This window comes from Aquibium microcysteis, from assembly GCF_014495845.1.
GTDB classification, from domain to species: domain Bacteria; phylum Pseudomonadota; class Alphaproteobacteria; order Rhizobiales; family Rhizobiaceae; genus Aquibium; species Aquibium microcysteis.
This window is the reverse complement of the sequence record NZ_CP061080.1, coordinates 3,622,725-3,678,242: the sequence shown is the minus strand read 5'-3', so window position 1 is coordinate 3,678,242 and position 55,518 is coordinate 3,622,725. Positions and strand designations below refer to the sequence as shown.

General features: G+C 68.4%; 56 protein-coding genes (2 of these 56 running past the window's edge). 30 read left to right on the top strand and 26 right to left on the bottom strand.

The window, feature by feature from the left end:
- The 3 genes from IAI54_RS17105 to IAI54_RS17095 all read left to right on the top strand — a co-directional run.
- Window positions 1-200: the 3' portion of a carbohydrate ABC transporter permease gene (locus IAI54_RS17105; RefSeq protein ID WP_187968347.1), read on the top strand. Its footprint begins 853 nt before the window's first position; only the last 200 of its 1,053 coding nucleotides appear in the window; its start codon lies off the left edge, out of view; it ends in the stop codon at window positions 198-200.
- The gene (locus tag IAI54_RS17100) at window positions 200-1,303 is read left to right on the top strand and encodes an ABC transporter ATP-binding protein (RefSeq protein WP_187968346.1); all 1,104 of its coding nucleotides are present in this window, start codon (window positions 200-202) and stop codon (window positions 1,301-1,303) included. Before IAI54_RS17105 ends, IAI54_RS17100 begins: the two co-directional genes overlap by 1 nt.
- 227 nt (window positions 1,304-1,530) lie before the next feature.
- Window positions 1,531-3,876: a glycoside hydrolase family 31 protein gene (locus IAI54_RS17095; RefSeq protein ID WP_187968345.1), complete on the top strand. Its 2,346-nt coding sequence runs from the start codon at window positions 1,531-1,533 to the stop codon at window positions 3,874-3,876.
- A 170-nt stretch (window positions 3,877-4,046) separates the two neighbouring features.
- Here the strand turns inward: IAI54_RS17095 and IAI54_RS17090 are convergent, their stop codons facing one another.
- Window positions 4,047-4,883 carry an IclR family transcriptional regulator domain-containing protein gene (locus IAI54_RS17090; RefSeq protein ID WP_187968344.1) on the bottom strand — a complete coding sequence of 279 codons (837 nt, stop codon included), beginning with the start codon at window positions 4,881-4,883 and terminating at the stop codon, window positions 4,047-4,049.
- Window positions 4,884-4,969: 86 nt separating this feature from the next.
- Here IAI54_RS17090 and IAI54_RS17085 point away from each other — a divergent pair, with 86 nt between their 5' ends.
- The 3 genes from IAI54_RS17085 to pcaF are packed head-to-tail and all read left to right on the top strand — an operon-like array spanning window position 4,970 to window position 7,568.
- The gene (locus IAI54_RS17085; protein WP_187968343.1) at window positions 4,970-5,686 is read left to right on the top strand and encodes a 3-oxoacid CoA-transferase subunit A; all 717 of its coding nucleotides are present in this window, start codon (window positions 4,970-4,972) and stop codon (window positions 5,684-5,686) included.
- Entirely contained in the window at window positions 5,686-6,357 is a 672-nt protein-coding gene (locus tag IAI54_RS17080) for a 3-oxoacid CoA-transferase subunit B (protein ID WP_210321141.1), read from the top strand. The genes IAI54_RS17085 and IAI54_RS17080 overlap by 1 nt, the downstream gene beginning before the upstream one ends.
- Before the next feature lie 2 nt (window positions 6,358-6,359).
- Window positions 6,360-7,568 carry a 3-oxoadipyl-CoA thiolase gene (gene pcaF / locus IAI54_RS17075; protein ID WP_187968341.1) on the top strand — a complete coding sequence of 403 codons (1,209 nt, stop codon included), beginning with the start codon at window positions 6,360-6,362 and terminating at the stop codon, window positions 7,566-7,568.
- Between the two features lie 4 nt (window positions 7,569-7,572).
- Here the strand turns inward: pcaF and IAI54_RS17070 are convergent, their stop codons facing one another.
- Both IAI54_RS17070 and IAI54_RS17065 read right to left on the bottom strand, forming a co-directional pair.
- Window positions 7,573-7,983, bottom strand: a complete 411-nt coding sequence (locus IAI54_RS17070) for a type II toxin-antitoxin system VapC family toxin (RefSeq protein WP_235679079.1) — start codon at window positions 7,981-7,983, stop codon at window positions 7,573-7,575.
- Window positions 7,970-8,230, bottom strand: a complete 261-nt coding sequence (locus IAI54_RS17065; RefSeq protein ID WP_187968340.1) for an antitoxin — start codon at window positions 8,228-8,230, stop codon at window positions 7,970-7,972. The genes IAI54_RS17070 and IAI54_RS17065 overlap by 14 nt, the downstream gene beginning before the upstream one ends.
- 169 nt (window positions 8,231-8,399) lie before the next feature.
- On the opposite strand from IAI54_RS17065, the gene IAI54_RS17060 reads away from it, so the two are divergent.
- Both IAI54_RS17060 and IAI54_RS17055 read left to right on the top strand, forming a co-directional pair.
- On the top strand, window positions 8,400-8,690 hold the full coding sequence (locus IAI54_RS17060) for an ArsR/SmtB family transcription factor (protein WP_187973203.1): 291 nt from the start codon (window positions 8,400-8,402) through the stop codon (window positions 8,688-8,690).
- Window positions 8,691-8,734: 44 nt separating this feature from the next.
- Window positions 8,735-9,862 (top strand): alkene reductase, encoded by a 1,128-nt coding sequence (locus tag IAI54_RS17055; RefSeq protein ID WP_187968339.1) that lies wholly within the window; start codon window positions 8,735-8,737, stop codon window positions 9,860-9,862.
- A gap of 27 nt (window positions 9,863-9,889) precedes the next feature.
- Here IAI54_RS17055 and IAI54_RS17050 read toward each other — a convergent pair whose 3' ends face one another.
- The 3 genes from IAI54_RS17050 to IAI54_RS17040 all read right to left on the bottom strand — a co-directional run bounded on the left by IAI54_RS17050 (window position 9,890) and on the right by IAI54_RS17040 (window position 11,600).
- Window positions 9,890-10,294 carry a type II toxin-antitoxin system VapC family toxin gene (locus IAI54_RS17050; protein ID WP_187968338.1) on the bottom strand — a complete coding sequence of 135 codons (405 nt, stop codon included), beginning with the start codon at window positions 10,292-10,294 and terminating at the stop codon, window positions 9,890-9,892.
- Window positions 10,291-10,554: an antitoxin gene (locus tag IAI54_RS17045; protein WP_187968337.1), complete on the bottom strand. Its 264-nt coding sequence runs from the start codon at window positions 10,552-10,554 to the stop codon at window positions 10,291-10,293. Before IAI54_RS17045 ends, IAI54_RS17050 begins: the two co-directional genes overlap by 4 nt.
- Before the next feature lie 65 nt (window positions 10,555-10,619).
- Window positions 10,620-11,600, bottom strand: a complete 981-nt coding sequence (locus IAI54_RS17040; protein WP_187968336.1) for a GlxA family transcriptional regulator — start codon at window positions 11,598-11,600, stop codon at window positions 10,620-10,622.
- 243 nt (window positions 11,601-11,843) lie between these two features.
- On the opposite strand from IAI54_RS17040, the gene bcoG reads away from it, so the two are divergent.
- The 8 genes from bcoG (at window position 11,844) to IAI54_RS17000 (ending at window position 21,041) form a co-directional block, all read left to right on the top strand.
- A complete protein-coding gene (bcoG, locus tag IAI54_RS17035; protein ID WP_187968335.1) occupies window positions 11,844-12,761 on the top strand; it encodes a 3-dehydrocarnitine:acetyl-CoA trimethylamine transferase BcoG in 918 nt (305 codons plus the stop codon).
- 9 nt (window positions 12,762-12,770) lie between these two features.
- Complete coding sequence (locus IAI54_RS17030) at window positions 12,771-13,847, top strand: 3-hydroxyacyl-CoA dehydrogenase NAD-binding domain-containing protein (RefSeq protein ID WP_187968334.1); 1,077 nt, start codon at window positions 12,771-12,773, stop codon at window positions 13,845-13,847.
- A 181-nt stretch (window positions 13,848-14,028) separates the two neighbouring features.
- Window positions 14,029-15,204, top strand: coding sequence for an acyl-CoA dehydrogenase family protein (locus IAI54_RS17025; RefSeq protein WP_187968333.1), 1,176 nt, complete (start codon window positions 14,029-14,031; stop codon window positions 15,202-15,204).
- Window positions 15,205-15,508: 304 nt separating this feature from the next.
- Window positions 15,509-16,243, top strand: a complete 735-nt coding sequence (locus IAI54_RS17020) for a DUF2161 domain-containing phosphodiesterase (RefSeq protein ID WP_187968332.1) — start codon at window positions 15,509-15,511, stop codon at window positions 16,241-16,243.
- Window positions 16,240-18,498 (top strand): acetate--CoA ligase family protein, encoded by a 2,259-nt coding sequence (locus IAI54_RS17015; protein ID WP_187968331.1) that lies wholly within the window; start codon window positions 16,240-16,242, stop codon window positions 18,496-18,498. The genes IAI54_RS17020 and IAI54_RS17015 overlap by 4 nt, the downstream gene beginning before the upstream one ends.
- A 223-nt stretch (window positions 18,499-18,721) precedes the next feature.
- Complete coding sequence (locus tag IAI54_RS17010; RefSeq protein WP_187968330.1) at window positions 18,722-19,504, top strand: carnitinyl-CoA dehydratase; 783 nt, start codon at window positions 18,722-18,724, stop codon at window positions 19,502-19,504.
- Between the two features lie 3 nt (window positions 19,505-19,507).
- Window positions 19,508-20,449: an alpha/beta hydrolase gene (locus tag IAI54_RS17005; protein ID WP_187968329.1), complete on the top strand. Its 942-nt coding sequence runs from the start codon at window positions 19,508-19,510 to the stop codon at window positions 20,447-20,449.
- 181 nt (window positions 20,450-20,630) lie between these two features.
- Window positions 20,631-21,041 carry a CAP domain-containing protein gene (locus IAI54_RS17000; protein WP_187973202.1) on the top strand — a complete coding sequence of 137 codons (411 nt, stop codon included), beginning with the start codon at window positions 20,631-20,633 and terminating at the stop codon, window positions 21,039-21,041.
- 7 nt (window positions 21,042-21,048) lie between these two features.
- Here IAI54_RS17000 and IAI54_RS16995 read toward each other — a convergent pair whose 3' ends face one another.
- The 12 genes from IAI54_RS16995 to puuE all read right to left on the bottom strand — a co-directional run bounded on the left by IAI54_RS16995 (window position 21,049) and on the right by puuE (window position 33,422).
- The gene (locus IAI54_RS16995) at window positions 21,049-21,888 is read right to left on the bottom strand and encodes an alkaline phosphatase family protein (RefSeq protein ID WP_187968328.1); all 840 of its coding nucleotides are present in this window, start codon (window positions 21,886-21,888) and stop codon (window positions 21,049-21,051) included.
- 119 nt (window positions 21,889-22,007) lie between these two features.
- Window positions 22,008-22,154: a type II toxin-antitoxin system RelE/ParE family toxin gene (locus tag IAI54_RS29215; RefSeq protein WP_338021468.1), complete on the bottom strand. Its 147-nt coding sequence runs from the start codon at window positions 22,152-22,154 to the stop codon at window positions 22,008-22,010.
- The gene (locus IAI54_RS16985) at window positions 22,151-22,411 is read right to left on the bottom strand and encodes a type II toxin-antitoxin system ParD family antitoxin (protein WP_187968327.1); all 261 of its coding nucleotides are present in this window, start codon (window positions 22,409-22,411) and stop codon (window positions 22,151-22,153) included. The genes IAI54_RS29215 and IAI54_RS16985 overlap by 4 nt, the downstream gene beginning before the upstream one ends.
- A 48-nt stretch (window positions 22,412-22,459) precedes the next feature.
- Window positions 22,460-24,124, bottom strand: a complete 1,665-nt coding sequence (locus IAI54_RS16980) for an ABC transporter ATP-binding protein (RefSeq protein ID WP_187968326.1) — start codon at window positions 24,122-24,124, stop codon at window positions 22,460-22,462.
- The gene (locus IAI54_RS16975; RefSeq protein ID WP_187968325.1) at window positions 24,117-24,947 is read right to left on the bottom strand and encodes an ABC transporter permease; all 831 of its coding nucleotides are present in this window, start codon (window positions 24,945-24,947) and stop codon (window positions 24,117-24,119) included. The genes IAI54_RS16980 and IAI54_RS16975 overlap by 8 nt, the downstream gene beginning before the upstream one ends.
- 9 nt (window positions 24,948-24,956) lie before the next feature.
- Window positions 24,957-25,913, bottom strand: coding sequence for an ABC transporter permease (locus IAI54_RS16970; RefSeq protein ID WP_187968324.1), 957 nt, complete (start codon window positions 25,911-25,913; stop codon window positions 24,957-24,959).
- A 16-nt stretch (window positions 25,914-25,929) separates the two neighbouring features.
- A complete protein-coding gene (locus IAI54_RS16965) occupies window positions 25,930-27,516 on the bottom strand; it encodes an ABC transporter substrate-binding protein (protein WP_187968323.1) in 1,587 nt (528 codons plus the stop codon).
- A 156-nt stretch (window positions 27,517-27,672) separates the two neighbouring features.
- A complete protein-coding gene (locus IAI54_RS16960) occupies window positions 27,673-29,685 on the bottom strand; it encodes a CocE/NonD family hydrolase (RefSeq protein WP_187968322.1) in 2,013 nt (670 codons plus the stop codon).
- Between the two features lie 120 nt (window positions 29,686-29,805).
- Complete coding sequence (locus IAI54_RS16955; protein WP_187968321.1) at window positions 29,806-30,399, bottom strand: nucleoside deaminase; 594 nt, start codon at window positions 30,397-30,399, stop codon at window positions 29,806-29,808.
- Complete coding sequence (locus IAI54_RS16950; protein ID WP_187968320.1) at window positions 30,396-30,908, bottom strand: ureidoglycolate lyase; 513 nt, start codon at window positions 30,906-30,908, stop codon at window positions 30,396-30,398. Before IAI54_RS16950 ends, IAI54_RS16955 begins: the two co-directional genes overlap by 4 nt.
- Window positions 30,909-31,146: 238 nt before the next feature.
- A complete protein-coding gene (locus IAI54_RS16945) occupies window positions 31,147-31,983 on the bottom strand; it encodes a bifunctional allantoicase/(S)-ureidoglycine aminohydrolase (RefSeq protein ID WP_187968319.1) in 837 nt (278 codons plus the stop codon).
- Window positions 31,980-33,422: an allantoinase PuuE gene (puuE, locus tag IAI54_RS16940; RefSeq protein WP_235679078.1), complete on the bottom strand. Its 1,443-nt coding sequence runs from the start codon at window positions 33,420-33,422 to the stop codon at window positions 31,980-31,982. Before puuE ends, IAI54_RS16945 begins: the two co-directional genes overlap by 4 nt.
- Window positions 33,423-33,605: 183 nt before the next feature.
- On the opposite strand from puuE, the gene uraH reads away from it, so the two are divergent.
- The 4 genes from uraH to xdhC are packed head-to-tail and all read left to right on the top strand — an operon-like array spanning window position 33,606 to window position 38,791.
- Entirely contained in the window at window positions 33,606-33,962 is a 357-nt protein-coding gene (gene uraH / locus IAI54_RS16935; RefSeq protein ID WP_187968318.1) for a hydroxyisourate hydrolase, read from the top strand.
- 5 nt (window positions 33,963-33,967) lie between these two features.
- Window positions 33,968-35,440, top strand: a complete 1,473-nt coding sequence (xdhA, locus tag IAI54_RS16930) for a xanthine dehydrogenase small subunit (protein ID WP_420838229.1) — start codon at window positions 33,968-33,970, stop codon at window positions 35,438-35,440.
- A gap of 2 nt (window positions 35,441-35,442) precedes the next feature.
- A complete protein-coding gene (gene xdhB, locus IAI54_RS16925) occupies window positions 35,443-37,794 on the top strand; it encodes a xanthine dehydrogenase molybdopterin binding subunit (protein WP_187968317.1) in 2,352 nt (783 codons plus the stop codon).
- Window positions 37,795-37,798: 4 nt separating this feature from the next.
- Entirely contained in the window at window positions 37,799-38,791 is a 993-nt protein-coding gene (gene xdhC / locus IAI54_RS16920; protein ID WP_187968316.1) for a xanthine dehydrogenase accessory protein XdhC, read from the top strand.
- Here the strand turns inward: xdhC and IAI54_RS16915 are convergent, their stop codons facing one another.
- From IAI54_RS16915 to IAI54_RS16905, 3 genes are all read right to left on the bottom strand, one after another.
- A complete protein-coding gene (locus IAI54_RS16915) occupies window positions 38,792-39,880 on the bottom strand; it encodes an Acg family FMN-binding oxidoreductase (RefSeq protein ID WP_187968315.1) in 1,089 nt (362 codons plus the stop codon).
- Window positions 39,881-40,050: 170 nt separating this feature from the next.
- A complete protein-coding gene (locus tag IAI54_RS16910; RefSeq protein ID WP_187968314.1) occupies window positions 40,051-40,356 on the bottom strand; it encodes a hypothetical protein in 306 nt (101 codons plus the stop codon).
- An 8-nt stretch (window positions 40,357-40,364) separates the two neighbouring features.
- A complete protein-coding gene (locus IAI54_RS16905) occupies window positions 40,365-41,279 on the bottom strand; it encodes a LysR family transcriptional regulator (RefSeq protein ID WP_187968313.1) in 915 nt (304 codons plus the stop codon).
- Between the two features lie 157 nt (window positions 41,280-41,436).
- Here IAI54_RS16905 and IAI54_RS16900 point away from each other — a divergent pair, with 157 nt between their 5' ends.
- The 8 genes from IAI54_RS16900 (at window position 41,437) to IAI54_RS16865 (ending at window position 48,114) form a co-directional block, all read left to right on the top strand.
- A complete protein-coding gene (locus tag IAI54_RS16900) occupies window positions 41,437-42,651 on the top strand; it encodes a urate hydroxylase PuuD (RefSeq protein ID WP_187968312.1) in 1,215 nt (404 codons plus the stop codon).
- 1 nt (window position 42,652) lies between these two features.
- Window positions 42,653-43,954 (top strand): guanine deaminase, encoded by a 1,302-nt coding sequence (gene guaD, locus IAI54_RS16895; protein ID WP_187968311.1) that lies wholly within the window; start codon window positions 42,653-42,655, stop codon window positions 43,952-43,954.
- Between the two features lie 111 nt (window positions 43,955-44,065).
- Window positions 44,066-44,746, top strand: a complete 681-nt coding sequence (locus IAI54_RS16890; RefSeq protein WP_187968310.1) for an MOSC domain-containing protein — start codon at window positions 44,066-44,068, stop codon at window positions 44,744-44,746.
- A gap of 114 nt (window positions 44,747-44,860) precedes the next feature.
- Entirely contained in the window at window positions 44,861-45,358 is a 498-nt protein-coding gene (locus IAI54_RS16885; protein ID WP_187968309.1) for a heme-degrading domain-containing protein, read from the top strand.
- A gap of 56 nt (window positions 45,359-45,414) precedes the next feature.
- On the top strand, window positions 45,415-46,206 hold the full coding sequence (gene otnI / locus IAI54_RS16880) for a 2-oxo-tetronate isomerase (protein ID WP_187968308.1): 792 nt from the start codon (window positions 45,415-45,417) through the stop codon (window positions 46,204-46,206).
- Window positions 46,203-47,468, top strand: coding sequence for a glycerate kinase type-2 family protein (locus IAI54_RS16875; protein ID WP_187968307.1), 1,266 nt, complete (start codon window positions 46,203-46,205; stop codon window positions 47,466-47,468). Before otnI ends, IAI54_RS16875 begins: the two co-directional genes overlap by 4 nt.
- A 37-nt stretch (window positions 47,469-47,505) precedes the next feature.
- Window positions 47,506-47,802 carry a nucleotidyltransferase family protein gene (locus IAI54_RS16870; protein WP_187968306.1) on the top strand — a complete coding sequence of 99 codons (297 nt, stop codon included), beginning with the start codon at window positions 47,506-47,508 and terminating at the stop codon, window positions 47,800-47,802.
- Window positions 47,803-47,865: 63 nt separating this feature from the next.
- Window positions 47,866-48,114 carry a HepT-like ribonuclease domain-containing protein gene (locus tag IAI54_RS16865; RefSeq protein ID WP_187968305.1) on the top strand — a complete coding sequence of 83 codons (249 nt, stop codon included), beginning with the start codon at window positions 47,866-47,868 and terminating at the stop codon, window positions 48,112-48,114.
- A gap of 10 nt (window positions 48,115-48,124) precedes the next feature.
- Here IAI54_RS16865 and IAI54_RS16860 read toward each other — a convergent pair whose 3' ends face one another.
- The 4 genes from IAI54_RS16860 to IAI54_RS16845 form a co-directional block, all read right to left on the bottom strand.
- Window positions 48,125-49,624 (bottom strand): UdgX family uracil-DNA binding protein, encoded by a 1,500-nt coding sequence (locus IAI54_RS16860; protein ID WP_187968304.1) that lies wholly within the window; start codon window positions 49,622-49,624, stop codon window positions 48,125-48,127.
- A 2-nt stretch (window positions 49,625-49,626) separates the two neighbouring features.
- Complete coding sequence (locus IAI54_RS16855) at window positions 49,627-50,862, bottom strand: putative DNA modification/repair radical SAM protein (protein WP_187968303.1); 1,236 nt, start codon at window positions 50,860-50,862, stop codon at window positions 49,627-49,629.
- Window positions 50,863-51,004: 142 nt separating this feature from the next.
- Entirely contained in the window at window positions 51,005-52,393 is a 1,389-nt protein-coding gene (locus tag IAI54_RS16850; protein WP_187968302.1) for a glutamine synthetase family protein, read from the bottom strand.
- 225 nt (window positions 52,394-52,618) lie between these two features.
- Entirely contained in the window at window positions 52,619-53,992 is a 1,374-nt protein-coding gene (locus tag IAI54_RS16845; protein WP_187968301.1) for an aspartate aminotransferase family protein, read from the bottom strand.
- Between the two features lie 159 nt (window positions 53,993-54,151).
- Between IAI54_RS16845 and IAI54_RS16840 the strand changes: the two genes are divergently transcribed.
- Window positions 54,152-54,625, top strand: a complete 474-nt coding sequence (locus IAI54_RS16840; protein ID WP_187968300.1) for a GNAT family N-acetyltransferase — start codon at window positions 54,152-54,154, stop codon at window positions 54,623-54,625.
- Between the two features lie 116 nt (window positions 54,626-54,741).
- The gene (locus tag IAI54_RS16835; protein WP_187968299.1) at window positions 54,742-55,203 is read left to right on the top strand and encodes a hypothetical protein; all 462 of its coding nucleotides are present in this window, start codon (window positions 54,742-54,744) and stop codon (window positions 55,201-55,203) included.
- Between the two features lie 3 nt (window positions 55,204-55,206).
- Here IAI54_RS16835 and IAI54_RS16830 read toward each other — a convergent pair whose 3' ends face one another.
- Window positions 55,207-55,518 carry the 3' end of a WD40 repeat domain-containing protein gene (locus IAI54_RS16830; protein WP_187968298.1) on the bottom strand. The gene runs 663 nt beyond the window's last position, so only the last 312 of its 975 coding nucleotides appear in the window; its start codon lies off the right edge, out of view; its stop codon occupies window positions 55,207-55,209.

Here is a 55,518-nt window from a genome sequence, read left to right as displayed (position 1 = left end):
TCCTGTGGCCGCTGATCGTGCTCAACCGGTCGGAGGAGTTCACGCTGCAGCTGGCGCTCAACTCCTTCCAGGGCGACCTGCAGACCGCCTGGGCGCCGCTGCTGGCCATGACCGTGCTGACGCTCCTGCCGATCACGCTGGTCTTCGCCGTGCTGCAGAAATACATCACCGCGGGTATCGCGCAGTCGGGGGTGAAGTGATGGCCGTTCTCGACCTCGAAAAGCTCGTCAAGGATTATGGTCAGGTGCGCGCCATCCACGGCGTCGACCTGACGATCGACAATGGCGAATTCTGCGTCTTCGTCGGCCCGTCGGGCTGCGGCAAGTCCACGCTTCTGCGGATGATCGCCGGGCTGGAGGACATCACCGGCGGGGAACTCCGCATCGACGGCCAACGCGTCAACGAGCAGCGCGCGTCGGAGCGCGGGCTCGCCATGGTGTTCCAGACCTATGCGCTCTATCCGCACATGACGGTGCGCCAGAACCTCGCCTTCGGGCTGGAGAACATCCGCACGCCGAAGCCGGAGATCGAGCGCCGCGTGGCCGAGGCCGCGCGCATGCTGCAGATCGAGGCCTATCTCGACCGGCGGCCGAAGCAGCTGTCGGGCGGCCAGCGTCAGCGCGTCGCCATCGGCCGCGCCGTGGTGCGCGAACCGCGCGTCTTCCTGTTCGACGAGCCGCTGTCCAACCTCGACGCGGAGCTGCGCGTCACCATGCGCGGCGAGATTTCGGCGCTGCACCGCCGCCTCGGCAACACCATGATCTACGTCACCCACGACCAGGTGGAGGCGATGACCATGGCCGACAAGATCGTCGTGCTGCGTGACGGCCGCATCGAGCAGGCGGGCTCGCCGCTCGACCTCTACAACACGCCGAGGAACAGCTTCGTCGCCGGCTTCATCGGCTCGCCGCGGATGAACTTCATCGACGTCACCGTGACGGCCATCGACGCCGAGGGCGTCGCGCTGAAGGACGCCGCAGGCAACGCCTACCGCGCCGCCGTCTCGGGCGAGGGGCTGACGCCCGGCCAGGCGGCGGAGCTCGGCATCCGGCCGGACCATCTGGAGATCGGCGACGTCGACGGCACCGCGGTCACCGTGCAGTCGGTCGAACAGCTCGGCGGCGAATCCTACCTCTATTGCGAGGCCGCCGACGGCACGAAGCTCACCGCGCACCTGCCCGGCCAGACCGCCATCCGCCGCGGCGAAACCGCCTGCCTGGTTCTGCGGCCGCAGTTCACGCATTTGTTCGCCAAGGAGGGCGGGCTGGCGCAGCGGCGGCTGGTGATCGGGGAGGCGGTGTAGCACCAACGCCAGAACTCGAAGACAAGGTGCCCTACGGCGCCCCCCTCTGTCCTGCCGGACATCTCCCCCACGAGGGGGGAGATCGGCAGTTTCGGCCACGCCGCCCGACTCCCGCCGCCGGCGATTGGCGAAACCGCCCATGACGGTCGATCTCCCCCCTTGAGGGGGAGATGCCCGGCAGGGCAGAGGGGGGTATCGCAGAGCGATAACATCTCGGAACCCATCCCATGACCTTCCTCGCCCTCGCATCCCCCCTCTCCACCGCCCCCGCCTCGCTCTCCGCCCCCCTCACCGGCGGCTTCACGCTGCGCGTCGAGGCGCTGTCAGACTGGCTGCTGCGCATCGCCGTCACTCCCGAGGCGGGCCTCGCCGTCGACCGCACCTGGATGATCGCGCCCGAGGGCGACGTGCCCTGGGTTGGCCGCGACCGGCTCTCGACCGACGGCTTCGCGCCGCGCGCCGCCACGCCCGCCGCCGACGGCAAAGGCGTGCGCTTCGGCGACGACTGGATGGTCGACGTCCAGCCCGCCCCGCTCGCACTCACCCTGCGAAGGCGCGACGGCGAGACCTGGAGGACGGTCGTGGCCGATCGCCCGACGGGCGCATACCAGTGGTTCGCGCAGCGCGGCATCTTCCGGCATTTCCAGGCGCGCGCGCTCGGCGACCGGCACTATGGCCTCGGCGACAAGGCCGGTCCGCTCGACCACACCGGCAAGCGGCTGCGCTGCCTGCAGACCGACGCGCTCGGCTACGACGCGCAGACGCAGGATCCGCTCTACAAGCACGCGCCCTTCGTCATCGCCGACGCCGATGCGGGCGGCGCGGTCGGGCTGTTCTACGACACGCTGTGCGAGATCACCTTCGACCTCGGCGCCGAGCATTCCAACTACCACCCGCACTACCGCCATGTCGACGCGCAGGAAAAGGGCGTCATGCTCTACGTCATCGCCGGGCCGAAGGTCTCCGACGTGGTGCCCCGGCTGATGGCGCTGACGGGCCGCCCGGCCTTCGCGCCGCGCTGGTCGATGGGCTTCTCCTTCACCACCATGCACCATGCCGACGCGCCGAACGCGCAGGCGGTGATCACCGGCTTCGCCGAGCGCTGCCGCGCCGAGGCGATCCCGATCAGCGCCATCCATTCCGGCTCCGGCTACACCACGAAGGCCGACGGCCGCCGCTACGTCTTCACCTGGAACGAGAGCAAGTTCCCCGACCGCGGGGGCTTCTTCGCCCGGCTGTCCGACCTCGGCTTCAACACCTGCGCCAACGTCAAGCCGGTCCTGCTCACCGAGCACCCCGCCTATGCCCAGGCCGCCGCCGAGGGCTGGTTCGTGCGCCGCGCCGACGGGCAGCCGGCGGTGGAGATGTTCTGGGGCGGCAACGGGTCGAGCCTCGACTTCACCAACGAGGCGACCGTCGCCTGGTGGAAGGACGGGATCACCTCCCAGGTGCTCGATGCCGGCTTCACCGCCGCCTGGAACGACAACAACGAATGCGAGCTTTGGGACGAGACGGCCACCGTCGCCGGCTTCGGCGCGGCCCTTCCGGCCATCGACGTCCGCCCGGTGCACGCCCTGCTGATGAGCCGTGCCACCTTCGAGGCGACGCTGGCGCGCGCGCCGGAGAAGCGCCCCTATACCATCTCCCGCGCCGGGCCGATCGGCATCGCCCGCTACGGCGAGACCTGGTCGGGCGACAACCGCACCTCCTGGCACACGCTGAAATGGAACCTGCGCCAGGGCCTGTCGATGAGCCTGTCCGGCATGCCCTTCACCGGCCACGACATCGGCGGCTTCGACGGGCCGAAGGCTTCGCCGGAACTCTTCGTGCGCTGGGCCGAGATGATGTCGCTGCATCCGCGCGCCGTCATGAATTCGTGGAAGCCGCAACTTGCCGACCCGACGAACACGCCGTGGATGCATCCCGACGTCACCGGCGAGGTCCGTGCCGCGCTCGCGCTGCGCTACCGGCTGATGCCGCATCTCTATGCGCTGGCCTGGCGGGCGCATCGCGACGGCACGCCGGTCATCGCGCCGACCTTCTACCATTTCGACGATCCGGCTTGCCGCGCCGACGCCGACACGTTCATGCTGGGGGCCGACGTGCTCGTCGCGCCGGTGGTGGAGGAGGGCGCCTTCCACGTCGCGCCCTACCTTCCCGACGTTCCCGGCGGCTGGCACGACTTCCATACGGGCGCGGTGCATGCGGGTGGCGGCACGGTCGAGATCGCCGCCCCGCTCGGCCGCCTGCCGGTGCTGGTGCGCACCGGCGCCATCCTGCCGCTCGCGAAGGCCTGGCCCGACACCGCCCCGCACGACGCGTCGGCCGTCGAGCTGACCCTGTTCGCGGGAGAAGGCGAGGGCACGAGCGCGACGGAGATCTTCTTCGACGACGGAATCGGCTGGGCCTACCGCGACCGCGACGCCTCGCTCGTCGCCTGCTCCGCCGCCTGGACCTCCAGTTCGGTCCGTCTCACCGCCGAGGAACGCTGGACCGGCCGCGGCCGGCCGGAGATCACGCTTGCGGCGCGGGGCGTAGGGGAGAGGACGTTCGAGGGCGATCTGCGGGTCTGAGGTCGGTCTCCGCACCACCTGAAAGCTGGAGCGGCACCGTTGAAACTGCGGATCTCCCCCCTCGTGGGGGAGATGGCCGGCAGGCCAGAGGGGGGCGCCGTAGAGTGCCGAAGCTTTCGGCCCCTGAGGAGATCTTCGCCGTGCGCCGGCGGCGGCGCGGTGCACCCGGCTCACTGCACCACGAAAAAATCCTCGATCCGTCGCGCCGCGTCGCGAAGGGCAGGCAGGACGTCGGCCGTCATGGTCTGCGCCGACAGCCGGGCCGACTGGGTCGAGACGTTGATGGCGGCCACTGTGCGGCCGGTGCGGTCGCGGATCGGCACGGCGATCGAGCGCAGCCCCGGCTCCAGTTCCTCGTCGACCAGCGACACGCCGTCGGCGCCGGCGGCGAGGATCGCCTCTCGAAGCGCGGCGCGGTCGGTGATCGTCTGCTCCGTCAGGGCACGGATGTCGGCGCGGGCGAGGAAGGCGTCGAGCTCGGCCGGCGGCAGGTCGGACAAGAGCACCCGGCCCATCGAGGTGCAGAAGGCGGGGAGGCGGGTACCGACGTGAAGCGCCACCGACAGGATGTGCCGCCCGGGCACGCGGGCGACGTAAACCACGTCTTCGCCCGACAGCACGGCGGCCGAGCAGGCCTCGCCGAAGCGCTGCGAGACCTCGCGCATGAAGGGCTCGGCGAAGCTCCACAGCGAGGCTCCACCGAGCCAGGCGCGGGCGACCGCGATCAGCCGCGACGACAGTCGGAAGACGCGCCCCTCCTGCATGGCATAGCCCGACGCCACCAGCGTCAGCAGGAAGCGGCGCGCGCCGGCCCGCGTCAGCCTGGCCTTCTCGGCGGTCTCGGTCAGCGTCAGCCCCTGCGGATGCGCGGCGAGGATCTCCATGACGGAGAGGCCGCGCGTCAGCGACCCGACGAGGTCGCGCTCCGGGGACGCGGCCGGGTCGCGTTCGGCGGCGGGCTCACCGCCCAAAGCGGTCTCGCGCGTTGACTTGGGATCGTCGCTCATGTAGAAAGTATCGCATAGGAAACATATGTTCGCAATGCGAACTTTTCGGGGCGGCGGAACGGCCGTTCCCCAATGTGGGATCCGGGATGAACAAGATCTGTCCAACCATCGAGGATGCCCTGGCCGGCATCGAGGACGGCATGTCCGTGATGATCGGCGGCTTCGGCGGGGCGGGCGCGCCGATCGAGCTGATTCACGCGCTGGTCGATCGCTACAAGGCGACCGGCTCGCCGGGGCGGCTGACCGTCATCAACAACAATGCCGGCAACGGCGCGGTCGGCATCGCGGCGATGATCTATGCCGGCATGGTGGCGAAGATGGTCTGCTCCTTTCCGCGCTCGTCCGATCCCAAGGCTTTCACCGACGCCTATCTGGCCGGTAAGATCGCGCTGGAACTCGTGCCGCAGGGCACGCTGGCCGAGCGCATCCGCGCCGGGGGCGCCGGCATCCCCGCCTTCTACACGCCCAGCAGCTTCGGCACGCAGGTCGCCGAGGGCAAGCCGGTGGCCGAGTTCGACGGGCGTTCCTACGTGCAGGAGCGGTGGCTGAAGGCCGACGTCGCGCTGATCAAGGCCGAACGCGCCGACGCCAAGGGCAACCTGACCTTCCGCAAGGCGGCGCGCAACTTCTCGCCGCTGATGGCCATGGCCGCCGCCACGACGATCGTCCAGGCGAGCCGGGTGGTCGAGCCGGGCGAGATCGATCCGGAGCATGTGGTGACGCCCGGCATCTTCGTCGACCGGGTGGTCGAGGTGCCGAACCCGGCCCAGGAAGAGGCGCTGCTGCGCGAAGGAGCGAAGTGATGGTTGCCAAGCTGACGAATGCGCAGATCGCCTGGCGCGCCGCGCAGGACCTGCCCGACGGGGCCTATGTCAATCTCGGTATCGGCTTCCCGGAGATGATCGCCACCTTCAAGCCCGAAGGCCGCGAGGTGACCTACCACACCGAGAACGGCATCCTCGATTTCGGCGAGGCGCCGCCGGCCGGCGAGGAGGACTGGGACCTCATCAATGCCGGCAAGAAGGCGGTGACGGCGAACCCTGGTGCATCCTTCTTCCACCACGCCGACAGCTTCGCCATGGTGCGCGGCGGCCATCTCGACGTCGCCGTGCTCGGCGCCTACGAAGTGGCGCAGACCGGCGACCTGGCGAACTGGAGCACGGGCCCCGGCTCGGTGCCGGCCGTCGGCGGCGCGATGGACCTCGTGCACGGGGCAAAGCAGGTCTGGGTGGTTACCGACCACGTCACCAAGAAGGGTGAGCCGAAGCTGCTCGAAAAGTGCCGCCTGCCGCTCACCGGCGTCGGTTGCGTGACGACCGTCTATACCAGCCTCGCCGTGATCGACATTGTCGACAGGCGTTTCGTGGTGCGCGAAAAGCTGCCGTCGATGAGCCTGGAGGATCTCCAGGCCGTGACGGGCGCGCCCCTTGCCGTCGGTGCGACCGTCGGTGACCTCATCGTTCCGGAGCTCTGACCATGCGTGAAGCCTACATCTGCGACTATGTCCGCACCCCGATCGGCCGCTTCGGCGGTTCGCTGTCATCCGTGCGCGCCGACGATCTCGGCGCGGTCCCGATCCGGGCGCTGATGGAGCGCAACGGAACCGTCGACTGGGAAGCGATCGACGACGTGGTTTATGGCTGCGCCAACCAGGCCGGCGAGGACAACCGCAACGTGGCGCGCATGGCGCTGCTGCTCGCCGGCCTGCCGACGGTCGTGCCCGGCTCCACCGTCAACCGCCTCTGCGGCTCGGGCATGGATGCGCTGACCATCGCCGCCCGCGCCATCAAGGCCGGCGAGGCCGAGATCATGATCGCCGGCGGCGTCGAGTCGATGAGCCGCGCGCCCTTCGTCATGCCGAAGGCCGACACCGCCTTCTCTCGCAATGCCGAGATCTACGACACCACGATCGGCTGGCGCTTCGTCAACCCCGTTATGAAGAAGCAATACGGCGTCGATTCCATGCCCGAGACCGGCGAGAACGTCGCGGCCGAGTTCAACGTGTCCCGCGCCGACCAGGACGCCTTCGCCGTGCGCAGCCAGGACAAGGCGGTCGCCGCGCAGCAGAACGGTCGACTCGCCAAGGAGATCGTCCCGGTGACGATCCCGCAGAAGAAGGGCGACCCGGTCGTCGTTTCGAAGGACGAGCATCCGCGCGCGGGCACAACGGTCGAAACGCTGGCCAAGCTCGGCACCCCCTTCCGCAAGGAGGGCGGCACGGTGACCGCCGGCAACGCGTCGGGCGTCAACGACGGTGCTGCGGCGCTGATCGTCGCCTCCGAGGCGGCCGTTAAGAAGTACGGGCTCACCCCGATCGCCCGCGTGCTCGGCGGTGCCGCCGCCGGCGTGCCGCCGCGCATCATGGGCATCGGCCCGGCCCCGGCGTCGAAGAAGCTCTGCGCCCGGCTCGGCCTCACGCCCTCCGACTTCGACGTCGTCGAGCTCAACGAAGCCTTCGCCTCCCAGGGCATCGCCGTGCTCCGCGACCTGGGCATCGCCGAGGATGCGGAGCACGTCAACCCGAACGGCGGCGCCATCGCGCTTGGCCATCCGCTCGGCATGTCTGGCGCGCGCATCGCGGGCACGGCTGCGCTGGAGTTGCGCGAGCGCGGCGCGAAGCTCGCGCTGGCGACGATGTGCATCGGCGTCGGCCAGGGCATCGCGGTGGCGCTGGAGCGGGTGTAGGAGTTCAGTCGACCAGCCAGTTCTCCACCTTCAGGCCGGGCACGTGATGAAATGCCCGGTCGCTGGTCGCCAGCGGAATGCCCATCGACAGGGCATGCGCGGCGATCAGCATGTCGAGGGCGCCCATCGTTCGCCCGTTCCGGCGCATCGCTGCCCGGACGGCCGCATAGACCGACGCGACGTCGCTCGTCCACGGCAGGATGACGAAGCGCGACAGCAACGCGCGCATCTGCGCCGCTTTGCGGGTGGCGGCGGGATTGTTGGCGAGCCCGTAGAGGACTTCGCCTTCGGTCACCACGGATATGCAGACCGAGCCCACGCGGTGCCGGCGCAGCCCGGCGTCGGCGCGTGCAGCCTTCTCGCCGATGAGCGCACCGACCATGTTGGTGTCGAGCATGCAGCTAGGCGTCGCCAAGGGTGTCGCGCTCCCCCTGGGTCTGATCGCGATCCTTGAGGAAGTCCGCCGGCATGTCCAGCTCGTCGCGGAGCCGGAAGAAGTCGTCCCAGGACGGCTCGCCTGCCGGCGAGACGGGTGACAGGATTACCTCGCCCGTCTGCGGATCGCGCCGGATGTTGACCTCCGTCCCTTCGAAACGGAATTCGGCGGGTAGGCGGACAGCCTGGCTGCCGCCGTTCCTGAAGAGCTTGGCGGTTTCGCCCATCGATGCCTCCCATCGTCTATACGATAGATATATACATGCTCCGTCACTCCGACAAGCTGCTCGACCTCGACGAACATCGCGTGCCCTTTTTCGGCTGAAACTCCAAACACCCCTTACAAATCGGTCACGGGCGATCCATATATCGTCCATGACCGATGTAAACATCGAGATTGATCGAGACGCGATCCTGAAGGCACTGGCGAGCCCGGTGCGGCGGGAGATGCTCGCCTGGCTGAAGGAGCCGGAGAAGCATTTTTCCGACGACATGCATCCGCTGGAAATGGGCATCTGTGCGGGCCAGTTCGAGCGCTGCGGCCTGTCGCAGTCGACGGTCTCCTCACATCTGGCGGCTCTCGTCGCCAGCGGCCTCGTCACGCAGCGGCGGGTCGGCCAGTGGGCCTTCTACCAGCGCAACGAGCCGGTGATTGCCGCCTTCCGCGCCGCGCTCGACGATCTCTGACCGTCGGTCGCCGTCCATCTTCCTCCCAAGCAAAGGACTTCTCCATGACCACGCTCTTCGATCCGACCACCGTCGGCGCCATTTCGGTCGCCAACCGCATCGCCATGGCGCCGCTGACCCGCAACCGCTCGCCGAACGCCGTGCCCGGGCCCTATGCCGTCGAGTACTACACCCAGCGCGCGGCTGCCGGCCTGCTGATCACCGAGGCGACCGCCATCTCGCACCAGGGGCAGGGCTATGCCGACGTGCCGGGCCTCTACGGTGCCGACCAGCTCGCCGCCTGGCGAAAGGTGACGGACGCCGTCCACGCGGCGGGCGGGAAGATCGTGACGCAGCTGTGGCATGTCGGCCGCATCTCGCATGACAGCCTCCAGCCCGGCGGCGGCAAGCCGGTCGCGCCTTCGGCGATCCGCGCGAAGTCGAAGACCTATCTGGTGAACGCCGACGGCACGGGCTCGTTCGCCGACACGTCGGAGCCCCGGGCGCTGGGGCTCGACGAGCTTCCCGGGATCGTCGAGGATTTTCGTCGCGCCACGAAGGCCGCGGTGGGCGAGGCCGGTTTCGACGGCGTCGAAATCCATGCGGCGAATGGTTACCTGATCGACCAGTTCCTGCGCTCCGGCAGCAACCAGCGCACCGACGCCTATGGCGGCTCGATCGAGAACCGCGCGCGCTTCCTGTTCCAGGTGGTCGACGCGGTGGTCGAGGCGGCGGGCGCCGACCGCGTCGGCATCCGCCTGTCGCCCGTCACGCCGGCCAACGACGCGTCCGACCCCGACCCGCAGCCGCTGTTCGAGCATGTCGTGAAGGGTCTCGCGAGCCGCGGTCTCGCCTATGTCCACGTGATCGAGGGCGCCACCGGCGGCGCGCGCGATTTCGTCCAGGGTGAGGCGGCGTTCGACTGGGACGCGTTCAAGGCCGCCTATCGCGACGCCGGCGGCACCGGCGCCTGGATCGTCAACAACGGCTACACCAGGGCGCTCGCGCAGGAGGCCGTGGCCAGCGGGCGCGCCGACCTCGTCGCCTTCGGCCGACCCTTCATCGCCAATCCGGACCTCGTCGACCGCCTGCGCCGCGACCTGCCGCTCGCAGAGCCGGAGCGGGCGACGATGTATGGCGGCGGCGCAAAGGGCTACGTCGATTATCCGGCGTGGAGCGACCAGGCGGCCTGACGGCCGGCACCGGGCAGCGGCGGCGCCTCAGGGCACCGTCCAGTCCTCGACGGTCAGCCCGGGCACGTGGCGGAAGGCGACATCGCTGGTGACGAGCGTGGCGCCCGCCTCCAGCGCGTGCGCGGCGATGAGGAGGTCGAGGGGCTGGAGGGAGATGCCGCTGCGGCGCATATCGGCACGCAGCTTGCCGTAGAGATCGCCAGTCGCTTCGGTCCACGGCAGGACCATGATCTCCCGAAGGAAATCTCCCATGCTCCTCGCAAGCCTGCGAGCCTCCGCTTTCCACTCGAGGCCGTAGACGATCTCACCGTAGGTGATCGACGATATTGCGATCGCATCTACGCCGATCTGATCCATCCGGCGGTCGAGGGCCGAGGAGCGGCGATGGACGGCCATGCTCACCGCATTGGTATCCAGCAGGTAGAGCATCATGCCAGCGGGTCATCCCGCTCATGAACACCCTGATCCCGGTCCTCCAGGAAGCCTTCGAGTTCCCAATCGGGAATCTCGGCGCGAGACCTGAAGAAGGCGTCGAACGAGCCCGTCCGCTCCATCCGTTTCGGCGCCAGGATCACCTCGCCTGGATTGGGTCCGGGGCGGAACTCCACCTCCGTGCCCTCGAAGCGGAACCGGTCGGGGATGCGCACGGCCTGGCTCTCGCCGTCCTTGAACAGCTTTCCGATCTCGCCCATCGCAATCACCTCGCAGCCGCGTCCGGTGCGACCATAGCATTTCGCCGCCGATCCGGCCAATGCGCTCAGCCGCGGCGCATCCGCACCGGCGGCTTGCCGAAGGCCTTCGCGAAGGCGCGGCTGAAGGCGCTCGCGGAGGAAAAGCCGGTGCGGGCGGCGACGTCGGCCATCGGCTCGGCCGTGTCGAGCACGAGGCGGCGGGCGGCGTTGAGGCGCAGGCGCAGGTAGTAGGCGCCGGGCGTCTCGCCGATCGCGGCGGCAAAGATCTTTTCCAGCGTCCGTGCCGTGACGCCGGCGCGCCGCGCGATCGCCGAGACGGGCAACGGCCGGTCGACATGGCTCTCCATCAGCCGGATCGCCTGGGCCAGCCGCGGGTCGTAGCCGTCGAGGCGGCCCAGCGAGACGAGCGGCTGGGCGTCGGTGGCGGCGCGCGCCTGGTCGTAGATGAACACCGAGGCGACATCGAGCGCCACCGCCATGCCGAGGCGCGCGCGCACCAGATGCAGCATGATATCGAAGGTCGGCGAGGCGCCGCCGGTGGTGAAGACCGGGCCGTCGATGACATAGCGGTCAGGCCGCACGTCGATGCCGGGGAAGGCGGCCGAAAAGTCTTCGAGGTCCTCCCAGTGGGTGGTGGCGGCGCGGCCGTCGAGCAGGCCGGCGCGGGCGACGAGCCAGCCGCCCGCCTCGACGCCGCCGACGGCGCGCGCCGACCGCGCCGCCCGGCGGAAGGCGGCGAGCAGAGTGCCCGATGCGCCGGCGCGGGTGCCGAAACCGCCGATGGCGACGAGAGCGTCGCATCGCGCTGCGGGATCGAGCGCGCCAGCGACCGCGATCGGCAGCCCGGCCGTCGTCATGGCCGGCCCGCCGTCGGCGGAAACGATCGTCCAGTCGAACAGAGTCTCGCCCGCCACGCGGTTGGCGGCGCGAAGCGGATCGATCGCGGAGGCAACGCACATGAGCGAGGCGCCGGACAGGACGAGGAAGGTCAGCCGCAGTGGCGTGGCTTCTGGTTTGAAGATGGAGCGGCCTTCGCTTTTTGACATTTGGGATTCGTAGAAGGTGAAGCGCATGGAAGCAAGGCGGGGGAAGCTGCAGCGATAGTCGATCGAAGCGCTTGCCCCCTCTCCGTCTCGGGCTTCGCCCGAGCCACATCTCCCCCACTTCGTGAGGGAGAGGACGAGCAGCCGGGCTGCCGGCTGCCGATCCTCTCCCGGCAGTAGCGGGAGAGTTGGCTGCCGGAGGCAGACGGAGCGGGGTCTTCGGCGCCATCCGGAGGGAACTTTTCGATGCCGCTTTCCATGAACCGCGAGGTCTTCATCACCTGCGCCGTCACCGGCTCGGGCGGCACGCAGGACCGCAGCCCGCATGTGCCGCGCTCGCCGAAGCAGATCGCCGAGAGCGCGATCGCGGCGGCGAAGGCCGGTGCTGCCATCGTGCACTGCCATGTGCGTGATCCCGAGACCGGCAAGCCGCGCCGCGACGTTTCGCTCTACCGCGAGGTGACCGAGCGCATCCGCGACGCCGAGGTGGACGTGGTGCTGAACCTGACCGCCGGCATGGGCGGCGACATGGTGTTCGGCGACGTGGAGAACCCTCTGCCACTGAAGGCGCAGGGCACCGACATGGGCGGCGCGTCGGACCGTGTCGAGCACGTGCGTCAGTGCCTGCCGGAGATCTGCACGCTCGACTGCGGCACGATGAACTTCGCCGAGGCCGACTATGTGATGACCAACACGCCCGGCATGCTGCGTGCCATGGGCGGCATGATGACGGCCATGGGCGTGAAGCCGGAGATCGAGGCCTTCGACACCGGGCACCTGTGGTTCGCCAAACAACTCGTGGAAGAAGGCACACTGGCGCCCCAGGCGCTGGTGCAGCTGTGCATGGGCGTGCCGTGGGGCGCGCCGGACGACCTGAACACCTTCATGGCCATGGTCAACAATGTACCCACGGACTGGACCTGGTCGGCCTTTTCCCTCGGGCGCCACCAGATGGCCTATGTGGCCGCCGCGGTGCTCGCCGGCGGCAACGTGCGTGTCGGGCTCGAGGACAATCTCTGGCTCGACAAGGGCGTGCTCGCCACCAATGCGCAGCTGGTGGAGCGCGCGGTGACGATCATCGAAAACATGGGCGCGCGGGTGATCGGGCCGGACGAGGTGAGAAAGAAGCTGGGGCTGACCAAACGGGCGCCGCTGGCGGCATAGGGGGCAGTCATGACCATCAGTAAAGCAGCGTGCATCGGCGGGGGCGTCATCGGCGGCGGCTGGATCGCGCGCCTCGCCTTGAACGGCCACGACGTGGCGGTGTTCGATCCGCACCCGGAAGCCAAGCGCAAGGTCGACGAGGTGATGGCGAATGCCCGTCGCGCCTACACGCGCATGGCGGTGAAGGGCCTGCCCAAGGAAGGCAAGGTGACCTTCGCCGGCTCGATCGCGGAGGCGGTGACGGGTGCCGACTTCATCCAGGAGAGCGTGCCGGAGCGGCTCGACCTCAAGCTGAAGACCATCGCCGAGATCGAGGCGGCCGCACCCGCCGACGCGCTGATCGGTTCGTCGACGTCGGGCTTCAAGGCGACCGACATGGCGAAGGACATGGCGCATCCCGAGCGCTTCCTCGTCGCGCATCCGTTCAACCCGGTCTACCTGCTGCCGATCAACGAGATCGTGCCGGGCGCGAAGACGGGGAAGGACTTCGTCGAGCGCGCGCGGGAGGTCTACACCTCGATCGGCATGAAATGCGTCGTCATCAACAAGGAGATCGACGCCTTCGTCGGCAACCGCCTGCTGGAAGCGGCATGGCGCGAGGCGCTGTGGCTGATCAAGGACGGCATCTGCACGGTCGAGGAACTCGACGACATCATGCGCTACGGCTTCGGCCTGCGCTGGGCGCAGATGGGCATGTTCCAGACCTACCGCATCGCCGGCGGCGAGGCCGGCATGCGCCACTTCATGGCCCAGTTCGGCCCCGCGCTCGCCTGGCCCTGGACCAAGCTGATGGACGTGCCGGAGTTCAACGACGACCTGGTCGACATGGTCGCGAGCCAGTCGGACGCGCAATCGGGCCAGTGGTCGATCCGCGAGCTCGAGCGCATCCGCGACGAGAACCTGATCGGCATCATGGAAGCGCTGGCCAGGGCCGAGAAGGGCAAGGGCTGGGGCGCGGGCGAACTGCACAACGCCTATGTGAAGCGGCTGGGGAAGGCGGCGAGCGCCAAGGTGTCGAAGGCGGCCGAGAAGGCGAAGGCGGAGAAACCGAAGAAGGCGGGCGGGGCCAAGGCGAAGAAGAAATGATCCGCGCGCGGGCCACCCCCACCCATTACCCCTCCCCTCAAGGGGGAGGGGGTCGCCGCCGTCGCACCAGTTTCTCGATCGATGGCGCTGCCAAGGGCGCTCGCCTGTCAGAATCCCCCTCCCCCTTGAGGGGAGGGGTGAGGAGTGGGGGTATCCCCGCGTTGACCTTGGAGGAACTCCCATGCATTTCGGCCTGACGGACGAACAGAAACTGGTCGTCGAAACCACCCGCGCCTTCGTGGAGAACGAGCTCTACCCGCACGAGCGCGAGGTGGAGCGCACGGGGCGGCTGGAGATGGACCTGATCCGGGAGCTGCAGCGGAAGGCGATGGCGGCGGGGCTCTATGCCGCCAACATGCCCGAGGAAGTGGGCGGTGCGGGGCTCGATACGCCGACCTGGCTGCTCTACGAGAAGGAACTCGGCCGGGCGAACTACGCGCTGCACTGGACCTGCGTGGCGCGGCCGTCGAACATCCTGCTCGCCGGCACGCCCGAGCAGAAGGAGAGATATCTCTATCCCTGCATCCGCGGCGAGACCTGGGACTGCCTGGCGATGACCGAGCCGGGCGCCGGCTCGGATCTGCGCGGCATGAAGGCCACTGCCGTGCAGGACGGGACCGACTGGGTGCTCAACGGCACCAAGCATTTCATCTCCCATGCCGACATCGCCGGCTTCGCGATCGTTTTCATGGCGTCCGGTGAAGAGGAGACGCCCAAGTTCCCCGGGGGCGGCAGGCGAAAGAAGATCACCGCCTTCTTCGTCGACAAGGGCACGAAGGGCTTCGCCGTCCGCGACGGCTACCGCAACGTCTCGCATCGCGGCTACACCAATGCAGTGCTGGAGTTCGACGACTGCCGGCTGCCCAAGGAACAGGTTCTGGGCGAGGTGCATCGCGGCTTCGAGGTGGCCAATTCCTGGCTCGGCGCGACGCGCCTGCAGGTGGCCGCGACCTGTCTCGGCCGGGCCGAGCGGGCGCTGAAGCACGCGATCGACTATGCCGCGAGCCGCGAGCAGTTCGGCCAGCAGATCGGCAAGTTCCAGGGCGTCTCGTTCAAGCTCGCCGACATGGCGACGGAGCTGAAGGCCGCCAACCTGCTGACCTTCGAGGCCGGGTGGAAATACGATGCCGGCACGGTGACCGACGAGGACATGGCGATGGCCAAGCTGAAGGCCACCGAAATGCTCGCCTTCGTGGCTGACGAGGCAATCCAGATCCATGGCGGCATGGGGCTGATGGACGACCTGCCGCTGGAGCGCATCTGGCGCGACGCGCGCGTCGAGCGGATCTGGGAAGGGACCTCCGAGATCCAGCGGCATATCATCAGCCGCGCGCTGCTCAGGGCGGTGGGGGGATGAGCGGACGGTTTGCGAAGCCAATCCATCGTGCCGGTGGCACGATGGAAGGCCGCGAATGCCGGGGAGTTGCGAAGCAGCGGGTCCCCGGCCAGGCTGCGGCGTCCTACGATACCCCCCTCTGCCCTGCCGGGCATCTCCCCCTCAAGGGGGGAGATTGCTTGTCGTCAACGCCTCGCTCACTCGCCGGAGTCGAAAAATCGATGCCGACGGCGAAGCTGCCGATCTCCCCCCTTGAGGGGGAGATGCCCGGCAGGGCAGAGGGGGGTGCGAAGGGGCACGCAGTTGCCGGGAGGTATCGCAGCCCATGAGCCGCATCCGCGAGGCCGACCTCTACCTTCCCGTCAAGCGCCTGCTCGAAGGGCAGGGCTACACGGTCAAGGGCGAGGTGGGCGCGGCCGATGTGGTGGCGCTGCGGGCAGGCGAGGAGGAGCCGGTGATCGTCGAGCTCAAGGCCGGCTTCTCGCTGTCGCTCTTCCACCAGGCGATCGAGAGGCAGGCGCTGACGGATGCGGTCTACGTGGCGGTTCCGCGCGGTTCGGGCCGGGCCTCTCAGAAGGCGCTGGCGGAAAACCGCAGGCTCTGCCGGCGGCTCGGGCTCGGGCTGATCACGGTGAAACTCGCCGACGGTTTCGTCGAGGTGCATTGCGATCCGGAGCCCTACAGGCCGCGGCAGTCGAAACCGCGCAAGGCGCGGCTGCTGAAGGAATTCGCAAAGCTTGTGGGCGACCCCAACACCGGCGGCACGACGCGGCGCAACCTCGTCACGGCCTACCGCCAGGAGGCGCTGCTCTGCCTGAGGCTCCTGTCCGCGCAGGGGCCGACCAAGGCGTCCGCCGTGGCGAAGGGAACAGGCGTGCCGCATGCGCGCCGGCTGATGGCCGACAATCACTACGGCTGGTTCGAGCGCGGGGCCGGCACCGGCGTCTACGCGCTGAGCCCGAAGGGCAAGGCTGCGATCGTCGACTACGCCGCCGAGATCGACCGCATCGCCGCCGCCCGCCCTGTCCTCGATGCCCAGCAACCCGGCGCCATCCCATGACCCACAAATCCCGCGACCTGTCCCGCCTCCTGCGCCCGAAGAGCATCGCCGTGATCGGCGGCGGCTTCTTCGCGCCGAACGTCGTGAAGCAGTCGCTGAAGATGGAGTTCGGCGGCTCCATCTGGCCGGTGCATCCGAGCCGCGACGAAGTGGCGGGCGTGCGGGCCTTCCGCTCCCTGGCCGACCTGCCTTCGGCGCCGGATGCGACCTTCATCGGCGTCAACCGCAACCTGACCGTCGAGGTGGTGCGCGAACTCCGCGCCATGGGCGCGGGCGGGGCCATCTGCTTCGCGGCCGGTTTCAAGGAGACCAGCGCCTATGACGCCGAAGGGGAAGGACTGCAGGCGGCGCTGATCGAGGCGGCGGGCGACATGCCGGTGATCGGGCCGAACTGCTACGGCCTGATCAACTATGCCGATGGCGCGCTGCTATGGCCCGACCAGCATGGCGGGCGGCGAATGGCCGAGGGCGAGCGGGGTGCCGCGATCATCACGCAGTCCTCTAACATCGCCTGCAACCTCACCATGCAGACCCGCGGACTGCCGCTCGCCTTCCTGATGACCGCCGGCAATCAGGCGCAGACGGGCCTGTCGGAAATGGCGCTGGGCCTGATCGAGGACGAGCGCGTGAAAAGCCTGGGCGTGCACATCGAGGGCTTCGACAGCGTTGCCGGCTTTGAGCGGCTGGCGGCACGGGCGCGGGAACTCGGCAAGCCGATCGTGGCGATGAAGGTCGGGCGCTCCGAGCAGGCGCGGGCGGCGACCGTGTCGCACACCGCCTCGCTGGCGGGATCGGACGCCGCGTCGGATGCCTTTCTCCGGCGGCTCGGCATTCCGCGGGTGGACACGATCCCGTCCTTCCTGGAGACGCTGAAGCTCTTCCACGCCGTCGGCCCGCTGCCGGGCGGCCGGCTGTCGTCGATGAGCTGTTCGGGCGGCGAAGCCTCGGTGATGGCCGACACAGCGGTCGGCCGCGGGGTGCATTTCCCGGCGCTGGAAGCGGAGCACAAGGCGCGGGTCGAAACCACGCTCGGGCCGCTGGTCGCGGTCGCCAACCCGCTCGACTACAACACCTACATCTGGGCCAAGGAGGAGGCACTGACCGCCGCCTTCTCGGCCATGGTCTCGGGCGGCTTCGATCTCAATCTGCTGGTGCTCGACTTCCCGCGTACCGACCGCTGTTCGGACGCCGACTGGTGGCCGACGGTCAATGCGTTCGAGACGGCCCTGAAGGCGAGCGGCGCCAAAGGCGCGATCGTCGCGTCGATGGGCGAGAACCTGCCGGAGGGGCATGCGGAGGCGCTGCTGCTGCGCGGCATCGTGCCGATCAGCGGCATCGCGGAGGCCTTCGATGCGGCGGAAGCGGCGGTGATGGTGGGGGAGGCGTGGAGGCGCGAGATGGGGTTGCCTGTGGCTGAGCCAACGGGCTTGCCTGCAGCCTTTGCGCGAGGCACCCCCCTCTGGCCTGCCGGTCATCTCCCCCTCAAGGGGGGAGATCGACTGCCGCCGTCGCCGCGCGCGATCGCAGACGGTGGAGGACCGGCTCCGACCTCGCAGCTGCCGATCTCCCCCCTCGAGGGGGAGATGACCGGCAGGCCAGAGGGGGGTGCCTCGCGCCGACCTTTCGAAAACACTGACGAGGCCGATGCCAAGGCCTGGCTCGCCGCGGCCGGTCTCTCCGTTCCCGCCGGCCGCCGCGCCGCGACGCCCGACGAGGCCGTCGCAGTGGCCGAGGCGCTCGGGTTCCCCGTGGCTGTGAAGGCGCTGGGGGTCGCCCACAAGTCGGAGGCCGGAGCGGTGAAGCTCAACCTTCGCGATGCGGATGCGGTGCGCGCGGCGGCGGAGGCGATCGCTGGCCTCGGCACCGGCCTCTATGTCGAGCGCATGGTCGCCGGCGGCGTCGCGGAGCTGATCGTCGGTGTGACGCGCGATCCGCTGTTCGGGCCGGTGATGACGGTGGGTTCGGGCGGCGTGATGGTGGAACTGCTCAAGGATTCCGCCACGCTGCTCCTGCCCGCATCGCGCGAGGACATCGAGGTCGCTCTGCGCTCGCTCAGGCTGTTCCCGCTGCTCGACGGGTTTCGCGGGCGGCCGAAGGGCGATCTCGAGGCGGCCATCGACGCGATCGGAAGGATCGCCGATTTCGCGCTGGTGACCGACGTGACCGAGATGGACATCAACCCGCTGATCGTGTGTGCGGCAGGGCAAGGCGCCTGGGTGGCGGATGCGCTGATGGTGGTGGGGGTGATAAAGTGATCAGCATCGGCGCTCCGCCGCGCCCCCCTCTGCCCTGCCGGGCATCTCCCCCACGAGGGGGGAGATCGGCTGTCGCCTCCGCTTCGCCTGGTCGAGAAAAGTTCGACGAAGGCACCGCCGTCGAAGCCGCTGATCTTCCCCCTCGTGGGGAAGATGCCCGGCAGGGCAGTGGGGGGCGCCGTCGAGCTCGGACATTTGCGGCGGAGCCCTTCAGGAGGATACCATGACCGACGTCATTACCACCCGCACAGAAGGCGCGATCCTGGAGATCACGCTCGACCGGCCGAAGGCCAACGCCATCGACCTCGCCACGTCGCGGCTGATGGGCGAGACCTTCAAGGCGTTCCGGGACGATCCGGCGCTTCGGGTGGCGATCGTGAAGACGGCGGGCGACAAGTTCTTCTCGGCCGGCTGGGACCTGAAGGCCGCCGCCTCGGGCGATGCCGTGGATGGCGACTACGGCGTCGGCGGCTTCGCGGGCCTGCAGGAACTGATCGACATGAACAAGCCGGTGATCGCCTGCGTCAACGGCGTGGCGGTCGGCGGCGGCTTCGAACTGGCGCTGTCCTGCGACCTGATCTACGCCTCCGAGCACTCCTCCTTCGCGCTGCCGGAGATCCGCGCCGGCACGCTGGCGGACGCCGCGACCATCAAGCTGCCGAAGCGCATGCCTTATCACGTCGCGATGGACCTGCTGCTGACCGGCCGCTGGATGGACGTCGCCGAGGCGCATCGCTGGGGGCTGGTCAACGAGGTGCTGCCGGCCGACCGGCTGGAGGCGCGCGTCTGGGAGGTGGCCCGGCTGCTCGCCGGCGGCCCGCCGCTGGTCTTCGCGGCCATCAAGGAAGTGGCCCGCGAGGCCGAGGCCATGGGCTTCCAGGAGGCGATGAACTGGATCACCAAGCGCAAGTTCCGCACCGTCGACGCCCTCTACGCCTCCGACGACAACATGGAGGGCTTCCGGGCCTTCGCGGAGAAGCGGGATCCGGTCTGGAAGGGGAAGTAGCCGATGACCGACTACGCAACGCTCATCGACGCCGAGACCTGGGCCTTCATCGAGCGGACGAATTCCTTCTATCCACCCGACACGATCGACCAGACGATCGACGGGCAGCGGGCGATCTACGATCGGATGTGCCGGGCATTCCACGCTGGCCATCCCGACGGGATCACGGTCGAGACGACGGCGATCGAAACGGCGACGCATCGCATCCCGATCCGCGTCTACACGCCGACGGAGATCGTGCCGGCCGCGCTCGTGCTCTATTTCCACGGCGGGGGTTTCGTCGTCGGCGGGCTGGAGAGCCATGACGACGTCTGTGCGGAACTGGCGAAGGTTGCCGGCTGCACCGTCGTCTCCGTCGACTACCGGCTGTGCCCCGAACATGTGCACCCGGCCGCCTTCGACGACGCGATGACGGCGTTCCGCTGGGCGGCGGACACGCAGGCCCTGCCGATCGTGCTCGCCGGCGATTCGGCGGGGGGCAACCTCGCCGCCGCGGTGGCGCACCACACGCGGCGCGATGCGCGGGCAGCGGTCGGCCAGGTGCTGATCTATCCGGGGCTCGGCGGCGACCAGTCGGCGGGCTCCTACGTGACCCATGCCGAGGCGCCGATGCTGTCCGTGCGCGACATCGACTTCTACCGCGACATCCGCGCGGGTGGGGCCGACATCGCCGGCGACGCCAGCTTCGCGCCGCTGTTCGACACGGATTTCTCCGGCCTGCCGCCGACGGTGGTGGTGACGGCAGAGTGCGACCCGCTGTCGTCGGATGGCGCGGCCTACCGCGACCGCATCCTTGCGGCGGGCGGCAAGGCCGTCTCGTTCGAGGAGGCCGGACTGGTGCACGGTTATCTGCGGGCGCGGCATTCGGTCGGGCGAGCGCGGGCGAGCTTCGGACGCATCGTCGCGGCGACGGTGGCGCTGGCGAGGGGGGAATGGCCGTACTGACGGCCGCCGAACAGGGAGGACGTCTCGCTGCCCGCAGATTGACGCATTCGCGGGGCAACGGCAGGGTCTGGCCCACCGTCGGCACCTCCGGCGATTCACCTTCGACAGGACTCCCATGGTCTCCATGCTTCGCAGTGCAGCCCTCATCGCCTGCCTCGCGCTTCCGGTAGGGTGCAGCGTGATGTCGCTCGCCCCGTCCATCGACACGTCGACCGTCGGCGCGTCGGCAAGCGCGCAGGAGGTCTACGGCTACGTACGCAGCTCGGCCGGGCTCGCCGCGGCACGGCCCGATCCGGCGCTGGAAAAGGCGGCGATGCAGCAGGCCCGCTACATGGCCGAGGCGGGGCGGATGGTGCACACGACCGGCCGCGGCCGCGACTTCTCGACCCGCATGCGCCAGAACGGCGTCGAGGGACCGGCGGCGGAGAACATCGCGCACGGCCGCATGGAGGTCGCCAAGGTGTTCCAGATGTGGGTCGACAGCCCGCCGCACCGCCGCAACATGCTCGACCCGCGCTTTTCGCGCTACGGCCTCGCCTCGGCTGCCGACGCGGAAGGCCGGCGTTACTGGGCGCTGGTGATGGGCAAGTAGCCGCCCCTCACGTGAGGAACGGCCTGGCCGTCATCGTCTCAGGCACCGGTACGCCGAGGCGGGTGAGGATAGTGGGCGCGAGCTGGAGCTGGTCGAGCAGGGTATCGTCGGCCGGACCCTGTCCTTCGCCGAAATAATAGAGCGCGAAATCCTGCTGCAGGTCTTCCCGCCCGCCATGATGGCCGCGGTCGGTCTGGCCGTGGTCGGCGGTCACCATCACTTCGTAGCCGGCGGCGCGCCATTTCGGCAGGAAGGCGGCCAGCATGCCGTCGGCCACCGCGCAGGCGTGGTCCATCGGCGTGTTGTCGTGGCCGAAGCGGTGGCCCATCGAGTCCAGCGTGCAGGTGTGCAGGATGCCGTAGTCGATGCCGTGGCGCCTGCACAGCATGGTCAGGGTGGCGAAGAGATCGACGTCCGACGGCGTCATCTGGTTGTCGTGACCGTAGCCGGTCATGGTGTGGAAGCGGCCGTGGGTGATCGGGCCGGCCGGTTCGTCGTATTCCATGTCCTCGACGAGATCGAAGGGATGGGAGCGGAAGAACTCGGACCAGTAGGAATGGGTCACCGCGCCCGTCTTGCCCCCAGCCTTCGTCACTTCGGAAAAGATGTCGGGCTGCGAGACGCGGAAGCGCACTTCGTTCGACAGGATACCGTGCACCTGCGGCGGCACGCCGGTGTGGATGGAGGCATAGCAGCAGGCCGAGGTCGACGGCAGCACGGAACGCATCTTCCAGACCCGAGCCTCGCCCGACTGCACCCAGCCTTCGAGATTTCCGAACAGCCGGCGCCAGTTGCGCCACGGAACGCCGTCGAGGATGATGAGGAGGAGTTTGGAGGAGAAGGGCATTCGTCAAGGCTTTCGAAGCTGGGAGGCAACATCCATCCGCTGATGCAAGATGCGGATCACCTGGATGACGCCGCCGGCGGTTCCTGTATAGAAGATAAAATGCGAGCCGACCGACTGCATCAAGTAGCCGGTCCTGAACCGGTCGCCGCGAGCGCCAGACAGGTGTCGCGGATCATCGCGGTGTATCGCTTGGCTTGCTCTTCCGACCAAATCTGTTCCGTGTAGTCCCAGATGCCGTCGAGGTCCGCCTGAGCCGCCCTGCTCACAGCGTACCCGTTCGTGCCGAGCGTCCGGCCTTCTTCCGGGCGATGAACTCGTCGAAGTCGAAGGGCTCCGGACGTCCGCTGTTCTCGCCTTCGATCAAGGCGGCACGGACGTATGCGCCGTAGTCCTGCGCGGCCTTCAACAGCCTCAATCCAGCCGCTACGACGTCACTGGCCGACGCGAAGTTTCCTCCATCGACCTGCTGTTCGATGAACGCGGCGGAATGATCGTCCCGTGACAGCGTCGTATGCTCGTTCATGCTGCGTAATCTACCAAAGTTCGGCTGATCCGCCAGATCCGGTGTTCATCAGTTCCCCGCCGCTTCCATCCGCCGGCCCTTGATCGCCTTCTCCAGCCAGCCGACCTCCATTTCGGGAACCGAGGAGAGCAGGAGGTCGGTATAGTCGTCGAAGGGCGGGGTCAGCACCTGGCTCTTCGAGCCGTAACGCACCACAGCGCCGCGATACATGACGGCGATGGAATCGGCGATGGCGCGGACGGTGGCGATGTCGTGGGTGATGAAGAGATAGGCGACGCTCTCGACCGCCTGGAGGTTGAGGAGCAGCTTCAGGATGCCGTTCGCCACCAGCGGATCGAGCGCGGAGGTGACCTCGTCGCAGATGATCAGCTTCGGCTTGGCGGCGAGCGCACGCGCGATGCAGACGCGCTGCTTCTGGCCGCCGGAGAGTTCGGCCGGATAGCGATCGAGGAAACCCTTGCCCATCTCGATCTCTTCGAGAAGCTCGGCGACGCGGCGGTCGCGCTCGGCGCCGCGCATGCCGAAGTAGAATTCGAGCGGCCGGCCGATGATGGTGCCCACCGTCTGGCGCGGGTTCATGGCGACATCCGCCATCTGGTAGATCATCTGCAGTTCGCGCAGATCGTCCTTCGACCGGTTGGCGAGCTTCGCCGGCAAGGTGCGCCCGGCGAAGGTGATGGAGCCTTCGCGCGGCGGCAGCAGGCCGGTGATGGCGCGTGCCAGGGTCGACTTGCCGGAGCCGGACTCGCCGACGACGGCGAGCGTCTGGCCGGGATGGATGTCGACCGAGACGTTCTTCAGGACATCGACGAGACCGCCGCCATAGGCGGCGGTGACGGTCTTCACCGACAGGAGCGGCTTTTCGCCCGGCGTCTTCTCCTGGTGCTCGATGCGGTGCACGGAGACGAGCTGGTTGGTGTATTCCTGCCTCGGTTCCCGGATGATCTGCTGCGTCCCGCCCCATTCGACGAGCTTGCCGTGGCGCAGGACCATGATCTCGTCGGACACCTGGGCGACCACCGCGAGATCGTGGGTGATGTAGAGCGCGGCGACGCCGGTGTCGCGGATGGCGTCCTTGATGGCGGCGAGCACGTCGATCTGGGTGGTCACGTCGAGCGCCGTGGTGGGCTCGTCGAAGACGATCAGGTCGGGCTCCGAGCAGAGGGCCATCGCGGTCATGACGCGCTGCAGCTGGCCGCCGGAAACCTGGTGCGGATAGCGGCGGCCGATCGTCTCGGGATTGGGCAGCGAGAGCTTCCTGAACAGCGCGACGGCACGCTTCTCGGCCTCGGCGCGGTTTGCCACGCCGTGCAGCATGGCGGCTTCCACCACCTGGTCCATCAGCTTGTGCGCGGGATTGAAGGCCGCCGCCGCCGACTGCGCGACGTAGCAGACCTCCTTGCCGCGCAGCTTGCGGAGCCCGCCGATCCCGCCCTTCAGGATGTCACGGCCGTTGAGGAGCACCTCGCCGCCGGTGATGCGCACCCCGCCGCGGCCGTAGCCCATCGCCGAGAGGCCGATGGTGGACTTGCCGGCGCCGGATTCCCCGATCAGGCCGAGCACCTTGCCGCGTTCGAGCGTCAGCGAGACGCCATCGACGATGACGATGTTCCGCGGCGCCTCGCCGGGTGGATAGACCGTCGCCTCGATCCTGAGGTCGCGGATCTCGAGCAGCTTGCCTGCGGGCTTCGCCGGTGCGGACGCCTTAGCCATTGCCGCGGCCCCCCTTCAGGCTGGTGGTGCGATTGAGGATCCAGTCGGCGACGAGGTTGACGGAGATGGCGAGCACGGCGATCGCCGCGGCCGGAATGAGCGCCGCCGGGATGCCGAAGACGATGCCTTCCTTGTTCTCGCGCACCATGCCGCCCCAGTCGGCCTCCGGCGGCTGGACGCCGAGGCCGAGGAATGACAGCGCCGACAGGAACAGGACGGCGAAGATGAATCGCAGGCCGAGTTCGGAGACGAGCGGCGACAGCGCGTTCGGCAGGATTTCCCGGAAGATGATCCAGCCCCGGCCCTCGCCGCGCAGCTTGGCCGCCTCGACGAAGTCCATGACGTTGATGTCGACCGCGACGGCGCGCGACAGGCGATAGACGCGGGTGGAATCGAGGATGCCCATCACAAGGATCAGTGTCAGCACCGTCGAAGGCAGAACCGACAGGACGACGAGCCCGAAGATGAGCGTGGGGATCGACATCAGGAGATCGACGAGTCGCGACAGGATCATGTCGAACCAGCCGCCGACCACCGCTGCCGTGAAGCCGAGGATGGCGCCCAGCGAGAAGGACAGGGCGGTGGCGAGGCCGGCGATGAGCATCGTCGTCTGCGCCCCGAACAGCATGCGGGAGAGCAGGTCGCGGCCGAGATTGTCGGTTCCGAGCCAGTGTTCGGCACTCATCGGCTCCCAGACGTCGCCCACGATCTCGCTCAGCCCATAGGGTGCGATGGCCTGGGCGAAGACGGCGGAAAAGACCAGAATGGCCGTCAGGAACAGGCCGACGGCCGCTCCGGGTGTGATGGTCTTGAAGTCAGGCATCGTCGTGTCTCACTTCGGATGCCTCAGGCGCGGATTGGCAATGATGGCGGCGATGTCGGCGATGATGTTGAGGCCGATGTAGACGGCCGCGAAGATGAGGCCGACCGCCTGCACGACCGGCACGTCGCGCTTCGACACGTGGTCGACGAGATACTGGCCCATGCCCGGATAGACGAAGATCACCTCGACCACGACGACGCCGACGATGAGGAAGGCGAGGTTGAGCATGATGACGTTGACGATGGGGGCGATGGCGTTCGGGAAGGCGTGCTTGCGGATGATGTCGAAGCTCGACAGGCCCTTCAGCTCGGCGGTTTCGATATAGGCCGACTGCATGACGTTGAGGATCGCCGCCCGCGTCATGCGCATCATGTGGGCGAGAACGACGAGGACCAGCACGGTGGCCGGCAGAACGATGGCGTTGAGCTTGTCGGCCAGCGGCATGCCGCCATAGACGGTCGAGATCGACGGGAACCACTGCATCTTCACGGCGACGAAGAAGATCAGCAGGTAGCCGATGAAGAATTCGGGCAGCGACGTCGAGGCGAGCGCGAAGCCCGAGATCGCCTTGTCGATGGGACCGTTGCGATAGCGCACCGCAAGAAGTCCGAGCATGACCGCGAGCGGGACCGAGACGATGGCGGCCCAGAAGGCGAGGAACAGGGTGTTCCACAGGCGCGGCATGAGGGTGGACACGATCGGCTGTCGCGTCGTCAGCGCAGTGCCGAGGTCGCCCGTGAGAACGCCGCCGAGCCACGAGAAGTAACGAACGATCGCGGGATCGTTGAGGCCGAGTTCCTTGCGCAGATTGGCGAGCGCTTCGGGCGTGGCGGTCTGTCCGAGAATGGACTGCGCGACGTCGCCCGGAAGGATCTGCGTGCCCGCGAAGATCAGCACCGACACGGCGAAGAGGAGGAGAACGCCCAGCGCGATGCGCTGGGCGATCAGGGTCAGGATGGGCGACACGGCTCCGTGGTCCGTATCACGCCTTCACCCAGCAGCGGGCGAGCGCGTAGCCGTCCATGAGTTCGTGGTTCACGCCGCCGCCATAGCCACCGACCTTGTCGTTGATGGCGTCGATGTACTGGTTGAACATCGGCAGGATGAGGCCGCCCTCGTCGCGGACGATGATGGCCATCTCGCGGTAGAGGTTCTTGCGCTTGTCCTGATCGAGCTCGGCACGCGCCTCGAGGAGGAGCTTGTCGAACTTTTCGTTGAAGAAGCGCGTGTCGTTCCAGTCGGCGCTGGACAGATAGGCGGTCGAGTACATCTGGTCCTGCGTCGGACGGCCGCCCCAGTAGGAGGTGGAGAAGGGCTGCTTGTTCCAGACTTCCGACCAGTAGCCGTCGCCGGGCTCGCGCTTCACTTCGATGGTGATGCCGGCCTTGGCGCAGGTCTGCTGGTAGAGCTGGGCCGCGTCGACGGCGCCCGGGAAGGCCACCTCCGAGGTACGCAGCAGGACCGGACCGTCATGGCCGGACTTCTTGTAGTGGAAGGCCGCCTTGTCGGGGTCGTAGGTGCGCTGCTCGATGTCGTCCGAGAACAGCGGGTAGGACGAGTTGATCGGGAAGTCGTTGCCGACCGAGCCGTAGCCGCGCAGGATCTTGTCGACCATCTCCTCGCGGTCCATCGCGAGCTTGAGGGCCATGCGCAGGTCGGCGTTGTCGAAGGGACCGGTGTTGCAGTGCATGATGAAGACGTAGTGGCCGGGTCCCGAGACCGTCTGGATCTCGATGCCGGGCACGCGCTTGATCAGATCGACGATCTTGGGCTCGACGCGGTTGATCATGTGCACCTGCCCGCCCTGCAGCGCCGAGGTGCGCGCCGTCGGGTCGTTGACCACGATGATCTCGACCTGATCGGCAAAGCCTTCCTTGTCGGGCTGCCAGTAATTGGCGAAACGCTCGCCGACGTAGCGGACGCCCGGCTCGTTGACGGCCACCTTGTAGGAACCGGCCGAAATGCCCGCGTCCGGCGCGTCCTTGCCGCCGTTCGGCTGGATGATCAGATGGTAGTCGGCCATCAGGTAGGGCAGGTCGGCGTTCGGCTCCTTGAGCGTGATGACCACGTCTCGGCCGTCCGCCTTCATGGACTCGATCCCGCGCATGATGCCGAGCGCCCCGGACTTGGAGTCCTCGTTGGAATGGCGCTCGAGCGTGGCGACCACGTCCTCGGCGGTGACCGTCTTGCCGTTGTGGAACTCGACGTCCTGGCGGATCTTGAACGTCCAGACCTTGGCGTCGTCGGATGCGCCGAACTCTTCGGCGAGGCGGTTCTCGAGGCCGCCCGGCTTCAGAGCGACGAGATACTCGCCCCAGCACTTGGCGAAGTTGAAGGGAACCTGGCTCAGGAAGGTCGCCGGGTCGAGGCTGTTGGTGGCTTCGCCGCCCTGCAGGCCGGCCTTCAGGATGCCGCCGCGGACGGGCGCCTGGGCAAGTGCGGCGCTCGACAGGAGCATGTTGGCGAAGGGCGCGGTGACACCCAGCGCCGCGGCCCGACCGAGGAAGTCACGGCGGCTCAGGCGCCCCATCGCCACGTGACGGCTCAGGAATTCGAGTTCGTTCGACATTGATTGCTCCTCGCTGAGAATAGTGTTGCCCCTGGCCCATTTTTGTCGGGCTCTGTGTGACAAGGATATTGCCGCCAAGAGGACCCGGGCGGCAAGACCCAATGCGACATTCCGTGACGTAATCGACGTGTCGCGATTGGACGGGCGGTGGCGCGATCAGATCAGATCGCGTTTGATTTTATTGCTGAATTTTCGCGTGAACACAACCCTGTCGTCCTCGAATGCCTCAATCCGTCCTTCCAGGTGGAAGAACGCGGCGTCGGATCGCATGGCTGTGAAGGTCTCGGTGCGCAAACGCCAGTCGCCGCGGCCAAGCGTTTCAGTCCAGTGCGTCTCGCCCTGCGCGGACAGGGGATCGGCCGGATCGATCGTCCAGGTCTCGCGCGCCACGGTTCCGTTTTCCAGCCCGTGGTCGAGGTCGCGGGCGTCCCCGAAATCGTCCTCGATGGACAGGGTCACGAGGCCGGTGGCGGGATCGCGGGTGACCACGCGGCGGTTCGAGGCCTTGCGGATGGTCTCGATGGCCCAGGGCGTCGCGCCCTCCGGTTCCTCGAAACGCCATTCGGGCTCCGAGCCCGTGCGGGGCCGCACCGGCAAATCGATCGCAGCCTCGTGCAGGGTGAGCGTTACGGGCTCTGGCGAGGGCCAGACGAGCGGCCAGTAGGTCGACGAGATCGCCACGCGCAGCCGGTGCCCCGGCTTGACCGAATAGGCGACGTCGTCGAGCCGGAGCGAAACGTCCATGACCTCGCCCGGCACGACGGGCTGCGGGAACTCGCGCGAGGCGCGGTGGCAGAGGTTCAGGACGCCGTAGGTGATGCGGGTCGAGGCGCCATCCGGCTGGACGTCGCAGAGGCGCACCGCGACCATGGCCACCGGCCGATCTGCGGAGATCTTCATGCGCAGCACCGGACCGCCGACGATGTCGAGATCCGCCGCCAGGGGGGCACCGTCGAAGCAGACGGATTTGTCGTCGTCGATGCGCTGGTCGCCGGGCAGTTCGGGGCCCAGCCAGATGGCGCAATACTCGCCGCCCGCCATGCCGCAATCCTGCGGCGTCGCGACGACAACATCCAGCGGTACCGCCTCGCCTTCGGCAAGCGCGCCGTCCGGCCGGAGTGTCAGCGACTGCTTACCGATGGCCGGCGACGGCCAAACCCGCTCTGCGATCCACCGGCCCGGTCGTTCCTCGTACCAGTCGCGCGGCGGGACGGAATCCATCAGGTAGAGCCGCATCGCCGGATCGCGCTCGACGCCGGTGTCGACGTCCTTCAGCCAGCGGTCCCACCAGCGCAGGGCCTCCTGCAGGAACCCGATCGCCGGCTTCGGCACGGCGAAATGCGGATACTTGTGGATCCACGGCCCGACGATGCCCCTGGCGGGCGCATTCGTGATGCCGGTGACGAGGCGCGAGACGGCGTTCTTGTAGGCGTCGCCCCAGCCGCCGACGGCAAGCGTGGCCGCCTTGATCCGGGAAAAGTCCTCGCAGACGGAGCCGCGCTTCCAGTAGGCGTCGCGGTGCTGGTGGGTGAGCCAGAGGGCGGGCAGGAAGGGCTCGTGCTCCAGCCGGTCGAGCCACATCTCGCGCCACCGGTCGCCGACGAGCGCCGGGTCGGGCGAACGCGAGGAGTAAGCCAGCATCGTGGCACCCCAGCCCTGGTTCTCGTTGAGCAGCAGCCCGCCCTTGTAGTGGATGTCGTCGGCATAGCGGTCGTCGGTCGAGCAGAGCGTGACGATCGCCTTCAGCGCTTCCGGCTGCATGGCGGCCACCTGCAGCGCGTTGAAGCCGCCCCAGGAGATGCCCATCATGCCGACGCGACCGTTGCACCAGGGTTGCGCGGCCGCCCAGGCGATGACGTCGCAGGCGTCCTGCAGCTCCTGTTCGGAATACTCGTCCTCCATCAGTCCTTCGGAATCGCCGTTGCCGCGCATGTCGACACGCAGGCAGGCGTAGCCGTGGCCGGCGAAATACGGATGGGTCAGGTTGTCGCGTGCGGTGGTTCCGTCGCGTTTGCGGTAGGGCAGGTGCTCGAGGATGACCGGCACCGGATTGGCCTCGGCATCCTCGGGAATCCAGGCACGGACCGACAGGCGGCAGCCGTCGGGCATGACGATGCCGAGATCGGGATACTCGACGACCTTGCGGGGAAATTCGGTGACGATCTTCATGGGAGCCCTCTTCGATGACCGCAGTCAGCCACGGAGGGAGTGACCGGCGCAATGCGCCAGCGCGACGGCGACGTTGGCGATTGCGGCGCGGGATGCGGCGAGACGGCCGTCCTTGCGCCTTCAGTTCAATGGAATGTCGTTGTCGTCCTTGCCGTCCTGGTAAATCGCGGAGAGGTCGTCATAGGTCTTCGCGATCGCCGCGATGCGAGCCTCGACGCGCGCGCGGTCCGGCTCCGGCAGCGCGGCGGCGAGCCTGCGGATAGAATAGCTCTTCCAGAACGCGTTCTCGGCGGCGTAGCCGCCCGGCTCGAGCGTGAAGACCTCCTTGAGAATCTTCAGGTCGTGCGGGATGGCGAAGGCGTCGCGCGAATCCTCGTGGCTGAACAGGTAGTAGAAATTGTCGAAGCCAGTCCAGGTGATGGCCGAGAGGCAGAGCGAGCAAGGCTCATGGGTGGCGATGAAGATGCATTCTCCGGTTGCGGGGCGCGTATCCTTCGGCATTTCATAGAAGCGCTTCAGCGCGTGTACCTCGCCGTGCCACAGCGGGTTTTCCAGTTCGTTGTTGGTCTCGGCGAGCACCAGCGAACCGTCGGCCTTGTTCAGGATCGCGGCGCCGAAGAGCTTGTTGCCCTTCTCCACGCCCGCCCTCGTCATCGGGACCACGTCCCTCTCGATCACGTCGAGCAGGCGGTCGAGGAGGGCAACGTCGGTCATGCGCGGGTTCCTTCGGGAAGGGTGACGAGGAAGGGCTCCTCGAAGTGGTGTTCCTCGAGATTGCTGCCGTCGCCGCCGCGGTCGACGACGAGAAAATCCTGCGGCGCGCCGATCGGCGTCAGCACGGCGTGCCAGCGCCCGGCGGGATAGTTCACGCCCTGGCCGGCGCGGGTGACGAAGGCGTGCGGCGTGCCGGGGCGGCCATCGGGTCCGTCGGGGCAGACGACGACGAGGAAAGGCGCGGGCGTGAGCGGCATGAAGGCCTGGCTGCCGAGCGGATGGCGCTCGACCAGCGCGAGGTCGAGCGGGAAGGCATAGGGCGTGCCCTTGAAGATCGAGATCAGCACGCGGGCGTTCGGCCCGGTCGCCTCGACCGTCGCCAGGTCGTGGTAGCGCTCGCAGCGGCCGCCATTGATCGGAAAATGATGCGCGCCTTCGGTCTCGATGACGTCGCCGAAGGGGGCGAAGGCCTCGCGGGTGAGGGGGGTGGCGCGGATGGTGCGGGTCATTGTGGATGCCGGTCCTTCCCGCCGAAACAGTCGGAGGTATGATTCGAAGGCCGAGCGAGGCTACCCCCCTCTGGCCTGCCTGCCATCTCCCCCTCAAGGGGGGAGATCGGAAGCTTCGACCCCGGCGCCCGTCCCGCAACGTTCGTCCGACGGCGATGCGGGTGGAACCGCCGATCTCCCCCCTTGAGGGGGAGATGGCCGGCAGGCCAGAGGGGGGTGTTCCAGCCGCCGCGGTCCGTCACCGCGTTCCCCCCAGCTTCGCGTGCCGGTTGACGTCCTTGTAGAGCAGGTAGCGGAAGTTCGACGGGCCGCCGGCGTAGCAGGCCTGCGGGCAGAAGGCGCGCAGCCACATGTAGTCGCCTGCCTCGACCTCGACCCAGTCCTGGTTGAGCCGGTAGACGCCCTTGCCCTCGAGCACGTAGAGCCCGTGCTCCATCACATGGGTCTCCATGAAGGGGATCACGGCGCCGGGGGCGATGGTGACGATGTTGACATGCATGTCGTAGCGCAGGTCTTCGGGGTCGACGAAGCGTGTGGTGGCCCAGCGTCCGTCGGTGCCGGGCATCGCATTGGGTGCGACGTCCTTCTCATTGGCGAAGACCGGGTCGGGCAGGGCCAGCCCCTCGACGGCTTCATAGGCCTTGCGGATCCAGTGGAAGCGCACGGGCGTCGCACCGGCATTGCGCGCGGTCCAGCGGGAGGAGGGCGGAAGGTAGGCGTAGCCGCCGGAGGACAGCACCCGCACGGTGCCGTCGAGGGTCACCGTGAGTTCGCCCTCTACGACGAAGAGCGCGCCCTCGGCACGCGGATCGGGTTCGGGACGGTCGCTGCCGCCGCCGGGCGACAACTCCATGATGTATTGCGAGAAGGTCTCGGCGAAGCCCGACAGCGGGCGCGACAGGATCCAGACCCGCGTCTTCTCCCAGAAGGGCAGGTAGCTGGTGACGATGTCGCTCATCACGCCTTTCGGGATCACCGCATAGGCGGTGGTGAAGACGGCACGGCCGGTGAGGAGCTGCGACTGCGGCGGCAGCCCGCCATGCGGGGCGTAGTAGGAGCGGGCGGCTTCGGTCATGCGCGCAATCTGTCCTTCAGGCGAAGCAGCGCGATGCGTTCGACCTGCCGGCAGGCGGTGGCGAACTCCTCGTCGCGCGAATTGGCGATGCGCCGCTCGAAGGCGGCAAGGATGTCGGCCTTGGTCAAGCCCTTCACCGCGATGATGAAGGGGAAGCCGAAGCGATCGACATAGGTCGTGTTGAGTTCGCTGAAGCGGGCGCGCTCTGCATCGGTCAGCGCGTCGAGACCGGCGGAAGCCTGTTCGGCGGTCGACTCGGCTGTCAGGCGCTTCGCCTGGGCGAGCTTGCCCGCAAGATCGGGATGCGCCTTCAGAACGCCGAGGCGCTCGTCCTCGCTGGCGGAGCGGAACATGCGCGCCAGCGCGTTGTGCAGACCGCCGGCGCTGTCGTGCGCAGGTCCGAGTTCCAGCTTCCAGGCGCGTTCGGCGATCCACGGCGAATGTTCGAAGACGCCGCCGAAGGCCGCGACGAAAGCGGTCTCGTCCATGCGCGAGGGCCGCAGCGCGGGGGCCGCGTAGGGATGGTGCTCGCGCCAGTGGCGGGCGATGTCGATGCGCCGCGCGATCCAGACCTTCTCGTGGCCCTGCACGTAATCGATGAAGCGCCTGAGCGCGGCGGCGCGGCCCGGACGTCCGACGAGGCGGCAGTGCAGGCCGATGTTCATCATGCCGGCGCGGCCGGCCTCGCCCTCGGCATAGAGCGTGTCGAAGGCGTCCTTGAGATAGGTGAAGAACTGGTCGCCCTCGGTGAAGCCGGCCTGGATGGCGAAGCGCATGTCGTTGGCGTCGAGCGTGTAGGGGATGACGAGCTGCGGCGGGATCGCGTTGCCGTGGCCGTCATGGTCGAGCCAGTAGGGCAGGTCGTCGTCATAGGTGTCGGAGATGTAGGCGAAGCCGCCTTCCGCGCAGGCGAGGCGGACGGAGTTGACCGAGGTGCGGCCGAGATAGAGCCCCTCCGGCCGCTCGCCGACCACTTCGGCATGCAGGCGGATCGCCTCGTTCAGATCGGCCCGCTCGGTTTCGGGATCATGATCGCGGTAGTCGATCCAGCGCAGGCCGTGGGTGGCGATCTCCCAGCCGGCCTCGGACATGGCCGCCACCTGGTCCGGGGAGCGGGCGAGCGCGGACGCGACGCCGTAGACCGTGACCGGGATGTTCGTCTCGGTGAACATCCTGTGCAGGCGCCAGAATCCGGCGCGGGCGCCGTATTCATAGATCGATTCCATGTTCCAGTGGCGCTTGCCGGGCCAGGGCTGGGCGCCGGTGATCTCCGACAGGAAGGCTTCGGACGCGGCGTCGCCATGCAGGACGCAGTTCTCGCCGCCTTCCTCGTAGTTGACGACGAACTGCACGCAGATGCGGGCGCCGCCCGGCCATTTCGGGTCCGGCGGAGTGGCGCCGTAGCCGCGCATGTCGCGGGGATATCGAACTGCCGTCATCAGCGCTGCTTCCACCCTGCCGTCGCGGATCCTCGTTCTTCAACAGTACCAGAGGCGATCCGGCTCATTCCCGTCGAAAAATTTGAAAGTCTTTTTGCCGCGCCCCGGATCGTCACGGCTTATGCGACGTTTTGAATTGCTGCACTATCCTGTTGGACGGACATGCGAACGGACGGAGACGGGATGACCGGCGGCAAGCTCACCACACATGTTCTCGACACCGCCACCGGCAGGCCGGCGGCCGGGCTTTCGATCGCGCTCTACAGGGTGAGCGGCAATTCTCACAAGAAGCTGAAGACCCTGGTGACGAATTCCGACGGGCGCTGCGACGCGCCGCTGCTGGCGGGCAGTGAATTCAAGATCGGCACCTACGAACTCGTCTTCTTCGCGGGCGACTATCTGCGGGCGCAGGGGACTGCGCTGCCCGATCCGCTGTTCCTCGACCAGATTCCGATCCGCTTCGGCATGGCGGACGCGGCGCATTATCACGTACCGCTGCTGCTGTCGCCCTACGGCTATTCCACCTATCGCGGGAGCTGACCCCCTTGATCCAGGCAGAGACCCAGATCCGCTTCCTGCTCAACGGCGCAGAGATCGCGCTCTCCGACGTCCGGCCCGACGAGACGCTTCTCGACTGGCTGCGGCTCTCCCGGGCGCTGCGCGGAACGAAGGAAGGCTGCGCGGAGGGCGATTGCGGCGCCTGCACCGTACTGGTCGGGCGTCCGACGCCGCAGGGACTGGTCTATGAGGGCGTCAATGCCTGCATCCGTTTTCTCGGCTCGCTGCATGGCTGCCACGTCGTCACCGTCGAGCACCTGAAGGGGGAAGGCGGAGCACTGCACCCGGTGCAGCAGGCGATGGTGGATTTCCACGGCTCGCAATGCGGCTTCTGCACGCCCGGCTTCGTTATGTCGCTCTACGCCATGTGGATGCAGGATCCGGACCCGAGCGAAGCGGCGGTCGAAAAGGCACTGCAGGGCAATCTGTGCCGCTGCACCGGCTACGAGCCGATCGTCAAGGCCGCACGGGCCATCTCGTCCTACGGCATCCTGGAGGACGATTTCCTCGCAAAGGAGCGGGCGTCGGTGGCCGAACGGCTCGCGGCGATCCGCGCCGGCGGACGGGTGGAGGTCGGCAACGGCCGGGACCGGTTCGTGCTTCCCGCCAGCGTCGACGATCTCGCTGCCGTGCTCGAGGCCGAGTCGGCCGCGACCATCGTGGCGGGCTCGACCGACGTCGGGCTCTGGGTGACCAAGTTCATGCGCGACATCGCGCCGGTGGTCTTCATCGGTCACCTCGACGAACTCAGGACCGTGTCGGAACAGGACGGCGTGCTGACGATCGGCGCGGGCGTCAGCTACACGGATGCCTTCGGGGCGCTGTCGCGCCGCATTCCCGCGATGGGACCGCTGATCGACCGGATCGGCGGCGCGCAGGTGCGCAACATGGGCACGATCGGCGGCAACATCGCCAACGGCTCGCCGATCGGCGACATGCCGCCGCCGCTGATCGCGCTCGGTGCGTCGATCACCCTGCGCAAGGGCGCGGCGCGTCGCACCATCGCGCTGGAGGACTTCTTCGTCGCCTATGGCAGGCAGGACCGGCAGCCGGGCGAGTTCGTCGAGGCCGTGCATGTTCCCGTGCCGTCGGCCGAGACGCATTTCGCCGCCTGGAAGGTGACCAAGCGGCGCGACGAGGACATCACGGCGGTGCTCGGTGCCTTCGCCCTCTCGATCGAGGACGGTGTGGTGCGTTCCGCACGCATCGCCTATGGCGGCATGGCCGCGACGCCGAAGCGCGCGAAGGCGGTGGAAGCCGCGCTCGTCGGCCGGCCCTGGACGCTGGCGACCGTGGAAGCGGCGATGGACGAATATCCGGGCGATTTCCAGCCGATCAGCGACATGCGCGCCTCGGCCGAGTACCGCATGCTGGCGGCGAAAAATCTGCTCAAGCGGTTCTTCCTCTCCCAAGGCGGAGCGGAGATGCCGGTGATGGTGAGCCGGGAAAGGGCTGCCTGACCATGAACAAGCACGCTTCACCCTCGCGTACGGCCAAGGCGATCGTCGGCGGCGTCGCGGCGAGCCAGCGGCACGATTCGGCGCACAAGCACGTGACCGGGCAGGCCGTCTACATCGACGACATGCCGGAGCCGGCCGGCCTGCTGCACGCCTATCTCGGCCTGTCGACGGTGCCGCACGGCGCGATCCTGTCGATGGACCTGTCGGCGGTTCGCGCGGCGCCGGGCGTCGTCGACGTCCTGACGGGCCACGACATGCCTGCCTCCAACGACATCTCGCCGACGCACCGGCACGACGAGCCGGTGCTCGCCACCGACAAGGTGCAGTTCCTCGGCCAGCCGGTCTTCGCGGTGGTGGCCGAGACGCGCGAGCAGGCGAGGCGCGCCTGCAGGCTGGCGAAGATCGCCTACGCCGAAGAGCCCTTCGTCACGGACATCCTCGACCTCGACCGGCGCCAGGGAAAGCTCGTCACCCCTCCGCTGACGCTGAAGCGAGGCGATGCATCCGCGGCGATCGGGGCAGCACCGCGAAGGCTCACGGGCACGATGCGGCTCGGCGGGCAGGATCATTTCTACCTCGAGGGGCACATCGCCATGGCGGTGCCCGGCGAGGACATGGACGTGACGCTCTACTCCTCCACGCAGCACCCGAGCGAGGTGCAGCACATGGTGGCGCAGGTGCTCGGCGTTCCGAGCCATGCGGTGACGGTGGAAATCCGGCGCATGGGCGGCGGCTTCGGCGGCAAGGAGACGCAGGGCAACCAGTTCGCGGCGATTGCCGCCGTGGCGGCCAAACGGCATGGACGTGCGGTCAAGATCCGCCCCGATCGCGACGACGACATGACCGCCACCGGCAAGCGGCACGACTTCGTCATCGACTACGACGTCGGCTTCGACGACGAGGGCACCATCCTCGGCGTCGACTATTTCTTCGCTGCACGGGCGGGGTTCTCGGCCGACCTCTCGGGCGCGGTGACGGACCGCGCGCTGTTCCACTGCGACAACACCTACTACTACCCGGCGGTGAAGGCGCAGTCGGCGCCGCTCTACACCAACACCGTCTCCAACACCGCCTTCCGCGGCTTCGGCGGACCGCAGGGCATCGTCGGCTGCGAACGGGTGATCGAGGAAGTGGCCTTCGCGCTCGGCAAGGACCCGCTGGAGATCCGCAGGAGGAACTTCTACGGGACGACGGATCGCAACGTGACGCCCTACCACCAGACGGTGGAGGACAACATCATCCACCGTCTGGTGGATGAACTGGAGGCGAGCGCCGACTATGCAGGCCGGCGCAAGGCGATCGCGGATTTCAACGCCAGGAGCCAGGTGCTGAAGCGCGGGCTGGCGCTGACGCCGGTGAAATTCGGCATTTCCTTCACCGCCACGCATTTCAACCAGGCGGGCGCGCTTGTGCATGTCTATGCAGACGGTTCGGTGCATCTGAACCATGGCGGGACGGAGATGGGGCAGGGGCTCTACGTCAAGATCGCGCAGGTGGTGGCGGAGGAGTTCCAGATCGACATCGACCAGGTGAAGATCACGGCCACGACCACCGCCAAGGTGCCGAACACCTCTGCGACGGCTGCCTCGTCGGGGACCGACCTCAACGGCATGGCAGCGCAGGCAGCGGCGCGGACGATCCGGCAGCGTCTCACCGATTTCGCGGCGGAGAAGTACCAGGTGCCGGTCGAGCAGATCGCGTTCCTGCCCAACCGGGTGCGGATCGGCAACCAGGAGATCGCCTTCGGCGCACTGACGCAGCAGGCCTACATGGCCCGCGTCCAGCTTTCGGCGACCGGCTTCTACAAGACGCCGAAGATCCACTGGGACCGCGACAAGGGACAGGGCACGCCGTTCTACTACTTCGCCTATGGTGCCGCCTGTGCGGAGGTGGAGATCGACACGCTGACGGGCGAGACCATGGTGGAGCGCGTCGACATCCTGCATGAGACGGGACGCTCGCTCAACAAGGCGATCGACATCGGCCAGATCGAGGGCGGGTTCATCCAGGGCATGGGCTGGCTGACGACGGAGGAACTCGTCTGGGACGCCAAGGGGCGGCTGCGGACGCACGCGCCCTCGACCTACAAGATCCCGCTCGCCTCGGACCGGCCCAAGGTCTTCAACGTGACGCTGGCCGACTGGCCGGAAGCCGGCGAGCCGACCATCCACCGTTCCAAGGCGGTGGGCGAACCGCCCTTCTGCCTCGGCATCGCCGTCTTCCACGCCATCTCGGATGCCGTGGCGAGCGTCGCCGGTCACCGCCTCTGCCCGCGTCTCGACGCGCCCGCCACGCCCGAACGCGTGCTGATGGCGGTGGAGCGGCTGAAGCGGGAAGCGGGGCGGCCCGCATAGCCGGATGTCCGTCACCGCACCCGCGCTGCGTACCTTCCTCGACACCCATCCGCAGGTCGCCAGGGTGCGTGTCTCGGACGCGAAGGGCTCGACGCCGCGCGAGGCGGGGGCGTGGATGCTCGTGTCGCCGACGGAGATCTTCGGCACGATCGGCGGCGGACAGCTCGAATTCATGGCGATCGACGAGGCGCGGGAGATGCTGCGCGGCGGTTCCTCCTCCGTGCGGGGAAGGTGGTCAGATCGGCCGCGTGGGAGTGGGGCCGCGTCGCCTGCCTCGGTGGGGGACGCGCGTTTCTCCGACGACGGAACGCGTCGCGGCGACTCCTACCCCCCAGCCGACCGGGGCGAGCCCCTCGTCTCGCCCGTCCTTCCGACCCCCGCAAGGGGGAGAGGGGCCGCGCCGTTCAGTCTCTCCATCCCGCTCGGTCCAGAGATCGGGCAGTGCTGCGGCGGGCGTGTGGACCTGTCGATCAGCCCCGTGAGCGATGCGGATCGAACGGCCCTGGTCGAGGCGGCGGAGGCGGAGGATGCGCGGCTGCCCACGGTCCTGGTCTTCGGCGGGGGCCATGTCGGCCGGGCGCTCGCGCAGGCGCTGGCGCTGCTGCCGGTGCGGGCGACGGTGGTGGAGACCCGGGCCGATGCCGTCGAGGGATTTCCGCCGGAGATCCCGACCAGGCTGACGGCGGTACCGGAGGGGGCGGTTCGGGCGGCGACACCGGGTGCCGCCTTCGTGGTGCTGACGCATGACCACGCGCTCGACTTCCTGATCGTGGCCGAGGCGCTGCGGCGGGGCGACGCGGCCTATGTCGGCATGATCGGATCGAAGACCAAGAAGGCGACGTTCCGGAGCTGGTTCCTGAACACCGCAGAGGGGAACGAAGACGATCTCGCGCGGCTCGTATCGCCAATCGGCGGCGGCGCCGTGCGGGACAAGCGGCCGGCGGTCATCGCGGCCCTTGCCGCCGCCGAGATCATGACGGCGCTCGCGCAGGCCTGATCAGATCACCACCGCGTCGACCGGCCGGCGCAGCGACATCGGCAACGGCGGCGCGTAGCCGAACCGGACGACGAGATCCGGCCGCTCCGCGGGATCGAGACCGAGCCAGCGCGCGAAATCCGCACGCAGACCCGCCACCTCCACCGGCTGGTTGACGAAGGCATGGGCGATGCCGAGCGACGTCGCCTTGAGGGCGAAGCGCTGGCAGGCGCGTCCGGCCCTCACCCAGTGTTCGCGATCGTCCCTCGCCGAGACAAAGACGGCTATGCCCGCCGAGGACCGCACCTGCGAAGCATATCTGTCGTTCTCGCTGCGCGTCCTGAAGACCAGCGGAAACAGGATGTTCGCCATCCAGTTCGGCAGGGTCGGATTGCCCGACGCGGCCGCGTAGAGGCCGTCGCCTGTGTCGATCGCCTGGCGGGGATTGAACCGAAGCCAGTGCCTCAGTTCGGCAAGGAAGGCGGGGTCTTCCATCTGGACGGTGTTGCCGGCGACGACGTGATCGAGCGCACCGGCGAGGCGCGATTCCCCGAGCAGGTAGACGATCCGTATGCCGTCGATCCGGGCCGCGTCCTCCATCGCCTTCAGGTCCGCCGCGGCAACGGGCCTGCCGTCGTAGTCGCTTCGCGTGGACTGGCGCCGCGGGACGGCTTCGAAGAGATCGTCGGTGCCGGCCGGACCCCGCTCCAGCGCGAGAACCAGCCGGCCGTCGCCCGCCGCGTCGTACACGACGTCGCCGTGAAGGCTGACGGCCCGCGCCGCGATGAGGAAGTTCTCCGCTGCGCAGCCGAGACTCACCCACAGGTGGTGGTCGTCCGGGTCGACCACGGGCGTGCGGCGCGTGAGATCGGGGAGGATTTCCACCCGCCGCGCGGTCAGGGCGAAACGCCATGGCTGCGTGTTGTGGCCATTGGCGGCGAGAGTGGCGTAGCGTGCGCAATCGACGAGACCGCCGTGACCCGGCATGCGGACCCGGATCCTGCGGACGGTATTCTCGTAGCTCGTCATGTCGGTCGCCTTTCCGCATCCGGCCAGCGACCCGACGATCCCCGCACCACCTGCGCAGAGCACCGCCCGTCTCGTCAGCATCGCCGTCTCCTGGACTCTGCAACCAGACTAGCAGATGCTCGCGGAGATTGTCCTTGCGCGAGATCAAGGATCTGCAGGATGATACGCGCGCCGTCCCGGTCGTGGTTCGGACCGCCCCGGTCCCTCGCCCGTATCCCGGCGTCGGCCGTGCTCCCGCAGCGGTCTCCGCGTCAGTCGCGGTCCGGTCCGCCTGCGCCCGGATCGTCGAGGACGGCTTCGAAGTCGCGGGCTGCGCGGCGCCGGAGGCGCTGCCGCTCGGAAACCACGCCCAGCAGGAAGAACAGCGCGAAGGAGGGCACGACCGACGCCAGCGCGATGCCGAAGGCGCCCGTTCCGCACTCCGTCTGCATGCCGGTGCCGGCGCAGTGCGGATCGAGGAGGTGCGACAGGCCGACGATCGAAACATGCAGGATCAGGGGGAGTGCCATCATGCCCGCCAGACCCCAGGCGACTGCGACGAGGAGGACGCGGCCCATGACCGCCCTCAGCGGCCCGAGAGGACGTCGCGGATCATCCGCTGGCAGCGGTCCGCCATGAAGTCGAGCAGCAGGCGCAGCTTGGTGTCCTGGTACTGGCGGTGGGGGAAGACGGCCGCGAGCTGCACCGGGGCCGGCGGTGCGCCGGGCAGGATCACCTGCAGCCGCCGGTCGCGGATGAAGGGCTCCACCTCGAAGCGCGGCTTCAGGATGACGCCGTGGCCGGCGAGCGCCCAGCCGGTCAGGACGTCGCCATCGTCGGAATCATAGGGGCCCCGGACGTCGAGCTTGCGGGGACCCGCCTCCGTCTGCAGCGTCCAGACGTGCTCGCGCGCGCCGGGATAACGCAGCATGAGGCAGTCGTGCGCGAGAAGCTCTTCGGGCGTCACCGGCTCGCCGCGCCTCGCAAGATAGGTCGGGCTGGCGACCAGCACGCGCTCGCAATCGAGGATGCCGCGCATCCTCAGGCTCGAATCCTCCAGCAGCCCGAGGCGGAAGGCGACGTCGATTCCTTCCTTCATGATGTCGACCTCGTGGTCGGAAAGGCGCAGGCGCACCTCGATGTCGGGATAGCGGTTGCGGAATTCCGGGATGCCGGAGGCGATCATGCGGCGGCCGAGCCCCAGCGGGGCAGTGACGCGGATGGTGCCGCGCGGCTGACCCGACAGCGCGCTGACGGCGGCTTCCGCATCCGAGACCGCCTGAAGGACCTTTCTCGCGCCTTCGTAGAAGACCCGGCCCTGCTCGGTGGGCATCAGTTGGCGCGTGGTGCGGTTGAACAGTCGAACGCCGAGATGTTTCTCCAGCTCCTTGATGCGGTTGGAGGCGACGGCGGGCGAGATGCGCATGTCGCGGCCGGCGGCGGAAAGATTCCCCAGTTCAACCACGCGAACGAAAACGGCGACGTTGTCGAGATAGGCCATGAAGCGCGACTGCCGTGGCTTCGGGGCACCGCCCCTCGGTTTCCTTTGACGGCAGACTATTATTTTCTAGTTTTTTTTGAAAGTGTCGGGACGGCGGCCCTTCTTTCCGTTTGCACTGCAGCACGTACAGTTCGTCGACCGGCCGAGGGAATATGGCATGAACGACTTCGCTCTGTGGTGGGACTGGCTCGCCTTCGGCGTACGATGGCTGCACGTGATCACGGCGATCGCCTGGATCGGCTCGTCCTTCTACTTCATCGCGCTCGACCTCGGCCTGCACAAGCGGCCCGGCCTGCCCGAGGGGGCCTATGGCGAGGAATGGCAGGTGCATGGCGGCGGCTTCTACCACGTGCAGAAGTACCTCGTCGCGCCGGCGCAGATGCCCGAGCACCTGACATGGTTCAAGTGGGAAGCCTACTTCACCTGGATGACGGGCTTCGCGCTGCTCGCGATCGTCTATTACGCCGGTGCCGAGCTCTACCTGATCGACCCGAACGTTCTCGACGTGTCGGCGCCGGTGGCGATCTTCCTATCGCTCGCTTCGCTCGCCTTCGGCTGGATCGTCTACGACCTGCTCTGCCGCTCGCCGCTCGGCATGAACGACACGCGGCTGATGCTGGTGCTGTTCGTCGTCCTCGTCTTCATGGCCTGGGGCTACACCCAGCTCTTCACCGGTCGCGCTGCCCTGCTGCATCTGGGCGCCTTCACGGCCACCATCATGTCGGCCAACGTCTTCATGGTGATCATTCCCAACCAGAAGATCGTCGTTGCCGACCTGATCGCCGGGCGCAAGCCCGACGCCAAGTACGGCCGCATCGCCAAGACGCGTTCGCTGCACAACAACTACCTGACGCTGCCCGTCATCTTCCTGATGCTGTCGAACCATTATCCGCTCGCCTTCGCGACGGAATTCAACTGGGTGATCGCGGTCCTGGTGTTCCTGATGGGCGTGTCGATCCGGCACTACTTCAACACCGTGCATGCGCGGAAAGGCAATCCGACCTGGACCTGGCTGGTGACGGCGATCCTGTTCATCCTGGTCATGTGGCTGTCGACCGTTCCCAAGGTGCTGACCGGCGAGGACCGCGTTTCGGCGGGCGCCGAGCGCTTCCTCGCCTCGGCGCATTTCGAGCCCGTGCGCGACACGGTGCTCGGCCGCTGCTCCATGTGCCATGCCGCCGAGCCCTTCTGGGACGGCGTCTACCAGGCGCCGAAGAACGTGCGGCTGGACAGCGACGCCGCCATCGCCAACCATGCGCGCGAGATCTACCTCCAGGCCGGCCGCAGCCATGCCATGCCGCCCGGCAACCTGACCGGCGTCACGCCGGAGGAACGGGCACTGATCGTGGCCTGGTTCGAAGAGGCCCGCTGAGGTGGACGATCTGCTGATCCGCGGGCGCGTCCTGTCCTTCCTGCGCGAGCCGGAAGGCTCAGAGGATCGAGCGTCCTACCTCTATGAGGAGGATGGCGCGGTGCTGGTGCGCGGCGGGCGGATCGTCGCCACGGGCGAACATGCCGGCGTCGCCGCGCAGGCCGGGACAGACGTCGCGGTGGCCGACCACCGTCCGCATCTGGTCCTGCCCGGTTTCATCGACGCGCATATCCACATGCCGCAGATGCAGGTGATCGCCTCCTACGGGGCCGAACTGCTCGACTGGCTGAACGATTATACCTTTCCGGAGGAGACGCGGTTTTCCGACGCCCAGCACGGACGGCGCATCGCGCGGCTGTTCCTCGAGGAGGTGCTGCGCCACGGCACGACGACGGTCGCGGCCTACTGCTCGGTGCACAAGGCTTCGGCCGAGGCGTTCTTCGAGGAGAGCCACGCCCGCAACATGCTCAACATCGCCGGCAAGGTGATGATGGACCGCAACGCGCCGGGCGGTCTGACCGATACGCCGCAGAGCGGCTACGACGACACGAAGGCGCTGATCGCCGCCTGGCACGGCAAGGGGCGGCAGCTCTACGCCATCACGCCGCGCTTCGCGATCACCTCGACGCCGGCGCAGATGGAGATGGCGGGCGCGCTGGCCGCCGAGCACCCCGCCTGTCACGTGCAGACGCATCTGTCGGAAAACCAGGCCGAGATCCGCTGGACGGAAGAACTCTACCCGCAGGCGAAGGACTATACCGACGTCTACGCCCGTTACGGGCTGCTTGGACCGAAGAGCCTGTTCGGCCACTGCATCCATCTGTCGGAACGCGAGGCCGACGCGATGGCCGAGGCGGGCGGCGTCGCGGTGTTCTGCCCGACCTCGAACCTGTTCCTCGGCTCCGGGCTGTTCGACTACCAGCGCTACCGGCGCCGGGACAAGCGGCTGCGCGTGGCGACGGCGACCGACGTCGGCGGCGGCACGAACTACTCCATGCTGCGGACGATGGACGAGGCCTACAAGGTGATCGCGCTGCAGGGCGAGAAGCTGAACCCGCTGCAGAGCTTCTGGCAGCTGACGCGCGGCAATGCCGAGGCGCTGTCGATCGCGGACCGGGCAGGAACGCTGGAGCCGGGCACCGACGCCGACATCGTGGTGCTCGATGCCGGCGCCACGCCGGCCATGGCACTGAGGCGGGAGCGGGTCGCCACGCTGGCGCAGGAACTGTTCCTGCTGCAGACGCTGGGCGACGACCGCGCGGTGGCTGCGGTATACGTCGCGGGGCGGGCCGTGAAGGGCTGACGTCGCGCCGCGGCAGGCAGGCCTGCGCCAAGCGCCCTCCCGGCACTGTCGCTTGCCGAAGCCGTCCCTAACCGGTTCTGGTGTGCGCTGGCAGGAAGGAGACAGAGCGGCATGAACTTCTCGACGACCATCGACGCCCTCTTCATAGGCACGGTGGAGGAGCGGTGGCCGGGACGGCCGCCATCGGCGATCGGCAAGCGGCGCACGACCGATCGCCTTGGAATCGGACCGACCGGCTTCGCGCGCGACGCGCAGGCCGATCTTGCGGTGCATGGCGGGCCGGAGAAGGCGATCCACCATTATCCCGGCGATCACTACGCGTCCTGGCGCGCCGAACTCGGACGCGACGACCTCTCCCCCGGCGGCTTCGGCGAGAACCTGTCGAGTTCGGGACTGACGGAGGACATGCTGTGCATCGGCGACGTGATCGCGCTCGGAAGCGCGACGGTGCAGGTGAGCCAGGGTCGGCAGCCCTGTTGGAAGCTCGCGGCCCACACGGCCGAGGAGCGTATGGCCTATCTGTTCCAGAAGACCGGCCGCACCGGCTGGTACTACCGCGTGCTGGAGCCCGGGCAGGTGACGGAAGGCGACGTGCTCAGGCTCGTCGAGCGGCCCCGGCCCGGCTGGACGGTGAAGCGCGTCACCCTGGCCAGGCTGACACGCCGGATCGCGGCTTCCGACGCGGCGGAACTCGCCGACATGCCCGAACTCTACGCCGGCTGGCGCGAGGCCTTCGCCGCCATGGCCGCCGGCAGGTCCGGCGAGGACACGTCGGTGCGGCTGAACGGCTGAAGCGGCCGGGAGTGGGTGCGAGACGGCGCGGAGTTTGAGCGGCCTGCGTTCCGTGCTAGTCGACGCCCGACGCACAGGACGGCGGCTTTGGCCAGGGCGGGAGACGGGAACGCGATGAGCATCGAAAGCGATCTGGCCCTCATACGGCGCCAGGAGGCGGCGATCGTCTTCGACCGCTTCGACGAGGAGCAGGCCTTCCTCCTGGGTGCGCGCCTGCGCGAGCATGCGGTGCGGGACGGGCTGCCGATCGTGATCGACGTCCGCACCTGGGACCGTGCGCTGTTCTTCGCCGCACTCCCGGGCTCGACCGACGCCAATGCCGACTGGGTGCGGCGCAAGGTCAACACGGTGCGGCGGATGGGCCGGAGCAGCTACCGCGCCGCGCTGGAGCAGAACACCCCGGACGGACTGTTCCCGCCGCGCCACGGGCTCGATCCGAAAGACTTCGTGCTGGCCGGCGGCGGCTTTCCGATCCGGCTGGCCGGTGCCGGCATCGTCGGCTGCGTGACGATCTCCGGCCTGCCGCAGCGCCAGGACCATGCGGTCGTCGTGGAAGCCCTGTGCACGCATCTCGGGCTCGACCACGCCGCGCTGGCTCTGCCCGCGGAGTGACGCAATACCCGGCCGCGCCGCGCCCCGTCCGCGGCCGATCCGCAGGAGTACCGTCCATGCCGAAGCTCGCCGCCAATCTTTCGACCATGTTCACCGAGGTACCGTTCCTCGATCGCTTCGGCCATGCGGCGCGGGCGGGGTTTTCCGCCATCGAGTTCCAGTTTCCCTATGCTTTCGACCCCGACGCCATCGGTGCCGAACTGAAGCGCAACGGGCTGGAGACAGCGCTGTTCAACCTGCCGCCCGGCGACCTCGCCGGAGGCGAGCGCGGCCTTGCGAGCATTCCGGAGGCGCGCGACCGGTTCCGCGACAGCCTCGATCCGGCGCTCCGATACGCGATCGCCACCGGGTGCCGACGGCTCCACTGCATGGCAGGCGTGCTGTCCGGTCCGGCCACCATGGCCGAGCGGGAGACCGTCTTCGTGGAGAACCTGCGCCGGGCCGCGGACCTGTTCTGGCCGCACGGCATCCGCCTTCTGATCGAGCCGCTCAACCCGTTCGACACGCCGAACTACTTCCTCTCGTCGGTAGAGCAGGCGGCCGCGATCGTGGAGGCAGTGGGTTCGCCGGGGGTCGCAATCCAGTACGACTTCTACCATCAGAGCCGGACGCGCGGCGAATTGATCGCCACCTTCGACCGATTCCGGAGCCTGATCGGCCACGTCCAGATCGCCGGCAATCCGGGCCGCCACGAACCGGACAGCGGCGAGGTCGACTACCGCTTCGTGCTCCGGGCGCTGGACGCCCGCGGCTATGACGGCTTCGTCGGCTGCGAGTATTCTCCGGCCGGCGATACGATCGAAGGGCTCGGCTGGGCACAGCCGTGGCTGGGCGGCGGTGCGGCATGAGCGACATCGAGCCGAGACGTCTCTTCACCGGCCTCTACGAGGCGGCCGTGGCGGCCGCCGATCCGGCGCGGGTGATCGGCCGCTTCCTGCCCGCGCGCCCGAAGGGTCGGACGATCGTGATCGGGGCCGGCAAGGGCTCCGCGCAGATGGCGAGGGCCTTCGAGGATGCCTGGGACGGGCCGCTCGAGGGGCTGGTCGTCACGCGCTACGGCTACGGTGCGCCGTGCCGGCGGATCGGCGTGATCGAGGCCGCGCATCCGGTGCCGGATGCGGCGGGCCTCGCGGGCGCGCAGCGGCTGTTGCAGGCGGTGTCCGGGCTGACGGCGGACGATCTGGTCGTCGCGCTGATCTCGGGAGGCGGCTCGGCGCTGCTGCCGGCTCCGGCGGGACGGCTCACGCTCGACGACGAAATCGCCGTCAACCGCGCTCTGCTCGCCTCCGGCGCGCCGATCTCGGCGATGAACGCGATCCGCAAGCACGTCTCGGCGATCAAGGGCGGGCGGCTGGCCGCGGCCGCGCGTCCGGCACGCGTGGTGACGCTGGTCGTCTCCGACATTCCCGGCGACGTCGCCGCGCTCGTCTCCTCCGGGCCGACGGTGCCGGACGGCTCGACGCGGGCCGACGCGCTGCGGCTGGTGGAGGCCTGGCGCATGGACCTTCCGCCTGCGGTGATGGCGCATCTCGCTTCATCGGAGGCCGACGCGCCGCTGCCCGACGATCCGCGCTTTGCCGGCAACGAGGTACACGTGATCGCTTCGGCGGCCGTTTCTCTCGACGCGGCGGCGGCAGCCGCCCGCGCGCAGGGGCTGCAGGCGGTGATCCTGTCGGACGCGATCGAGGGCGAGGCGCGCGGGGTGGCGGGCGTGCATGCTGCCATCGCGCGCGAGGTGGCGGCGAGGGACCGGCCGTTTCGAAGACCCGTCGTCATCCTGTCGGGCGGCGAGACGACGGTGACGCTGCGCGGGGCGGGCAAAGGCGGGCGCAACACGGAGTTCCTGCTGGCGCTGGCGCTCGGCATCGACGGGGTGGACGGCATCTCGGCCTTCGCCGCCGATACCGACGGGATCGACGGATCGCAGGACAATGCGGGCGCCTTCTGCGACGGGACGAGTGCCGCGCGGCTGAGGGCCGCCGGCCGCGACCCGCGCGGGCTGCTCGCCGCCAACGACGCCTGGAGCGCGTTCGATGCGCTCGGCGACCTGTTCGTGCCCGGGCCGAGCGGGACCAACGTCAACGATCTGCGGGCGATGCTGGTGCGATAGGCTGTCGCGCGGGGGCGGATCGCGCTATCATCGCACCATGCAACGTGATGAGGTCCTGGACATCCTCAGACGGCACCAGTCCGACCTGCAGAGTCGGGGCGTGCGCCATGTCGCGCTGTTCGGGTCGACTGCGCGCGGGGACAGGCACGCCGGCAGTGACATCGACATCGTCATCGAACTCGACGCGGACACAGGTCTCGGGGTCTACGACTATGTCGACCTCAAGGCCTTCATCGCCGGCCTGTTCGAGGGGGCTGTCGACGTGGTCAACCGCGAAGGGCTGAAGCCGCATGTCCGGGCGGCCGCACTGAGCAATGCGATCTATGCGTTCTAGGCGCTGCGCGCCCTTTCGGACATCTCGTACAACATCCGCCTCGCTCGGAGCTTCACCGCCGGAATGGAATTCTCCACCTTCTGCGCCGACGAAAAGACCCTCTACGCAGTCATCCGATGCCTCGAGATCGTCTCGGAAGCATCGCGGCGCCTTCCGCCGGAGCTGAAAGCCCGTCATCCAGCCGTACCATGGGCGCAGATCGCGGGCGCCGGGAACGTGTTCCGGCACGACTACGAAGACGTCCTTCCGCGCATCGTGTGGAATACGGTCAATCACCAGCTGTCGGACATCAAGGCTGCGGTCGACACTTAACTAGGGCCGCTCAAGCCGACATGATAGCCTTCACTGCCTTCATGTCCGCCAGGAATCGCGCGTGCTCGGCGTCGCGGTCGGCGGGATCGGGGATGCGAAGGAGGTAGGAGGGGTGGACGGTGAGGAAGACGCGCAGGCCGTCTTCGCGGATGACGACCTGGCCGCGCAGCTTCGTGATCGCGACCGGCTTCCCGAGGAGGGACTGGGCGGCGGTGGCGCCAAGCGCGACAGCCAGGTCGGGACGGACCAGCGCCAGTTCGTGGTCGAGCCACCAGCGGCAGGCCTTTACCTCGCCCAAGTTGGGCTTGGCATGGATGCGGCGCTTGCCGCGCGGCTCGAACTTGAAATGCTTGACGGCATTGGTGACGTAGACCAGGTCGCGGTCGACACCGGCCTCGACGAGGATCCCGTCGAGGAGCCGTCCGGCCGGGCCGACGAAGGGCTTGCCGGCGATGTCCTCCTGATCGCCGGGCTGCTCGCCGACGAAGACCACGCGTGCCTTGTCCGGGCCGTCGCCGAAGACGGTCTGGGTGGCCTCGCGCCAGAGGTCGCAGCGGCGGCAGGCTGCTGCGGCGCGCGACAGGTCGGGCAGGGTGCGGGCGTCGGCGCCGTCCTCGGGCTCGGCCTCCCCGGCGGGCGGGGCCGGCCAGTGGCGCGCCTTGATCTTCGCGTGGTGCGGGGCGGGTTCGCTCGGCTGCTTCTCGACCATCTCCCTGGCCTTCTCCTCGGCGCCGCGGATCATCTGCGGAATGAGGGATGCCTCCGGGAGGTTCCGCCAGTATTTCTTCGGCATCTCCGCCTGCATCGCCTTCACCTTCAGCCGCGCCGGGTTGAAGATCGAGGAAAAGTAGGTGCGCCAGAGGGACTCGGCGTCGTCCTCGGACGGCGCGTCGGCCTTCGTCGCGCCGGGGCCGATCACGAGCCGCGTCCCGTCCCAGTCGGCCGAGGCGAGCGGCGTCAGGATCGTCCAGCGCATGGCGGTGAAACGGCGCACGAAGAAGGGCGCGTTGACCTCGACGATGAAGTGATCGGGCTCGAACCAGGCAACGTGTCGGGCCTCCGGACCGTTGCCGATGGCCCGGAAGCGCACGAAGGCGCGCATCTTGTGGATGTCGCGGCGGACCGACTTCGCCATCGCCTCCAGGCGGCGGACGTCGCTGTCGGAGGCGATCTTCATGAGGTGCGGCTCCTCGCGCAGTCGGAAGAGCACCCGGTAGAGCAGGGCGAAGCGCTCCGGGTCGCGGTGGCAGACGACGGTCCCGGCTAGCTCGACGAAGGCACGCGGGACGGTGAAGGTGGCACCCTCCGGAGCGGGCGGTGTCTCCGAAGCGGGGTGGGCCCGCTCCTCGAAGAGATCGGAGGACGCGCTGCCCGCGATCGTCCAGCCCACCTGGTCGGGGGGAACGCCCCGCATGGCCAGCGCGCGGGCGGCGATACGCCAGCCGTCGAAGTCAACCGGGCCGGAGAGCTTGACCGTCATGCGCGGCAGGCTGCGGGCGACGGCGGCCATGGTCAGAACAGTTCCATCTGCACCGGCGCCGGGGTCAGCCGGCTGCGCAGGCCGGCGCTGTCGGTCAGTCCGCCGGGCGACCAGCCTTCCGCGACGATGAACGGTCGGACCTTGGCGATCGACTGACAGAGGCGCCCGACGTCCTCCAGCCGCAGCCGCCGGTGGCGCCGGGTGTCGAGAATGCGCCCGACGGCGCGGGTACCGAGGCCCGGCACGCGCAGCAGGGCCTCGCGGTCGGCACGGTTGACGTCGACCGGGAAGGTCGCGCGGTTGCGGAGCGCCCAGGCGAGCTTGGGATCGACGGCGAGGTCGAGCATCCCGTCAGGCCGGCCGGCGAGAATCTCCTCCTGTTCGAAGCCGTAGAAGCGCATCAGCCAGTCGGCCTGGTAGAGCCGGTGCTCGCGCATCAGCGGCGGGTTCTTGAGGGGGAGGGCCGCCGAGGAATCCGGGATCGGGCTGAAGGCGGAATAGTAGACGCGGCGCAGGCGGTAGCTGGAATAGAGCCGTGCGCTCGATTTCAGGATCGTCGCGTCGGGCGAGGCATCCGCCCCGATGATCATCTGCGTCGACTGGCCGCCGGGCGCGAAGCGCTGGCGCTTCTTCGAGCGCATCGTGGGTTCGGACGTTTCCTCGATCTTCGAGCGCAGTTTCGCCATGGAGATCCGGATCGTCTCCGGCTTCTTCTCCGGCGCCAGCCGGTTCACCCCCTCGTCGGTGGGCATTTCCACGTTGATCGACAGGCGGTCGGCAAGGCGGCCGGCCTTCTCCAGAAGCTCCGGAGCACATTCCGGGATCGTCTTCAGGTGGATGTAGCCGCCGAAACGGTGCTCCTCGCGCAGGCGCCGGGCGATCTCGACCATCTCGCCCATGGTCTCGTCGGGCGAGCGGATCACGCCGGACGAGAGGAACAGGCCCTCGATGTAGTTCCGCTTGTAGAAGTCGAGCGTCAGCTGCACCACCTCGTCGATCGTGAAGCGGGCGCGGCGGACGTTGGAGGACGACCGGTTGATGCAGTAGCTGCAGTCGTAGATGCAGAAGTTGGTGAGCAGGATCTTGAGCAGCGAGATGCAGCGGCCGTCGGGCGCATAGGAATGGCAGATGCCGGAGCCCTCCGTCGAGCCGATGCCGCCGCTCTTCAGCGAATTGCGCTTCGCCGCGCCCGAGGAGGCGCAGGAGGCGTCGTACTTGGCGGCATCGGAAAGAATGGAGAGCTTCTGGCGGAGGGTGAGGGCTGTCATTCGTTCATGATACGTTCCCGATCCTGCCGGCGCCATTCACTTTGATATGAGGAGGTGGCTGCCCGTCCTTTCCATCGGGTCGGGGATGGGCGTCCCGCGTCGCGCCGTCTCTGTGGGGGCGGTGGGGGGAACGACCTCGGGCTCAGACCTCGTGCAGGTAGAGATGATAGTCCAGTTCGCTCACCGTGCGGGCGACGCGGAGGTACTCCGCCTGCTTGATGGCGGTGAAGGTGCGGTGGAGGTCAGCGCCGAGCGCCTGCTTCAGGAACGCGGATCCCTTCGCCGCCTCGATGGCCGAGCGCCAGTCGGCGGGCATGGCGACGCGGGTGCCGTCGGCGGCGGCGTAGCCGTTGCCGGTGGTCTCGGGGCCGGGGTCGATCGCCTCGTCGAGGCCCCTGGCGATGCCAGCGAGCACGGTGGCCGCCACGAGGTAGGGGTTGGCGTCCACGCCCGAGGGCCGGTGCTCGATGCGGCGGTTCTTTGTGTCGCCGGCCGGAACGCGCAGCGCCACCGAGCGGTTGTTGACGCCCCAGCTGGGCGCCACGGGCGCGTAGGACTGGGCGACGAAGCGGCGCCAGGAATTGGCATGCGGGGCGAAGACCAGCATGGATTCGCCCATCGTGGCCGCCAGCCCGCCGAGCGCGTGCAGCAGGCGGGGCTCCCAGCGGCCCTCCTCGGCCTCGGCGAAGACGTTGCGGCCCGCCTCGTCCTGCAGCGAGACGTGGAGATGCATGCCCGAGCCGGCATAGGCTTCGATCGGCTTGGCCATGAAGCAGGCGGTGACGCCGTGGCGGCGCGCCTGCGCGCGGACGAGGCGCTTCAGCATGATCAGGTCGTCTGCGGCCCTCAGGATGTCGCGGCGGTAGTTGAGGGTCAGTTCGTATTGTCCCGGCGCATATTCGGAGATCACCGTCTCGGCCGGGATCGCCTGCCCCCGTGCGGCGGCGTAGATGTCGGAGAACAGCGGTTCCATGCCGTGCAGGTGGTCGACCGAATAGACTTCCGTCTTGCCCGAGCGGCGGCCGTCGACCACCGCGCGGGCCGGCTGGACGCGGCCGTCGGCATCGCGCTCGCCGGCAAGCAGGAAGAACTCCAGTTCGAAAGCGCCGGCCGGATGAAGTCCGCGTGCGGCGAAAGCTTCGACCTGCCGCGCCAGCGCATGACGCGGGTCCGACGTCATCGGCGCACCATCGAGGCCGTACATCGACATCAGCACCTGGGCGCGGCGCGGGCTGGTGCCGTGGAGAGGAACCAGCGTGCCGGGGATCGGCCAGGCGCGCAGGTCGCCGTCGCCGGAATCCCAGATGAGACCCGTCTCGTGGACGTCCTCGCCCGTGATGTCGAGGCCGAGGATCGAGATCGGCAGGTGCCGGCCGCCCTTGTAGAACCCTTCGAGTTCGTGCCTCCGGATGATCTTGCCGCGGCCGACACCGTTGACGTCGACCAGCACGATGTCGATCGCCTCGACGTCCGGATGGGCTTCCAGGAAGGCGCGGGCTTCGTCTGGGGTGGAGCCGGAGGGGGATGTCATGGATGGGGGCTCGCGGGTCTTGCGGTTCGTGGTGCGTCGCGCTCTGCGGCGCCCCCCTCTGCCCTGCCGGGCATCTCCCCCACAAGGGGGGAGATCGGATATCGCGACGGCCTTCGCCAATCGCTGAGATCGAAGGAGACGCGCCGTCGCAAAAACTGCCGATCTCCCCCCGTGTGGGGGAGATGGCCGGCAGGCCAGAGGGGGGCGCGACGGAGCATGGGCATCTCAATGTCCCACCAGTTCCGCGCAGACAGCGCCGAAGGCCCCGACCAGCCGGTCGACCTGCCGTGCCGTGGTGGCGGGGGAGACGAGCATCATGTTGTGGAACGGCGCGATCAGGCAGCCGCGGTTGACGAGGGCGAGATGGATGGCGGCTTCCAGCGCGGGCGCATGGGCGGCCTCGGCTTCGGCGCCGTTTCCGAGCGGGCCCGGGGCGCAGATGAACTCGACGCGGGTACCGACGCGCGCGACATGCCAGGGCAGGCCGCTTCGCGTGATCGCGGCGGACAGGCCGGCCTGCAGACGTCCGGCGAGGCGGTCCATGCGGGCGTAGTTTTCAGCCGTCATCACGTCCTCCAGTGTCGCCCGCATGGCGGCGAACTGCAGCGGGTTGGCCGACAGCGTCGTGCCCATGCCCGAGTAACCCGGCTCCTTGATCCTGCCATAGGCCTCCCATCGTCCGGCGACCTCGTCGGTCATGCCCCAGACGGCGGCCGGTACGCCGCCGGCGATCGGCTTGCCCAGGACGAAGAGGTCGGGCTCGAGGCCGAAGGTGCGGGTGTAGCCGCCGAGACCGGACGAGATCGTGTGGGTCTCGTCGATGAGCAGCAGCGTGCCGGTTGCGCGGGTGGCGCGGCGCAGCGCGTCGTGGAAGCCCGGCGCCGGCAGGACCATGCAGGAATTGGTGAGCACCGGCTCGGTGATGACGCAGGCCACGTCGCCGGCGGCGAGTGCGGCTTCGAGCGCGGGGATGTCGTTGAACTCGACGATCCGGGTCGCCTGCGTCAGGTCCCGGAACTCGCCGGCGAGGCCTGGGCGGTTGACCGGGCGGCCGTCCTTCAGCCGCACCATCGTCTCGTCCACCGCGCCGTGATAGCAGCCGTTGAAGACGAGGATCTTCGGCCGGCCGGTGACGGCGCGGGCGAGCCGCAGCGCGAAGCGGTTGGCGTCCGTGGCCGTCGTGGCGACCTGCCAGCGGGCAAGGCCGAAGCGCTCCACCAGCAACCGGCCGACGGCGGCCGCGTCGTCGTTGGGCAGCATGTAGGTGAGGCCCTTGCCGGCCTGGCGGCGGATGGCGCGGGCGACGGGGGCGGGCGAATGCCCGAACATCGAACCGGTGTCGCCGAGGCAGAAATCGTCGAGGCGATGGCCGTCGACGTCGGTGATCGTCGCGCCGCGCGCCTCGTCCACCACCATGCGGAACGGCATCGGCCAGTCGAGCATCCAGTGCAGCGGCACGCCGTCGAGGAAGCCGGAGGGCTCGGCTGCGGCCGCAGCGGATTTCGGGCGGGCCGCGGCGAAGATCGCCGCTTCGCGCTCGCGCAGCGCTTCGATGCGCGCGACGGGCACGCCGCCGATCCTGTCGCTGGTTCCCCGCATGAAGACGTCCCCCGGAAGTCGAGCATCTACTTAACCGTGGTGGCAGGGGCCGGCAACCGTCCTGCCGCGGCAGGCGCTGGACCAGCGAACGGGACTTGAGCGCAGATGTCCGGAGGCTATGGTGCCGGTCCGCGAAGAACCGGGACCCGCCGCCTGCCCATGATCGAATCCATCTCGCCGGCCGACGAACCGGCCGTTCTGGCGCTGAACACCATCCATGCATCGGAGCTCTCCCTGCTCGATGCAGCCGGACTGAAACGCCTGCTCGGCACCGCCTATGTGGCGCGGCGGATCGGACGAGTGGAGGCATTCATGATCGCGTTCGATCAGGACGCGGACTATTCGAGCCCGAACTTCCTGTGGTTTCGCGAGCGCTATCCGCGCTTTGCCTATGTCGACCGCATCGCCGTCGCGACAGAGGCGCGCGGACGGGGTCACGCCCGACGCCTCTACGAGCATCTGTTCGAGGCGGCGCGGCGGGACGGGCATTCCGTCGTCACGTGCGAGGTGAATTCGGATCCGCCGAACCCGGCCTCCGACGCCTTCCATACAGCACTCGGCTTCCGCGTCGTCGGCGAGGCTGCGATCTACGGGGGCGAACGGACGGTGCGCTATTACGAGCGGCGGCTGTAGCGGCCCGCTCCTGGCGCAGACGGCACCGGCTTCGGGCCGTCTCCCGCGGAGCCGCGGGCGGTGCTATCCTGTCGGCGTCCGCCGTGTTCGCGGGTTCCTGTGAGGGAGGATGTCGCATGCGTCTCGTCTGGCTCCCGGTCCTGGCATCGTCGATCCTGGCGCTGACGCTCGTGCAGGGGCGAGCGTCCGGCGGGCTGCAATGCACCGCCGAGGACGACTTCGCGGTCGTGACGATCGAGAGCGGCGTGACGCGCGGCATGGGCGGTCCGGTCTTCAACTTCCGCGCCACGTCGGTCATCCGCGACGAAAAGGTGGCGGGCGACCTGCGCGACATGGCCTTCGACGGCGAGCATCTGGCGCAGTACTGGCTCGACGGAGAGGAGTTGCGCCTCCTGCTCTACCGCGAGCGCGCGGAGGGAACGCATGGCTACGTCCAGATCGAGGTGCGCACGACGGCAGGGGAGGAGGGGCTCTATGGAGGGACCTACGACCTGACCGTGTTCGACATGACGGGCGACGCCACGGGCGAGGGCCGGACGTTCAAGGGCGCCGGTCCGGTCGAGTGCTTCGTCGAATAGGCTTCAGCCGGCGATGTCGATGACGCCGCAGTCGCCGGCTTCCGAGCCGAAGACGACCCTTCGTCCGAGGCGGTCCCAGCCGAGCGATGTGATCGCGCCCTTGCCCGGCCGGCGCAGCAGCACCTCCTTCTGGTCGGCGATGCGTGCGGCGAGCACCATGCCGTCGGCATAGCCGATGGCGATGAAATCGTCGGCCGGATGACAGGCGACGGCGGTCACCTGGGTGTTGCCCCGCGTGCCGAGTTCGAGCGGCGCCTTGCCCATCGGGCCGTCCTTGCCCTGGAAGGGCCAGACGATGGCGGCCGGTGCGCCGGA

Bases quoted from the DNA above. Each gene is read 5' to 3' on its own strand.
- IAI54_RS17005 (WP_187968329.1), top strand. From the start codon at position 19,508: ATGACCGACTACGCAACGCTCATCGACGCCGAGACCTGGGCCTTCATC.
- IAI54_RS17055 (WP_187968339.1), top strand. From the start codon at position 8,735: ATGACCACGCTCTTCGATCCGACCACCGTCGGCGCCATTTCGGTCGCC.
- IAI54_RS17045 (WP_187968337.1), bottom strand. From the start codon at position 10,554: ATGGGCGAGATCGGAAAGCTGTTCAAGGACGGCGAGAGCCAGGCCGTG.
- IAI54_RS16860 (WP_187968304.1), bottom strand. From the start codon at position 49,624: ATGGCCGCCGTCGCCCGCAGCCTGCCGCGCATGACGGTCAAGCTCTCC.
- IAI54_RS16840 (WP_187968300.1), top strand. From the start codon at position 54,152: ATGATCGAATCCATCTCGCCGGCCGACGAACCGGCCGTTCTGGCGCTG.
- IAI54_RS16905 (WP_187968313.1), bottom strand. From the start codon at position 41,279: ATGGCCTATCTCGACAACGTCGCCGTTTTCGTTCGCGTGGTTGAACTG.
- IAI54_RS16910 (WP_187968314.1), bottom strand. From the start codon at position 40,356: ATGGGCCGCGTCCTCCTCGTCGCAGTCGCCTGGGGTCTGGCGGGCATG.
- IAI54_RS17100 (WP_187968346.1), top strand. From the start codon at position 200: ATGGCCGTTCTCGACCTCGAAAAGCTCGTCAAGGATTATGGTCAGGTG.
- IAI54_RS16975 (WP_187968325.1), bottom strand. From the start codon at position 24,947: ATGCCTGACTTCAAGACCATCACACCCGGAGCGGCCGTCGGCCTGTTC.
- IAI54_RS16960 (WP_187968322.1), bottom strand. From the start codon at position 29,685: ATGAAGATCGTCACCGAATTTCCCCGCAAGGTCGTCGAGTATCCCGAT.
- IAI54_RS17050 (WP_187968338.1), bottom strand. From the start codon at position 10,294: ATGATGCTCTACCTGCTGGATACCAATGCGGTGAGCATGGCCGTCCAT.
- IAI54_RS17000 (WP_187973202.1), top strand. From the start codon at position 20,631: ATGTCGCTCGCCCCGTCCATCGACACGTCGACCGTCGGCGCGTCGGCA.
- IAI54_RS17015 (WP_187968331.1), top strand. From the start codon at position 16,240: ATGACCCACAAATCCCGCGACCTGTCCCGCCTCCTGCGCCCGAAGAGC.
- IAI54_RS16865 (WP_187968305.1), top strand. From the start codon at position 47,866: ATGGAATTCTCCACCTTCTGCGCCGACGAAAAGACCCTCTACGCAGTC.
- pcaF (WP_187968341.1), top strand. From the start codon at position 6,360: ATGCGTGAAGCCTACATCTGCGACTATGTCCGCACCCCGATCGGCCGC.
- IAI54_RS16965 (WP_187968323.1), bottom strand. From the start codon at position 27,516: ATGTCGAACGAACTCGAATTCCTGAGCCGTCACGTGGCGATGGGGCGC.
- IAI54_RS17090 (WP_187968344.1), bottom strand. From the start codon at position 4,883: ATGAGCGACGATCCCAAGTCAACGCGCGAGACCGCTTTGGGCGGTGAG.
- otnI (WP_187968308.1), top strand. From the start codon at position 45,415: ATGCCGAAGCTCGCCGCCAATCTTTCGACCATGTTCACCGAGGTACCG.
- bcoG (WP_187968335.1), top strand. From the start codon at position 11,844: ATGCCGCTTTCCATGAACCGCGAGGTCTTCATCACCTGCGCCGTCACC.
- IAI54_RS16845 (WP_187968301.1), bottom strand. From the start codon at position 53,992: ATGCGGGGAACCAGCGACAGGATCGGCGGCGTGCCCGTCGCGCGCATC.
- IAI54_RS16915 (WP_187968315.1), bottom strand. From the start codon at position 39,880: ATGCTGACGAGACGGGCGGTGCTCTGCGCAGGTGGTGCGGGGATCGTC.
- IAI54_RS16870 (WP_187968306.1), top strand. From the start codon at position 47,506: ATGCAACGTGATGAGGTCCTGGACATCCTCAGACGGCACCAGTCCGAC.
- IAI54_RS16890 (WP_187968310.1), top strand. From the start codon at position 44,066: ATGAACTTCTCGACGACCATCGACGCCCTCTTCATAGGCACGGTGGAG.
- puuE (WP_235679078.1), bottom strand. From the start codon at position 33,422: ATGACGGCAGTTCGATATCCCCGCGACATGCGCGGCTACGGCGCCACT.
- IAI54_RS17095 (WP_187968345.1), top strand. From the start codon at position 1,531: ATGACCTTCCTCGCCCTCGCATCCCCCCTCTCCACCGCCCCCGCCTCG.
- xdhC (WP_187968316.1), top strand. From the start codon at position 37,799: ATGTCCGTCACCGCACCCGCGCTGCGTACCTTCCTCGACACCCATCCG.
- IAI54_RS17020 (WP_187968332.1), top strand. From the start codon at position 15,509: ATGAGCCGCATCCGCGAGGCCGACCTCTACCTTCCCGTCAAGCGCCTG.
- IAI54_RS17010 (WP_187968330.1), top strand. From the start codon at position 18,722: ATGACCGACGTCATTACCACCCGCACAGAAGGCGCGATCCTGGAGATC.
- IAI54_RS16885 (WP_187968309.1), top strand. From the start codon at position 44,861: ATGAGCATCGAAAGCGATCTGGCCCTCATACGGCGCCAGGAGGCGGCG.
- IAI54_RS16980 (WP_187968326.1), bottom strand. From the start codon at position 24,124: ATGGCTAAGGCGTCCGCACCGGCGAAGCCCGCAGGCAAGCTGCTCGAG.
- IAI54_RS16945 (WP_187968319.1), bottom strand. From the start codon at position 31,983: ATGACCGAAGCCGCCCGCTCCTACTACGCCCCGCATGGCGGGCTGCCG.
- IAI54_RS17040 (WP_187968336.1), bottom strand. From the start codon at position 11,600: ATGTCAAAAAGCGAAGGCCGCTCCATCTTCAAACCAGAAGCCACGCCA.
- xdhB (WP_187968317.1), top strand. From the start codon at position 35,443: ATGAACAAGCACGCTTCACCCTCGCGTACGGCCAAGGCGATCGTCGGC.
- IAI54_RS16835 (WP_187968299.1), top strand. From the start codon at position 54,742: ATGCGTCTCGTCTGGCTCCCGGTCCTGGCATCGTCGATCCTGGCGCTG.
- uraH (WP_187968318.1), top strand. From the start codon at position 33,606: ATGACCGGCGGCAAGCTCACCACACATGTTCTCGACACCGCCACCGGC.
- IAI54_RS16850 (WP_187968302.1), bottom strand. From the start codon at position 52,393: ATGACATCCCCCTCCGGCTCCACCCCAGACGAAGCCCGCGCCTTCCTG.
- IAI54_RS16900 (WP_187968312.1), top strand. From the start codon at position 41,437: ATGAACGACTTCGCTCTGTGGTGGGACTGGCTCGCCTTCGGCGTACGA.
- IAI54_RS16950 (WP_187968320.1), bottom strand. From the start codon at position 30,908: ATGACCCGCACCATCCGCGCCACCCCCCTCACCCGCGAGGCCTTCGCC.
- IAI54_RS17030 (WP_187968334.1), top strand. From the start codon at position 12,771: ATGACCATCAGTAAAGCAGCGTGCATCGGCGGGGGCGTCATCGGCGGC.
- IAI54_RS17085 (WP_187968343.1), top strand. From the start codon at position 4,970: ATGAACAAGATCTGTCCAACCATCGAGGATGCCCTGGCCGGCATCGAG.
- IAI54_RS17025 (WP_187968333.1), top strand. From the start codon at position 14,029: ATGCATTTCGGCCTGACGGACGAACAGAAACTGGTCGTCGAAACCACC.
- IAI54_RS16995 (WP_187968328.1), bottom strand. From the start codon at position 21,888: ATGCCCTTCTCCTCCAAACTCCTCCTCATCATCCTCGACGGCGTTCCG.
- IAI54_RS16985 (WP_187968327.1), bottom strand. From the start codon at position 22,411: ATGAACGAGCATACGACGCTGTCACGGGACGATCATTCCGCCGCGTTC.
- IAI54_RS16955 (WP_187968321.1), bottom strand. From the start codon at position 30,399: ATGACCGACGTTGCCCTCCTCGACCGCCTGCTCGACGTGATCGAGAGG.
- IAI54_RS16855 (WP_187968303.1), bottom strand. From the start codon at position 50,862: ATGACAGCCCTCACCCTCCGCCAGAAGCTCTCCATTCTTTCCGATGCC.
- IAI54_RS17065 (WP_187968340.1), bottom strand. From the start codon at position 8,230: ATGGGCGAAACCGCCAAGCTCTTCAGGAACGGCGGCAGCCAGGCTGTC.
- IAI54_RS17080 (WP_210321141.1), top strand. From the start codon at position 5,686: ATGGTTGCCAAGCTGACGAATGCGCAGATCGCCTGGCGCGCCGCGCAG.
- IAI54_RS16875 (WP_187968307.1), top strand. From the start codon at position 46,203: ATGAGCGACATCGAGCCGAGACGTCTCTTCACCGGCCTCTACGAGGCG.